The sequence below is a fragment of the Kitasatospora sp. NPDC051164 genome, assembly GCF_044455625.1.
Classification (GTDB): Bacteria; Actinomycetota; Actinomycetes; order Streptomycetales; family Streptomycetaceae; genus Kitasatospora.
The window spans coordinates 373731-428664 of sequence record NZ_JBITFB010000004.1 but is presented as its reverse complement, the minus strand read 5'-3'; the positions used below and the strand labels follow the sequence as shown (position 1 = coordinate 428664).

58 protein-coding genes (2 of these 58 only partly in view) are annotated in these 54934 nt (G+C 72.4%); 36 read left to right on the top strand and 22 right to left on the bottom strand.

Going from position 1 to position 54934, the window contains the following annotated elements:
• From ACIBEC_RS09065 to era, 12 genes are all read left to right on the top strand, one after another.
• Window positions 1-2181 carry the 3' portion of a S41 family peptidase gene (locus ACIBEC_RS09065; protein WP_360504312.1) on the top strand. 1095 nt of this gene lie to the left of the window's left edge, so the window shows 2181 of its 3276 coding nt (coding positions 1096-3276); the start codon falls outside the window, past its left edge; the stop codon is at window positions 2179-2181.
• A 164-nt stretch (window positions 2182-2345) separates the two neighbouring features.
• A complete protein-coding gene (locus ACIBEC_RS09060; RefSeq protein ID WP_360504310.1) occupies window positions 2346-3122 on the top strand; it encodes an RDD family protein in 777 nt (258 codons plus the stop codon).
• 52 nt (window positions 3123-3174) lie between these two features.
• Window positions 3175-3528, top strand: coding sequence for a histidine triad nucleotide-binding protein (locus ACIBEC_RS09055; protein ID WP_360504308.1), 354 nt, complete (start codon window positions 3175-3177; stop codon window positions 3526-3528).
• Between the two features lie 6 nt (window positions 3529-3534).
• Window positions 3535-4458, top strand: a complete 924-nt coding sequence (locus tag ACIBEC_RS09050) for a ribonuclease Z (protein ID WP_360504306.1) — start codon at window positions 3535-3537, stop codon at window positions 4456-4458.
• 269 nt (window positions 4459-4727) lie between these two features.
• Window positions 4728-5861, top strand: coding sequence for a PhoH family protein (locus tag ACIBEC_RS09045; RefSeq protein WP_396287807.1), 1134 nt, complete (start codon window positions 4728-4730; stop codon window positions 5859-5861).
• 14 nt (window positions 5862-5875) lie between these two features.
• Window positions 5876-6370, top strand: a complete 495-nt coding sequence (gene ybeY / locus ACIBEC_RS09040; RefSeq protein WP_030061268.1) for an rRNA maturation RNase YbeY — start codon at window positions 5876-5878, stop codon at window positions 6368-6370.
• An 18-nt stretch (window positions 6371-6388) separates the two neighbouring features.
• Window positions 6389-7714 (top strand): hemolysin family protein, encoded by a 1326-nt coding sequence (locus ACIBEC_RS09035; protein ID WP_360504304.1) that lies wholly within the window; start codon window positions 6389-6391, stop codon window positions 7712-7714.
• 33 nt (window positions 7715-7747) lie between these two features.
• Window positions 7748-7984 (top strand): hypothetical protein, encoded by a 237-nt coding sequence (locus ACIBEC_RS09030; RefSeq protein WP_360504302.1) that lies wholly within the window; start codon window positions 7748-7750, stop codon window positions 7982-7984.
• Between the two features lie 26 nt (window positions 7985-8010).
• On the top strand, window positions 8011-8556 hold the full coding sequence (locus tag ACIBEC_RS09025) for a DUF4383 domain-containing protein (protein WP_360504300.1): 546 nt from the start codon (window positions 8011-8013) through the stop codon (window positions 8554-8556).
• A gap of 76 nt (window positions 8557-8632) precedes the next feature.
• Complete coding sequence (locus ACIBEC_RS09020; RefSeq protein ID WP_360504298.1) at window positions 8633-8986, top strand: cytidine deaminase; 354 nt, start codon at window positions 8633-8635, stop codon at window positions 8984-8986.
• Between the two features lie 169 nt (window positions 8987-9155).
• Window positions 9156-9323, top strand: coding sequence for a hypothetical protein (locus tag ACIBEC_RS09015; RefSeq protein ID WP_360504296.1), 168 nt, complete (start codon window positions 9156-9158; stop codon window positions 9321-9323).
• 58 nt (window positions 9324-9381) lie between these two features.
• On the top strand, window positions 9382-10311 hold the full coding sequence (gene era / locus ACIBEC_RS09010) for a GTPase Era (RefSeq protein WP_360504294.1): 930 nt from the start codon (window positions 9382-9384) through the stop codon (window positions 10309-10311).
• A gap of 117 nt (window positions 10312-10428) precedes the next feature.
• Here era and ACIBEC_RS09005 read toward each other — a convergent pair whose 3' ends face one another.
• Both ACIBEC_RS09005 and ACIBEC_RS09000 read right to left on the bottom strand, forming a co-directional pair.
• Window positions 10429-10695: a protealysin inhibitor emfourin gene (locus ACIBEC_RS09005; protein WP_360504292.1), complete on the bottom strand. Its 267-nt coding sequence runs from the start codon at window positions 10693-10695 to the stop codon at window positions 10429-10431.
• A gap of 130 nt (window positions 10696-10825) precedes the next feature.
• A complete protein-coding gene (locus ACIBEC_RS09000; protein WP_360504290.1) occupies window positions 10826-11848 on the bottom strand; it encodes a M4 family metallopeptidase in 1023 nt (340 codons plus the stop codon).
• Between the two features lie 333 nt (window positions 11849-12181).
• Here ACIBEC_RS09000 and leuA point away from each other — a divergent pair, with 333 nt between their 5' ends.
• From leuA to ACIBEC_RS08980, 4 genes are all read left to right on the top strand, one after another.
• Window positions 12182-13978 (top strand): 2-isopropylmalate synthase, encoded by a 1797-nt coding sequence (leuA, locus tag ACIBEC_RS08995; protein WP_360504288.1) that lies wholly within the window; start codon window positions 12182-12184, stop codon window positions 13976-13978.
• A gap of 250 nt (window positions 13979-14228) precedes the next feature.
• Window positions 14229-14894, top strand: coding sequence for a TerB family tellurite resistance protein (locus tag ACIBEC_RS08990; RefSeq protein ID WP_360504286.1), 666 nt, complete (start codon window positions 14229-14231; stop codon window positions 14892-14894).
• Window positions 14895-15141: 247 nt separating this feature from the next.
• Window positions 15142-15888, top strand: a complete 747-nt coding sequence (gene recO, locus ACIBEC_RS08985) for a DNA repair protein RecO (protein WP_360504284.1) — start codon at window positions 15142-15144, stop codon at window positions 15886-15888.
• Window positions 15889-15892: 4 nt separating this feature from the next.
• Complete coding sequence (locus ACIBEC_RS08980; protein WP_360504282.1) at window positions 15893-16726, top strand: isoprenyl transferase; 834 nt, start codon at window positions 15893-15895, stop codon at window positions 16724-16726.
• A gap of 116 nt (window positions 16727-16842) precedes the next feature.
• Here ACIBEC_RS08980 and ACIBEC_RS08975 read toward each other — a convergent pair whose 3' ends face one another.
• From ACIBEC_RS08975 to ACIBEC_RS08960, 4 genes are read right to left on the bottom strand one after another with little or no spacing between them, the layout of a single operon-like run.
• The gene (locus tag ACIBEC_RS08975) at window positions 16843-17253 is read right to left on the bottom strand and encodes a Fur family transcriptional regulator (RefSeq protein ID WP_360504280.1); all 411 of its coding nucleotides are present in this window, start codon (window positions 17251-17253) and stop codon (window positions 16843-16845) included.
• Window positions 17254-17288: 35 nt separating this feature from the next.
• The gene (locus ACIBEC_RS08970) at window positions 17289-18233 is read right to left on the bottom strand and encodes a metal ABC transporter permease (RefSeq protein WP_360504278.1); all 945 of its coding nucleotides are present in this window, start codon (window positions 18231-18233) and stop codon (window positions 17289-17291) included.
• Complete coding sequence (locus tag ACIBEC_RS08965) at window positions 18230-18997, bottom strand: metal ABC transporter ATP-binding protein (RefSeq protein WP_360504277.1); 768 nt, start codon at window positions 18995-18997, stop codon at window positions 18230-18232. The genes ACIBEC_RS08970 and ACIBEC_RS08965 overlap by 4 nt, the downstream gene beginning before the upstream one ends.
• Before the next feature lie 14 nt (window positions 18998-19011).
• Window positions 19012-20058 carry a metal ABC transporter substrate-binding protein gene (locus tag ACIBEC_RS08960; protein ID WP_396287805.1) on the bottom strand — a complete coding sequence of 349 codons (1047 nt, stop codon included), beginning with the start codon at window positions 20056-20058 and terminating at the stop codon, window positions 19012-19014.
• A 191-nt stretch (window positions 20059-20249) separates the two neighbouring features.
• Here ACIBEC_RS08960 and ACIBEC_RS08955 point away from each other — a divergent pair, with 191 nt between their 5' ends.
• Window positions 20250-21632 (top strand): glycine--tRNA ligase, encoded by a 1383-nt coding sequence (locus tag ACIBEC_RS08955; protein ID WP_360504275.1) that lies wholly within the window; start codon window positions 20250-20252, stop codon window positions 21630-21632.
• Window positions 21633-21726: 94 nt separating this feature from the next.
• On the opposite strand, the gene ACIBEC_RS08950 is transcribed toward ACIBEC_RS08955, so the two are convergent.
• The 6 genes from ACIBEC_RS08950 to ACIBEC_RS08925 form a co-directional block, all read right to left on the bottom strand.
• The gene (locus ACIBEC_RS08950; RefSeq protein WP_360504274.1) at window positions 21727-22878 is read right to left on the bottom strand and encodes a hypothetical protein; all 1152 of its coding nucleotides are present in this window, start codon (window positions 22876-22878) and stop codon (window positions 21727-21729) included.
• Window positions 22879-22946: 68 nt separating this feature from the next.
• Window positions 22947-24146, bottom strand: coding sequence for a hypothetical protein (locus ACIBEC_RS08945; RefSeq protein ID WP_360504272.1), 1200 nt, complete (start codon window positions 24144-24146; stop codon window positions 22947-22949).
• Complete coding sequence (locus tag ACIBEC_RS08940; RefSeq protein ID WP_360504270.1) at window positions 24143-24721, bottom strand: NADAR family protein; 579 nt, start codon at window positions 24719-24721, stop codon at window positions 24143-24145. The genes ACIBEC_RS08945 and ACIBEC_RS08940 overlap by 4 nt, the downstream gene beginning before the upstream one ends.
• Window positions 24722-24965: 244 nt before the next feature.
• The gene (locus tag ACIBEC_RS08935) at window positions 24966-26072 is read right to left on the bottom strand and encodes a beta-eliminating lyase-related protein (RefSeq protein WP_360504268.1); all 1107 of its coding nucleotides are present in this window, start codon (window positions 26070-26072) and stop codon (window positions 24966-24968) included.
• Between the two features lie 307 nt (window positions 26073-26379).
• A complete protein-coding gene (gene dmpI / locus ACIBEC_RS08930; protein ID WP_360504342.1) occupies window positions 26380-26631 on the bottom strand; it encodes a 4-oxalocrotonate tautomerase DmpI in 252 nt (83 codons plus the stop codon).
• 40 nt (window positions 26632-26671) lie between these two features.
• Window positions 26672-27610, bottom strand: coding sequence for a LysR family transcriptional regulator (locus ACIBEC_RS08925; RefSeq protein ID WP_360504266.1), 939 nt, complete (start codon window positions 27608-27610; stop codon window positions 26672-26674).
• A 107-nt stretch (window positions 27611-27717) separates the two neighbouring features.
• Between ACIBEC_RS08925 and ACIBEC_RS08920 the strand changes: the two genes are divergently transcribed.
• The 3 genes from ACIBEC_RS08920 to ACIBEC_RS08910 all read left to right on the top strand — a co-directional run bounded on the left by ACIBEC_RS08920 (window position 27718) and on the right by ACIBEC_RS08910 (window position 28904).
• On the top strand, window positions 27718-28245 hold the full coding sequence (locus ACIBEC_RS08920; protein WP_360504264.1) for an ATP-binding protein: 528 nt from the start codon (window positions 27718-27720) through the stop codon (window positions 28243-28245).
• Window positions 28242-28385 (top strand): hypothetical protein, encoded by a 144-nt coding sequence (locus ACIBEC_RS08915; protein WP_360504262.1) that lies wholly within the window; start codon window positions 28242-28244, stop codon window positions 28383-28385. The genes ACIBEC_RS08920 and ACIBEC_RS08915 overlap by 4 nt, the downstream gene beginning before the upstream one ends.
• Before the next feature lie 90 nt (window positions 28386-28475).
• Window positions 28476-28904, top strand: a complete 429-nt coding sequence (locus ACIBEC_RS08910) for an ML domain-containing protein (RefSeq protein WP_360504261.1) — start codon at window positions 28476-28478, stop codon at window positions 28902-28904.
• 17 nt (window positions 28905-28921) lie between these two features.
• Here ACIBEC_RS08910 and ACIBEC_RS08905 read toward each other — a convergent pair whose 3' ends face one another.
• Both ACIBEC_RS08905 and ACIBEC_RS08900 read right to left on the bottom strand, forming a co-directional pair.
• A complete protein-coding gene (locus tag ACIBEC_RS08905) occupies window positions 28922-29359 on the bottom strand; it encodes a nucleoside deaminase (protein WP_360504259.1) in 438 nt (145 codons plus the stop codon).
• On the bottom strand, window positions 29356-30177 hold the full coding sequence (locus ACIBEC_RS08900; RefSeq protein WP_360504257.1) for an LLM class flavin-dependent oxidoreductase: 822 nt from the start codon (window positions 30175-30177) through the stop codon (window positions 29356-29358). The genes ACIBEC_RS08905 and ACIBEC_RS08900 overlap by 4 nt, the downstream gene beginning before the upstream one ends.
• Before the next feature lie 93 nt (window positions 30178-30270).
• Between ACIBEC_RS08900 and ACIBEC_RS08895 the strand changes: the two genes are divergently transcribed.
• Complete coding sequence (locus ACIBEC_RS08895; protein WP_360504255.1) at window positions 30271-30717, top strand: Lrp/AsnC family transcriptional regulator; 447 nt, start codon at window positions 30271-30273, stop codon at window positions 30715-30717.
• Between the two features lie 140 nt (window positions 30718-30857).
• Entirely contained in the window at window positions 30858-31985 is a 1128-nt protein-coding gene (locus tag ACIBEC_RS08890) for a serine hydrolase domain-containing protein (RefSeq protein ID WP_360504253.1), read from the top strand.
• A gap of 37 nt (window positions 31986-32022) precedes the next feature.
• Here the strand turns inward: ACIBEC_RS08890 and ACIBEC_RS08885 are convergent, their stop codons facing one another.
• The 4 genes from ACIBEC_RS08885 to ACIBEC_RS08870 form a co-directional block, all read right to left on the bottom strand.
• Window positions 32023-32262 carry a hypothetical protein gene (locus tag ACIBEC_RS08885; RefSeq protein WP_360504251.1) on the bottom strand — a complete coding sequence of 80 codons (240 nt, stop codon included), beginning with the start codon at window positions 32260-32262 and terminating at the stop codon, window positions 32023-32025.
• A 71-nt stretch (window positions 32263-32333) separates the two neighbouring features.
• The gene (locus ACIBEC_RS08880; RefSeq protein WP_360504340.1) at window positions 32334-32732 is read right to left on the bottom strand and encodes a type II toxin-antitoxin system VapC family toxin; all 399 of its coding nucleotides are present in this window, start codon (window positions 32730-32732) and stop codon (window positions 32334-32336) included.
• 18 nt (window positions 32733-32750) lie between these two features.
• Window positions 32751-33044 carry a type II toxin-antitoxin system prevent-host-death family antitoxin gene (locus ACIBEC_RS08875; RefSeq protein WP_360504249.1) on the bottom strand — a complete coding sequence of 98 codons (294 nt, stop codon included), beginning with the start codon at window positions 33042-33044 and terminating at the stop codon, window positions 32751-32753.
• A 245-nt stretch (window positions 33045-33289) separates the two neighbouring features.
• Window positions 33290-34780, bottom strand: a complete 1491-nt coding sequence (locus ACIBEC_RS08870) for an MFS transporter (RefSeq protein ID WP_360504247.1) — start codon at window positions 34778-34780, stop codon at window positions 33290-33292.
• 102 nt (window positions 34781-34882) lie between these two features.
• Between ACIBEC_RS08870 and ACIBEC_RS08865 the strand changes: the two genes are divergently transcribed.
• On the top strand, window positions 34883-35812 hold the full coding sequence (locus ACIBEC_RS08865) for a helix-turn-helix transcriptional regulator (protein ID WP_360504245.1): 930 nt from the start codon (window positions 34883-34885) through the stop codon (window positions 35810-35812).
• Here ACIBEC_RS08865 and ACIBEC_RS08860 read toward each other — a convergent pair.
• Window positions 35809-36225 (bottom strand): hypothetical protein, encoded by a 417-nt coding sequence (locus ACIBEC_RS08860; RefSeq protein ID WP_360504243.1) that lies wholly within the window; start codon window positions 36223-36225, stop codon window positions 35809-35811. The genes ACIBEC_RS08865 and ACIBEC_RS08860 overlap by 4 nt on opposite strands.
• Window positions 36222-36782, bottom strand: coding sequence for a hypothetical protein (locus tag ACIBEC_RS08855; RefSeq protein ID WP_360504241.1), 561 nt, complete (start codon window positions 36780-36782; stop codon window positions 36222-36224). The genes ACIBEC_RS08860 and ACIBEC_RS08855 overlap by 4 nt, the downstream gene beginning before the upstream one ends.
• A gap of 135 nt (window positions 36783-36917) precedes the next feature.
• Here ACIBEC_RS08855 and ACIBEC_RS08850 point away from each other — a divergent pair, with 135 nt between their 5' ends.
• The 8 genes from ACIBEC_RS08850 to ACIBEC_RS08815 all read left to right on the top strand — a co-directional run bounded on the left by ACIBEC_RS08850 (window position 36918) and on the right by ACIBEC_RS08815 (window position 45868).
• On the top strand, window positions 36918-38132 hold the full coding sequence (locus ACIBEC_RS08850; RefSeq protein WP_360504239.1) for a histidine kinase: 1215 nt from the start codon (window positions 36918-36920) through the stop codon (window positions 38130-38132).
• Complete coding sequence (locus tag ACIBEC_RS08845; protein ID WP_360504237.1) at window positions 38120-38764, top strand: response regulator transcription factor; 645 nt, start codon at window positions 38120-38122, stop codon at window positions 38762-38764. Before ACIBEC_RS08850 ends, ACIBEC_RS08845 begins: the two co-directional genes overlap by 13 nt.
• An 8-nt stretch (window positions 38765-38772) precedes the next feature.
• Entirely contained in the window at window positions 38773-39540 is a 768-nt protein-coding gene (locus tag ACIBEC_RS08840; RefSeq protein ID WP_360504235.1) for a DUF4097 family beta strand repeat-containing protein, read from the top strand.
• 117 nt (window positions 39541-39657) lie between these two features.
• Complete coding sequence (gene dusB, locus ACIBEC_RS08835; RefSeq protein WP_360504233.1) at window positions 39658-40827, top strand: tRNA dihydrouridine synthase DusB; 1170 nt, start codon at window positions 39658-39660, stop codon at window positions 40825-40827.
• Window positions 40828-41390: 563 nt separating this feature from the next.
• On the top strand, window positions 41391-44099 hold the full coding sequence (gene ppdK / locus ACIBEC_RS08830; RefSeq protein WP_360504231.1) for a pyruvate, phosphate dikinase: 2709 nt from the start codon (window positions 41391-41393) through the stop codon (window positions 44097-44099).
• 288 nt (window positions 44100-44387) lie between these two features.
• Window positions 44388-44918 (top strand): ribonuclease, encoded by a 531-nt coding sequence (locus ACIBEC_RS08825; protein ID WP_360504229.1) that lies wholly within the window; start codon window positions 44388-44390, stop codon window positions 44916-44918.
• A gap of 135 nt (window positions 44919-45053) precedes the next feature.
• The gene (locus ACIBEC_RS08820) at window positions 45054-45527 is read left to right on the top strand and encodes a hypothetical protein (RefSeq protein ID WP_360504227.1); all 474 of its coding nucleotides are present in this window, start codon (window positions 45054-45056) and stop codon (window positions 45525-45527) included.
• Window positions 45527-45868: a transcriptional regulator gene (locus ACIBEC_RS08815; protein WP_360504226.1), complete on the top strand. Its 342-nt coding sequence runs from the start codon at window positions 45527-45529 to the stop codon at window positions 45866-45868. The genes ACIBEC_RS08820 and ACIBEC_RS08815 overlap by 1 nt, the downstream gene beginning before the upstream one ends.
• Here ACIBEC_RS08815 and ACIBEC_RS08810 read toward each other — a convergent pair.
• Complete coding sequence (locus ACIBEC_RS08810; RefSeq protein ID WP_360504224.1) at window positions 45846-46841, bottom strand: hypothetical protein; 996 nt, start codon at window positions 46839-46841, stop codon at window positions 45846-45848. The two genes, ACIBEC_RS08815 and ACIBEC_RS08810, sit on opposite strands and share 23 nt — an antisense overlap.
• 109 nt (window positions 46842-46950) lie before the next feature.
• Here ACIBEC_RS08810 and ACIBEC_RS08805 point away from each other — a divergent pair, with 109 nt between their 5' ends.
• Window positions 46951-48207 (top strand): ADP-ribosylglycohydrolase family protein, encoded by a 1257-nt coding sequence (locus tag ACIBEC_RS08805; RefSeq protein WP_360504222.1) that lies wholly within the window; start codon window positions 46951-46953, stop codon window positions 48205-48207.
• Here ACIBEC_RS08805 and ACIBEC_RS08800 read toward each other — a convergent pair.
• Complete coding sequence (locus tag ACIBEC_RS08800) at window positions 48197-48931, bottom strand: GNAT family protein (protein ID WP_360504220.1); 735 nt, start codon at window positions 48929-48931, stop codon at window positions 48197-48199. The two genes, ACIBEC_RS08805 and ACIBEC_RS08800, sit on opposite strands and share 11 nt — an antisense overlap.
• A 647-nt stretch (window positions 48932-49578) precedes the next feature.
• Between ACIBEC_RS08800 and ACIBEC_RS08795 the strand changes: the two genes are divergently transcribed.
• The 4 genes from ACIBEC_RS08795 to dnaG form a co-directional block, all read left to right on the top strand.
• A complete protein-coding gene (locus ACIBEC_RS08795) occupies window positions 49579-50523 on the top strand; it encodes a PAC2 family protein (RefSeq protein WP_360504218.1) in 945 nt (314 codons plus the stop codon).
• A gap of 192 nt (window positions 50524-50715) precedes the next feature.
• Window positions 50716-51714: an SGNH/GDSL hydrolase family protein gene (locus tag ACIBEC_RS08790; RefSeq protein ID WP_360504216.1), complete on the top strand. Its 999-nt coding sequence runs from the start codon at window positions 50716-50718 to the stop codon at window positions 51712-51714.
• Between the two features lie 127 nt (window positions 51715-51841).
• Entirely contained in the window at window positions 51842-53149 is a 1308-nt protein-coding gene (locus ACIBEC_RS08785; RefSeq protein WP_360504214.1) for a deoxyguanosinetriphosphate triphosphohydrolase, read from the top strand.
• Between the two features lie 90 nt (window positions 53150-53239).
• Window positions 53240-54934 carry the 5' portion of a DNA primase gene (gene dnaG, locus ACIBEC_RS08780; protein WP_360504212.1) on the top strand. It continues 210 nt past the right edge of the window, so the window shows 1695 of its 1905 coding nt (coding positions 1-1695); the start codon lies at window positions 53240-53242; the stop codon falls past the right edge of the window.

Sequence of the window (54934 nt, the reverse complement as noted above, 5' to 3'; positions counted from 1 at the left end):
TCCGACGCCGAGGGCGAGGACGCCCTGGAGTTCGCGCCGGCCGTGCACGGCACCGAGCGCCGCCGGCTGGCCGCCGGGCAGCTCGGCCGGGTCAACGCGCTGGCCGTCTCCCCGGACGGCAAGCAAGCCGCGCTCGGCGTGCACGACGGCCGGGTGCTGCTGGTGACGCTCGCCGACGGCACCGTGCACGAGCTGGACCGCAGCACCGACGGCGAGGTCGGCGGGTTGGTCTTCAGCCCGGACTCGGCCTGGCTGGCCTGGTCGCGGCCGGTGCCGGGGCTGGGCCCGTGGTCGCTGCGCCAGATCGTGCTGGCCAACCTGGCCACCCGCACCGTGAGCGAGGCCACCCAGCAGCGCTTCATCGACACCTCGCCGGCCTTCACCGCGGACGGCCGCTACCTGGCGTTCCTGTCGGTGCGCAACTTCGACCCGGTCTACGACTCGCACGTCTTCGACCTGTCCTTCCCCAACGGCTGCCGCCCGTACCTGATCACGCTGGCCGCCGACACGCCGTCCCCGTTCGGGCCGCAGCGGGCCGGGCGCCCGCTCGGCGGGGAGGAGGACGAGCCGCGGGCCAAGAAGACGGACGGCGAGGACGGCGGCGCCGACACCGCGCCGGTGACCAGGGTGGACCTGGACGGCATCGCCGACCGGATCGTCCCGTTCCCGGTCGAGGGCGGCCTGTTCGGCACCCTGCGGGCCGCCAAGGACGGCGTGCTGTGGACCAGGGCCCCGCTGCTCGGCGAACTCGGCGACGAGGCGGCCTCGTTGGAGGATGACCGGCCCCGGCCGGTGCTGGAGCGCTTCGACCTGAAGAAGCGCCGGGTCGAGCAACTGGTGCACGACGTCGACGGCTTCGCGGTCAGTGGGGACGGCAGCCGGGTCGCCGTGCTGGACGAGGGCGAGCTGCGCATCGTCCCCGCCGACCACAAGGCGGCCGGCGAGGACGACGAGACCGCCGTGGACCTCGCCCGGCTGCGGGTCACCGTCGACCCGGCCGCCGAGTGGCGGCAGATGTTCGCCGAGAACGGCCGGCTGATGCGGGACAACTTCTGGCGCCCCGACCTCGCCGGCGTGGACTGGGCCGGCGTCCTGGAGCGGTACCGGCCGCTGGTGGAGCGGGTCGGCTCGCACGACGACCTGGTCGACCTGCTCTGGGAGGTGCACGGCGAACTCGGCACCTCGCACGCCTACGTCCTCCCCTACGGCGCGCACACCGACGCCGCCCGGCGCCAGGGCCTGCTCGGCGCGGACCTCGTCAAGGAGGGCGGGCAGTGGCGGATCGCCCGGATCCTGCCCGGCGAGTCCTCCGACCCGAGGGCCCGCTCGCCGCTGGCCGCGCCCGGCGCCGCGATCCGCCCGGGCGACGCGATCCTCGCGGTCAACGGCCGCCCGGTGGACCCGGTCACCGGCCCGGCCCCGCTGCTGGCCGGCACCGCCGGGCAGCCGGTCGAGCTGACCGTGGCCGGCAAGGACGGCACCGACCAGCGCCACCCGGTGGTCGTCCCGCTCGCCGACGACGAGGCGCTGCGCTACCACGACTGGGTGGCCGGGCGGCGGGCCGCCGTGCGCGAACTGTCCGGCGGCCGGCTCGGATACCTGCACGTCCCCGACATGCAGACCACCGGCTGGGCCCAGATCCACCGCGACCTGCGCTCGGAGATGGCCAAGGAAGGCGTGATCGTCGACATCCGGGAGAACCGGGGCGGCCACACCTCGCAGCTGGTGATCGAGAAGCTCGCCCGCCGCATCGTCGGCTGGAACGTCAGCCGGGACACCGACAGCCCGGTGCCGTATCCCGGCGACGCCCCGCGCGGACCGATCGTCGCGCTCGCCGACCAGGACTCCGGCTCGGACGGCGACATCGTCAACGCCGCCATCCAGGCGCTGGGGATCGGCCCGGTCGTCGGCACCCGCACCTGGGGCGGGGTGATCGGCATCGACAGCCGCTACCGGCTGGTCGACGGCACCCTGGTCACCCAGCCCAAGTACGCGTTCTGGCTGGAGAACTACGGCTGGGGCGTGGAGAACCACGGCGTCGACCCGGACGTCGAGGTGCCGATCGCCCCGCACCACTGGGCGGCCGGCGAGGACCCGCAGCTCGCCGAGGGCGTCCGGCTCGCCCTGGCCGCACTCGCCGACACCCCGGCCCGCACGGCGCCGCCGATGCCCTGGCAGTAGCGGCGCCGCCTGGGTGCGCCCCCGAAAAAAAGAAGCCGAAGGGGCACGCCGGAGGCAAGCGGGCGGGTCGCCGCGTGGGAAGTCGGGTGGGCCGACTTCCCACGCGGGGGGCGTGGGTAGGATGCGGGGCTGTTTCTTGATCCACAGCTCACGGGGGAATCACCATGGCACAGGGCTACCCGCCGTCGCCGTACGGCCAGAACCCTTACGGACAACAGCAACCGCAGCCGTACCCGCCCTACCAGCAGCAACCGCAGCCGTACCCGCCGCAGGGGTACGCACCGCAGGGCTACGCGCAGCAGCCGCCGCAGCCCCAGCAGCCCCAGTACGGCCAGCCCCAGCAGCCCCAGTACGGCCAGCCGCAGCAGTACGCCCAGCCGCAGCAGTACGGACAGCCCCAGCAGTACGCCCAGCCCGACCCGTACCCCAACCCCTACCCGCAGCAGCCGCAGCAGCCGCAGCGCGCCGCGACGCTGCCGCCCCCCAAGGAGGCGGGCGGCGGCCGGCGCTTCCTGGCGATCGTGCTCGACTTCTTCCTCGCGGTCGGCCTCGGCTTCGCCGCCGCCGACGCCGCGAGCCGGCCGAAGGTCAGGAACGTGGCGGGCCACTCCGTGCAGAGCGGCGGCCCGGCCGTTCCGTACGTCGTGGCGCTGGTCGTCGTCGGCCTCCTCGTGTCCTTCCTGAACCAGGTCGTGCTCGCCCGCCTCGCCGGCTTCAGCGTCGGCAAGGCGATCCTGGCGATGCGGGTTGTGCGCACCAAGCGGGTGATGCGCCCGAACACGTGGCGGCTCACCAGGCGCTGGCTGCTCGGCTTCGTATTCCTCGCGGTGACGATCCTCTCCGAGGACTTCGACCTCGACGACGGCGACATCGTCGGCATGCGCGCGGTGCGTTGGAAGCACCTGCGGGAGTACCAGCAGGCCGCGGCCGGGCTCGGCTAGGCTGCGCCCGTACGGCCCCATCACCCGACGTACCGATCCCGAGGAGTAGCCGATGGCCGGCGAGGCGCAGCCCGACTGCCTGTTCTGCAAGATCGTGGCGGGCGAGATCCCGGCGACGGTGGTGCGCAAGACCGAGCGCGTCCTCGCCTTCCGCGACATCGCCCCCAAGGCCCCCGTGCACGTCCTGGTCATCCCGCACGTCCACTACCCGAACGCGGCCGCGCTGGCCGCCGCCGAGCCGGAGATCGCCGGTGAACTGCTCGCCGAGGCGGGCCGGGTGGCCGAGGACGAGGGCATCGAGGACTACCGGCTGATCTTCAACACCGGTGCGGGCGCCGGGCAGACGGTCTTCCACGCCCACGTCCACGTGCTCGGCGGCAAGCGCATGACCGAGAGCATGGTCTGATCCCAGGTGTCCCAGCGCGAACTCGTCGTCCTCGGCACCGCCAGCCAGGTGCCCACCCGGCACCGCAACCACAACGGCTACCTGCTGCGCTGGGACGGCGAGGGCCTGCTGTTCGACCCCGGCGAGGGCACCCAGCGGCAGATGCTGCACGCCGGGGTCACGGCCACCCAGATCACCCGGATCGCGGTCACCCACTTCCACGGCGACCACTGCCTGGGCCTCGCGGGGGTGATCCAGCGGATCAACCTGGACCGCGTCCCGCATCCGGTGGACGTCTACTTCCCGGCTTCCGGCGAGGTTTACTTCGAGCGGCTGCGGCACGCCACCGCGTACCACGAGACGGCCGTGCTGCGGCCCCGGCCGATCGACGAGCCGGGCCCGCTGCCCGCGCCCGGCGCCCGCTTCGCGCTGGACGCCGTGCGGCTGGACCACCCCGTGGAGTCCTTCGGCTACCGGCTGGCCGAGCCGGACGGCCGCCGGCTGGTGCCCGAACGGCTCGCCGCTCTGGGCGTCTCCGGGCCGGCGGTGGGCCGGCTGCAGCACGAGGGCGCGATCGAGGCGGACGGCCGGCGGGTCACCCTGGACGAGGTCAGTGAGCCGCGGCCGGGCCAGAAGTTCGCCTTCGTGATGGACACCCGGCTCTGCGAGGGCGTGTACGCGCTCGCCGAGGGCACCGACCTGCTGGTGGTCGAGGCCACCTTCACCGACGCCGACGCCCGTCTCGCCGAGGAGCACGGCCACCTCACCGCCGGGCAGGCCGCCAAGGTCGCCGCCGAGGCGGGCGCGCGCACCCTGGTGCTGACCCACTTCTCCCAGCGCTATCCGGACCTCGGCCAGCACCTGGCCGACGCCCGCAAGCACTTCGACGGGGAGCTGGTGCTGGCCGCCGACCTCGCCCGGGTGCCCGTGCCCGTGCGCCGTCAGCCGTGAAGCCGCCTTCGCCGGCCGTGAACCCGCCGTCGTCGGCTGTCAACCCGCCTTCGTCGGCCGTGAACCGGCCCGCGTCGGCCGTGACCCCGCCCGCGCCGGGTACCCGCGGAAAAAAGGGCTCGCGCCGTCCCGCGAACTGCCGCAGCATCGACGGGTGCGGCCCCGCCGCCCGCCGCGGCGATCACGCTCGCGGCGTACCCTGGTGCCCCGGAGACACCGAGCGGCACACGACACCACGGATGGGATGAGGCAGGCCCCAGCGCCGACCTATGAGTGACACATCGCAGACCCGTACCAACGGACAGTCGCGTTCCGAACCGGCCGACGACGGCCGTGTCAGCGCCCGGTTCGTCATCCCCGAGAAGCACCCGATGGTCACCCTGCTCGGCACCGCGGACTCGCTGCTGCGCGTGATCGAACAGGGTTTCCCCGCCGCCGACATCCACGTCCGGGGCAACGAGGTGACCGCCACCGGGGCGCGCGCCGAAGTCGCCCTCGTACAGAAGCTCTTCAACGAGATGATGCTGGTGCTGCGCACCGGCCAGCCCCTGACGGAGGACTCCGTGGAGCGCTCCATCGCCATGCTCCGCAGCCAGGAGCAGGACCCGGACAGCCCGGCGCCGTCCCAGGTGTTCACCGCGAACATCCTGTCCAACCGCGGCCGCACGATCCGCCCCAAGACCCTCAACCAGCAGCGCTACGTCGACGCGATCGACAAGCACACGATCGTCTTCGGCCTCGGCCCGGCCGGCACCGGCAAGACCTACCTGGCGATGGCCAAGGCCGTGCAGGCCCTGCAGGCCAAGGAGGTCAACCGGATCATCCTGACCCGCCCGGCGGTCGAGGCGGGGGAGCGGCTGGGCTTCCTGCCCGGCACCCTCTACGAGAAGATCGACCCGTACCTGCGCCCGCTCTACGACGCGCTGCACGACATGATGGACCCGGACTCCATCCCGCGCCTGATGGCGGCCGGCACCATCGAGGTCGCGCCGCTCGCGTACATGCGCGGCCGCACCCTCAACGACGCCTTCATCATCCTCGACGAGGCTCAGAACACCTCGCCCGAGCAGATGAAGATGTTCCTCACCCGCCTCGGGTTCAACTCCCGGGTGGTCGTCACCGGCGACACCAGCCAGATCGACCTCCCGGGCGGCACCAGGAGCGGCCTCAAGGTCGTCCAGGAGATCCTGGCCGACGTGCCCGACATCCATTTCTCCGTCCTCACCAGCACCGACGTGGTCCGCCACAAGCTGGTCGGCCGGATCGTGGACGCCTACGAGCGCTGGGACGCCCGCCAGGAGGCCGAGGAGGGCACCACCCCTCCCCGCAAGCCCGCCCAGCGGCGCCCGGGCAAGACCACGGCGCCCCGAGCACCCCGCCAGTCCCATCGCACCGAAAGCTGAGCACACAGCCCGTCATGTCGATCGACATCGCCAACGAGTCCGGTTGGGACGCCGATGAGGAAGCCATCCTCGACGTCGCCCGCTTCGCCCTGGACAAGATGCGGATCCACCCGCAGTCCGAACTGTCCGTGATCCTGGTGGACGGAGCGGCGATGGAGGAGCTGCACATCCAGTGGATGGACCTGCCCGGGCCCACCGACGTGATGTCCTTCCCCATGGACGAGCTGCGTCCCGGCAAGGAGGGCGAGGAGCTGCCGCAGGGCCTGCTCGGCGACATCGTGCTCTGCCCCGAGGTTGCCGAGCAGCAGGGCAAGGCCGCCCCTTCGAAGCACTCGATGGACGAGGAGCTGCAACTGCTCACCGTGCACGGCGTGCTGCACGTCCTCGGCTACGACCACGAGGAGCCCGAGGAAGAGGAGGAGATGTTCGCCCTCCAGAAGCGCATCCTGGACGACTGGCGGGCGGGCCGCGGCCTCGGCGGCATCTCCCCGGCCCCCACCACCCACTGAGCGCGGAGCCCGACCCCTGTGAGTGGTGAGAGTACGAGCTTCATCCTCGGTGCCGTGCTGCTCGTCGTCCTCGGCTGGCTGGCCGCGTGCGCCGAGGCGGGCATCTCCCGCGTCTCGCGGTTCCGGGCGGAGGAGGCCGTGCGGGTCGGCCGGCGCGGCTCCGCGCGCCTGCTGACCCTCGCCTCCGACCCGATCCGCTACCTCAACCTGGCGACCCTGATCCGGGTGGCCAGCGAGATGGCGGCGGCCGTCCTGGTCACCGTGGTGTGCGTGCGCAACCTCACCCCGACCTGGCAGGCCGTGCTGCTGGCGTTCGGCGTGATGGTGCTGGTGTCCTTCGTCGCGGTGGGGGTCTCGCCGCGCACGATCGGGCGCCAGCACCCGCTCACCACGGCGACCGCGGCCTCCTTCGTGCTGCTGCCGCTGGCCGCCGTGCTCGGCCCGATCCCGCGGTTGCTGATCCTCCTCGGCAACGCGCTGACCCCGGGCAAGGGCTACCGGGAGGGGCCGTTCGCCTCCGAGGCGGAACTGCGGGCCCTGGTGGACCTCGCCGAGAAGGACGACCTGATCGAGGACGAGGAGCGCCGGATGGTGCACTCCGTCTTCGAACTGGGCGACACCATCGTGCGCGAGGTGATGGTGCCGCGCACCGACCTGGTGATGATCGAGCGGCACAAGACCGTCCGGCAGGCCCTCACCCTGGCGCTGCGCTCCGGCTTCTCGCGGATCCCGGTGGTCGGCGACAACGAGGACGACGTGGTCGGCATCGTCTACCTCAAGGACCTGGTGCGGCGCACCCACATCAACCGGGAGGCGGAGGCCGAGGAGGTCGGCGCGGTGATGCGCCCGGCCGTGTTCGTCCCGGACTCCAAGCCGGCCGGCGACCTGCTGCGCGAGATGCAGCAGCGCCGCTCGCACGTGGCGATCGTGATCGACGAGTACGGCGGCACGGCCGGCCTGGTCACCATCGAGGACGTCCTGGAGGAGATCGTCGGCGAGATCACCGACGAGTACGACCGGGAGATCGCGCCGGTGGAGGACCTCGGCGACGGCTCGTACCGGATCACCGCCCGCCTGCTGGTCGAGGACCTGGGCGAGCTGTTCGGCATCGAGCTGGAGGACGAGGACGTCGAGACCGTCGGCGGCCTGCTGGCCAAGCACCTCGGCCGGGTGCCGATCCCCGGTTCCGCCTGCGAGATCCCGCTGCCGGAGCCGGCCACGGACGGCCTGACCGGCATCCTGCTGACCGCCGAGTCCTCGGCCGGCCGCCGCAACCGGATCGGCTCGATGGTCGCCACCCCGGTCCGCAAGGGCGACGAGGCCGAGGAGTTCGCGGGCGAGTAGCGGGTGGGCGGCCGCCGAGCGACCATGGAGGGCATGACGCACAAACTGCGCGCGGAGTACGGCCCGCAGGGGGCGGCCGGCGGAGTCAGGTCCTGGCACGTGGTGCGGGACCGGGACCTCTCGACGGCGCTCTGCGGCCGGACCATGCCCGACGACGCCGAGACGCGGCCCGAGCAGGAGTGGGGCACCGGGCTGCGCTGCTGCCAGCAGTGCGGCTCGCTCTACATGCACGAGACGCCCCACATGCAGGGGAGCCACCCCTACAGCTAGGCCATGGCTGAGCTCTGGAGGTCGCCATGAAGCTGCAAGACGAACTGCCCGTCGACCACAAGCTCCTCTTGGTCTGGCGGATCGGAGCGGGGTTCGGAGGAGTCTTCCTGATCGTGTTCGGGGCCCTCGGGCTGGCCGACCACCCGGGCTTCCTCGACACCCGGGGCGATCAGGTCGCGGGGCTGTCGACCAACGGCGCGCTGGCCATCCTGTCCATCGTGGCGGGCGCGATCCTGGTGATCGGGGCGGTGGTCGGCGGGAACTTCGCCGCCAACCTGAACATGGCGGTGGGCGTGCTGTTCGTCCTGTCCGGTTTCTACGGCCTGACGGTGCTCGGACGGCCGGAGGCCAACATCCTCAACTTCCGGATGTCGAACGTGCTGTTCGCGTTCGTCTTCGGGGTCGTCCTGACGACATTCGGGATGTACGGCCGGGTGAGCAGCCATCTGCCGCACGACAACCCGTACTGGCGCCACCGCGCCGAGAACGAGGAGCCGATGCCGTCCGGGCCGAAGACCTTCGTCAAGGTCCTCCGCCCGAACCCGGGCCCGACCCACCCGGTCGGCCACTGAGCCGCTGCTACTCGCCCGCTCGCCTCCGGGGCGCTCGCGATCCGGTGGCGACGGGCGGCGGCCTATGCTCGGCGGCATGAGTGACATCGTCGAGCTCGACCCCGAAGACAAGAAGATCATCACCCTGGCCCGCTCGGCCCGCGCCCGCAACGGCGTCCCCGAGGGGGCCGCGGTGCGTGACGAGACCGGCCGGACCTACGTGGCCGGGACGGTCGCCCTGGAGTCGCTGCGGCTGAGCGCGCTGCAGACGGCGGTGGCGATGGCGGTGGCCAGCGGCGCCAAGTCGCTGGAGGCGGCGGCCGTGGTGAGCGAGGCGGAGCAGCCGGCCGAGGCCGACCTGGCGGCGGTGCGGGACCTTGGCGGGGCCGGGACGCCGGTGCTGCTGGCCGGTCCGGACGGGGCGCTGCGGGTGGCGGCCGAGGCGCACTGAGCGGCGCCGGGGGGCTGCCGAGGGGGCACGGAGGGCTCTGGGGGGCTGTTGAGGGGCGGCCAGGGCCCTTGCGGGGCCTTCTCGGCCCGGCATCACCCGGCGTGGTGGCCCCCACGAGTTCTGCAGATAATCTCACCGGGGGAGTGGACTCGGTGAGGGGGGCTGGGACATGGGGGCGGTGGCGTTCTTCGCCGGGCTGCTGCTGTTCGTGATGGGGCTGGGGAAATGGCAGGAGACCGGTTCGCAGGGCTGGCTGTTCGGCTCGCTCGGATTCCTGCTGGTGCTGGTGGTGGTCTCGCTGATTCCCGGGAACGCCAAGGGCGGAAAGCAGGGCTGAACGCGCCCGGGGGCGACCCCGGGCAGCGGGGCTCCGGTGATCAGGGAGAATGGAGCCCATGAATGCCCCTTCCTCCTCGTACCGCTCCGGGTTCGCGTGCTTCGTCGGCCGGCCCAACGCGGGCAAGTCGACCCTGACCAACGCCCTGGTGGGGACGAAGGTCGCGATCACCTCCGACCGCCCTCAGACCACCCGGCACACCGTGCGCGGCATCGTGCACCGCCCCGACGCCCAGCTCGTCCTGGTCGACACCCCCGGTCTGCACAAGCCGCGCACGCTGCTCGGCGAGCGCCTCAACGACCTGGTCCGCAGCACCTGGGCCGAGGTCGACGTGATCGGTTTCTGCCTGCCCGCCGACCAGAAGATCGGCCCCGGCGACAAGTTCATCGCCAAGGAGATCGCCGGGATCAAGAAGACCCCGAAGGTCGCCATCGTCACCAAGACCGACCTGGTCGACTCCAAGCGCCTGGCCGAGCAGCTGATCGCCATCCACCAGCTCGGCATCGAGCTGGGCTTCGAGTGGGCCGAGATCATCCCGGTCTCCGCAGTCGGCGACAAGCAGGTCGAACTGGCCGCCGACCTGCTCACCAAGCTGCTGCCGGAGGGCGACCAGCTCTACCCGGACGGCGACCTCACCGACGAGCCCGAGCAGATCATGGTCGCCGAGCTGATCCGCGAGGCCGCGCTCGAGGGCGTGCGGGACGAGCTGCCGCACTCGCTGGCCGTCGTGGTCGAGGAGATGCTCCCGCGCGAGGGCCGCCCGGCGGACCGCCCGCTGCTGGACATCCACGCCAACGTCTACATCGAGCGGCAGAGCCAGAAGGCGATCGTGATCGGCGCCAAGGGCTCGCGGCTGAAGCACGTCGGCACCACCGCCCGCAAGCACATCGAGGCGCTGCTCGGCACGCCGGTCTACCTCGACCTGCACGTCAAGGTCGCCAAGGACTGGCAGCGCGACCCGAAGCAGCTGCGCAAGCTCGGCTTCTGAACCGGGGCCCCTGAACCGGGGCCCCTGAACCGGGGCCCCTGACCGGGGAGTTCGAGCGCCGGTCGCCGATCGCCGATCGCCGGTCGCCGGTCGCCGCTTCCGCCGCCGTCGCTGGTGCTACGCGCCCTCGCGCAGCACCAGCGACACCAGCTCCCGCTGCGAGTCGGTGAGCTTCGGGTCGGCGCAGTACACCGTCCGGCCGTCGACGGTGATCTCGTAGTGGAAACCGTCCGGCACCCCGTACGAGGGGGCGCGCAGCCCGCCCGCGACGGCCTCGCGGGCGAGGGCGTGGACGTGCGGGGCGTCCGTGCGCTCGGCGCTGTCGAGCTCCGCGTGGCGGACGATTCCGGCGAAGCCGCCGGTCCGGGTCACCTGGATACGCATGGTGTCCATGGTGGTACGCAGGGAAGGCTTTTGCGGCGCTTTTCCCGGACCGTGACCTTAAGCGCACCTCAACCCGGTCTCAGCCGGTCTCGGCTCCTCTGCCCGGCCGTACGGTGATGAGGTCATCCGGTCACCCCGGGCTGATCCCGACCTGCGCCCAGGAAGCCGTGACGGTGTCCGCGACCGAGGACTGGTCGGGGTAGCGGGCCTTGGCGGCGGCCACGGTGGCCCGGGCGAAGGCGGTGAAGTCGGCGTCGGCGGGCAGTGTGCGGCCGGTCAGCGCGTCGTACCAGATCCGCCCGGCGCGCTCCCAGGCCGAGCCGCCGAGGGCGGTGGCCAGCAGGTAGAACGCGTGGTTGGGGATGCCGGAGTTGATGTGCACGCCGCCGTTGTCCTCGGCGGTGTTCACGTAGTCCCGCATGTGCGCGGGCTGCGGGTCCTTGCCGAGCCGGGGGTCGTCGTAGGCGGTGCCGGGCGCCTTCATCGAACGCAGCGCCACGCCCTGGACGCCGGGGGCGAGCAGTCCGGCGCCGATCAGCCAGTCGGCGTCGGCGGCGCTCTGGCGCAGCGCGTACTGCTTGACCAGCGAGCCGAAGACGTCGGAGACCGACTCGTTGAGTGCGCCGGGCTGGTCCTGGTAGTCCAGTCCGGCGGTGAACTGGGTGACGCCGTGGGTGAGTTCGTGGCCGATGACGTCGATGCAGGCGGTGAAGTCGCCGAAGATCTCGCCGTCGCCGTCGCCGAAGACCATCTGGTGGCCGTTCCAGAAAGCGTTGTCGTAGTTGCGGCCGTAGTGGACGCTGGCGTCCAGCCGCAGGTTGTGGTCGTCGATGGAGTGCCGGCCGAAGGCGTCGGCGTAGAGCGCGAAGGTGGCGCCGAGGCCGTCGTAGGCGTGGTTGACGGAGGCGTCGGCGACCGCCGCCTGGCCCTCGGTGCGCGCGGTGCGGCCGGGCAGCCGTTGGCCGTGGGCGGCGTCGGAGATCACCCGGTTGAGGCCCGGGGCGCCGCCGGTGGGCGGGGGCGGGGAGAGGCGGGCCGCGCGGTGCGCGGCGTCGAGTGCGAGGGAGTGGACGGCGGCTTCGTGACCGGCCTCGGCGAGGCGGTCCAGGACGTACGGCGGGACAATCGCGCAGATCGGTACTGCTGCAGTCATGTGGCCCAGGGTGAGGCCTCGATGACCGGATGTCACCACCCTTGACGTGACCGGTCGGCGTCTCAAGGAGTGGAACGGGAGCCCGGATCACTTCGGGGGCGCGCGGCGCTGGGTTACGCTGGGGCATCATGCGCAACGGGCTGCTTCTTCTTAGCTGCCGCGTCGAGGGCCTGTAGTCCACTGGGGCCGGCTCCCTCGCCGCGGGGAACGAGCTGTGCGCGGAATCGGCGATCCAATGGCGGGTCGCGAGCGGCAGCAGAGGCCGGCCAGTCGGTGTTGATCCCTCCCGACCCGCCCGCACCACGCATCCACAGGAAGCCGAGAGTCACCTCCATGACCGAGCAGACCTCCGCCGCGTCCATCCCCGCCGCTCGCGCCTTCGTCGACCGGCCCACCCCGATCACCGCCGCCGCCGTGCGCCAGCAGCCCTCCGGCATGCGGTACGGGCGCTACCTGCCGTTCGGCACCGTGGACCTGCCGGACCGCACCTGGCCGGACTCCGTGATCACCAAGGCGCCGCGCTGGCTCTCGACCGACCTGCGGGACGGCAACCAGGCGCTGATCGACCCGATGTCCCCGGCCCGCAAGCGCAAGATGTTCGACCTGCTGGTCGGCATGGGCTACAAGGAGATCGAGGTCGGCTTCCCCTCCTCCGGTGCCACCGACCACGCCTTCGTACGGTCGCTGATCGAGGAGGGGGCGATCCCCGAGGACGTCACCATCTCGGTGCTGACGCAGGCCCGGGAGGAGCTGATCGAGAAGACCGTCGAGGCGCTGGTCGGCGCCCCGCGCGCGACCGTCCACCTGTACAACGCGACGGCGCCGCTGTTCCGCCGGGTGGTGTTCCGCAACGACAAGGCGGCCACCAAGGCGATCGCCACCGACGGCACCCGGCTGGTGATGGAGTACGCGGAGAAGCTGCTGGGCGAGGACACCGTCTTCGGCTACCAGTACTCGCCGGAGATCTTCGTCGACACCGAGCTGGACTTCGCGCTGGAGGTCTGCGAGGCGGTCATGGACGTCTGGCAGCCGGGCGAGGGCCGCGAGATCATCCTGAACCTGCCGGCCACCATCGAGCGGGCCACCCCGAACGTCCAGGCCGACCAGTTCGAGTGGATGTCGCGCAACCTGTCCCGCCGCGAGTTCGTCTGTCTGTCGGTGCACCCGCACAACGACCGCGGCACCGCCGTCGCCTCCGCCGAGCTGGCCTACATGGCGGGCGCGGACCGCATCGAGGGCTGCCTGTTCGGGCAGGGTGAGCGGACCGGCAACGTCGACCTGGTGACGCTGGGGATGAACCTGTTCTCGCAGGGCATCGACCCGCAGATCGACTTCTCCGACATCGACGAGGTGCGCCGCACCGCCGAGTACTGCAACCAGATGGAGGTGCACCCGCGCCACCCGTACGCCGGCGACCTGGTGTACACCTCCTTCTCCGGCTCGCACCAGGACGCCATCAAGAAGGGCTTCGACACCCTGGAGGCCGACGCCAGGGCGGCGGGCGTGCCGGTGGAGGAGCACACCTGGGGCGTGCCGTACCTGCCGATCGACCCGAAGGACGTCGGCCGCACCTACGAGGCGGTCATCCGGGTCAACAGCCAGTCCGGCAAGGGCGGCGTCGCGTACGTCCTGAAGAACGACCACAAGCTGGACCTGCCGCGCCGGATGCAGATCGAGTTCTCCCGGATCATCCAGGCCAAGACCGACGCCGAGGGCGGCGAGGTCACCCCGGCCGAGATCTGGCGGGTCTTCGAGGACGAGTACCTGCCGACCACCGACAACCCGTGGGGGCGGGTGGCGCTGAGCGGCTCGCGCACCCTGACCACCGAGGACGGGCGGGACGCGCTGACCGCCGAGGCCGTGGTGGACGGCACGCCGGTGGCCCTGAGCGGTGCCGGCAACGGCCCGGTCTCGGCCTTCGCGGACGCGCTGGCCCGGATCGGCTTCGACGTGCGCGTCCTGGACTACGCCGAGCACGCGCTGAGCGAGGGCGGCGACGCCCAGGCCGCCGCGTACGTCGAGTGCGCGGTGGACGGCCAGGTGCTGTGGGGCGTGGGCATCGACGGCAACACCGTGCTGGCCTCGCTGAAGGCGATGATCAGCGCCGTCAACCGGTCGCAGCGCGGGTAGTTCGTACGAGTGGCACACGGCGGGGCCGTCCTGCGGGGCGGCCCTTCGCCGTGCCCAGGCACCTGCGCGGGGGTGCTGTGTCCTGCGCCACATTTTTTGGGATCGGAAGCCGTTCGAGGTACTGACACGTGCCGGTAACCATGGCAACATCGATCCACCGGAAAGCCGGGTCGGTGGGACGGCTCGGTGTCCGGTCGCGTGACCTGCCCATCGTCGAGCAGGCCGCCTGCCATGTCTGGGGAGTGGCGCCGTGACCAGGTTGTGGGGTGTTCGCCCTCGGTGGCGGACTGACGTTCTCGGTGACTTCTTCTGCCCGGGCTGCGGCGGGGACCGCAACTACCGCTGGCAGCACGGCCGGCGGTGGCTGCGGTTGCTCGGGACCCCGGTGCTCCCGCTCGGACCGGTGATCGGCAGCGTGCAGTGCACCAGCTGCCACGGCCGGTACGGCGTCGAGAGCCTCGAACAGCTGACCTGCGTACGCCTCGGCGCGATGCTGCGGGACGCCCAGTACACCATCGCGCTGGCCCTGCTCGCGGCTGGCGGCACCGCCCACCGGGAGGCGCGCGACGCGGCCTGCGCGGCGGTGCGCGAGGCCGGGTTCGAGGACTGCGGCGAGGCCCAGGTGCTGGCTGCGCTCGCCGCGCTCTCCGGACTCGGCGGCGAACTCTACGACGCCCACGGCATGGCCGGTGGCCTGGCCGTCGAACTGCACGCGGTGCTCGAACCGCTCACGCCGCACCTCGCCCACCACGGCCGCGAACGGCTGCTGCTGCAGGGCGCGGCGATCGCCCTGGCCGACGGGCGCTACCTGCCGCAGGAGCGCGAGGCGCTGACCGCGGTCGGGCGCTGCCTGGACCTGCCGCAGGCGCGGGTCGGGGCGCTGCTGGAGGCGGCGACCCGGGCACCGTACAAGTAGCCGGCACGAGCAGCCGGTACACGTAGCCGGTACACGTAGCCCCTCGTCACCGCTTCACCCGTCGACCATCTCCGAAATCCCCCACAAACGGGCCCGAACCCCCTCCGGGCCCGCCGTGACCCGCACCGCAGTGGTCCTCCCCCACGGCCCCGGTGCGGGCAACACGGCTGTCCGGCGCTGTCCGCCCGCTGTGCGTCGCCGCCCGCGGCCGTCCGCCGCTGTCGGCGGCTGGGGGAGAATGGTCGGCATGAGTCTTTTCCGGGACGACGGCGTCGTGTTGCGGGCGCAGAAGCTCGGCGAGGCCGATCGGATCATCACCCTGCTGACCCGCCAGCACGGCAAGGTGCGGGCGGTGGCGCGCGGGGTGCGCAAGACCAAGTCCAAGTTCGGTGCCCGCCTGGAGCCGTTCTCGCACGTGGACGTGCAGTTCTTCAGCCGGGGGAGTGAGCTGATCGGCCGCGGGTTGCCGCTCTGCACCCAGGTCGAGACCATCGCGCCGTACGGCGGTTCGATCGTCACCGACTACGGCCGCTACACCGCGGGCACAGCGATGCTGGAGACGGCCGAGCGCTTCGCCGAGAACGAGGGCGAGCCCGCCGTCCAGCAGTACCTGCTGCTGGTGGGCGGGCTGCGCACGCTGGCGGCGGGGGTGCACGAGTCGCACCTGGTGCTGGACGCCTTCCTGCTGCGCTCGCTCGCGGTGAACGGGTACGGCGCGAGCTTCACGGACTGCGCCAAGTGCGGTCTGGAGGGGCCGAACCGTTTCTTCTCGCTCGCCGCAGGCGGGGTGCTCTGCCCGGACTGCCGAGTGCCGGGATGTGCCGTACCCTCCCCTGAGACACTGGTACTGCTCGGGGCGCTGCTGTCAGGGGACTGGCGGACGGCCGACGCCTGCGAGCCGCGGTACTGGCGGGAGGGCAGCGGCCTGGTCGCGGCCTATCTGCAGTGGCACCTGGAGCGGGGCATCCGCTCGATGAGATACGTGGAGAAGTGAGCACATGGCAGCGCGACGGCTCTTCGGCGGCGGCAAGCAGCGGGCGTACGCGCCCCCGACCCCGCACCCCAGCGGCGCACAGCCCCCGAAGATCCCCGGCGAGCTGGTGCCCGAGCACGTCGCCATCGTGATGGACGGCAACGGCCGCTGGGCCAAGGAGCGCGGGCTGCCCCGCACCGAGGGCCACAAGGTCGGCGAGTCCGTGGTGCTCGACGTCCTCGCGGGCGCCATCGAGCTCGGGGTCAAGAACATCTCGCTGTACGCCTTCTCCACCGAGAACTGGAAGCGCTCGCCCGACGAGGTGAAGTTCCTGATGAACTTCAACCGGGACGTCATCGCCCGCCGCCGCGACGAGATGGACGCGATGGGCGTGCGGATCCGCTGGGCCGGCCGGATGCCCAAGCTGTGGAAGAGCGTCGTCCAGGAGCTGCAGGTCGCCGAGGAGCAGACCAAGGGCAACGACGCCGTCACGCTCTACATGTGCGTCAACTACGGCGGCCGGGCCGAGCTGGCGGACGCGACGCAGGCGATCGCGCGGGAGGTCGCGGCCGGGCGGCTGGACCCGAAGAAGGTCAACGAGAAGACCCTCGCCAAGTACATGTACCACCCGGACATGCCGGACGTGGACCTCTTCCTGCGCCCCAGTGGTGAGCAGCGCACCTCCAATTTCCTGCTCTGGCAGTCGGCTTACGCCGAGTTCGTGTTCCAGGACGTGCTCTGGCCGGACTTCGACCGCCGCGACCTGTGGCGCGCCTGCGAGCAGTACGCGCGGCGCGACCGGCGCTTCGGCGGGGCGATCCCGAACGAGCTCCCCGCGCCGCGGCCGTCCCAGCGCTGACGCGCCCCGTACGCGACGGAAAGGACCCACCGGGCAGATCCCGGTGGGTCCTTTCCGTGCGTACGGCTTCGTACGGCTTCGTACGACCGGTACGGCAGGTGTGCCGGTCGGCCGGCTCAGAGCTTCTTGGCGCACTCCGCGCAGGTGCCGAAGATCTCCAGCGTGTGCGCGATGTCGCTGAAGCCGTGCTCGGCGGCGACCGAGTTGGCCCAGCGCTCCACCGCGGGGCCCTCCACCTCGACGGTCGCGCCGCAGTGCCGGCAGACCAGGTGGTGGTGGTGCCCGCTGCTGCACCGGCGGTAGACGGCCTCGCCGTCGGCGGTGCGCAGCACGTCGACCTCACCGGCGTCCGCCAGCGACTGCAGGGTGCGGTAGACCGTGGTCAGACCGACGGAGTCCCCGCGGTGCTTGAGCAGGTCGTGGAGCTCCTGTGCGCTGCGGAAGTCCGCGATCTCGTCCAGGGCCGCCGAGACGGCGGCACGCTGCCGGGTCGATCGGGCACGCGGCGACGGGCCTGCGGTGGTCACCGGGGGTCCTCCTGGGGTCGTGGTCGGCTCGCACCTCATTGTGCCAGCCCGGCCCGCCCGTCAGGGGTGGTCGTGTCGGAGGAAGTCCGCTCCGGCGACTGGAGCGGCAGTTCGACGTCGCAGACCTTCGGTCCGTGCTCGGTGTCGGCGCGGTGGCGGTGGCGGTGGCGGCGGCGGGCGAGCGGTGCGGCGAGCGCGCTGAACACCGCGAAGACCGCGATGGCGAGCAGCACGATGGCCGGGCCGGAGGGCACGTCGAGCTGGTAGGAGCCGGTGACGCCGGCCAGCGAGACCACCACGCCGAGCGCGATCGAGGCGGCCTGGGTGGCGGCGAAGGATCGGGTGAGCTGCTGGGCGGCGACCACCGGGACCACCATCAGGGCACTGACCAGCAGCAGGCCGACCACCCGCATGGCGACGGTGACGGTGACCGCGGCCATCACGGCGAGCAGCAGGTTGAGGGTACGCACCGGCAGGCCGGTGACCCGGGCGAAGTCCTCGTCCTGGCAGATCGCGAACAGCTGGCGGCGCAGGCCGACAGTGACCGCGATGACCACCGCGCCGAGCACCGCGATCGCGGCCAGGTCGGCGGGGGCGACGGTGAGGATCGAGCCCCACAGGTAGCTCTCCAGCGAGCCGGCGCCGGCCTGGGCGGAGAGCGAGACGAGCAGTTTGCCGCAGGCCATGCCGCCGTAGAAGAGCATCGCGAGGGCAATGTCGCCGCGCTGGTTGCCGCGCGAGCGGACCAGCTCCATGGTGACGGCGCCGAGCACGCAGACCAGCACGGCCATCCAGACCGGGCTGGTCTGGAAGATGAAGCCGAGGCCGACGCCGGTCATCGCGACGTGGCCCATGCCGTCGCCCATCAGGGCCTGGCGGCGCTGCACCAGGTAGATGCCGACAGCGGGGGCGGTGATCCCGACCAGGACGGCGGCGAGCAGGGCGCGCTGCATGAAGTCGTAGGACAGCATCTCGGTCATGCGAGCAGCCTCGGCGGGGTCAGGTCGGCGTGCGGGTGGACGTGGTCGTGGCCGGGCAGCGCGTGCAGGCCGGTGTTGGGCACGGGCGGGCCGTCGTGCGCGACGCAGCCGTCCCGCAGGACGACGGCGCGGTCGATCAGCGGTTCCAGCGGCCCGAGTTCGTGCAGCACGAGGAGGACGGCGGCACCGCGGCCGACCTCGGCGCGCAGCGTGTCGGCGAGCACCTGCTGGCTGGCGGAGTCCACGCCGGCCATCGGCTCGTCCATGATCAGCAGGTCGGGGGAGCCGACCAGGGCGCGGGCGATCAGCACCCGCTGCTGCTGGCCGCCGGACAGGTCGGCCACGCCGTCCCCGGCCCGCTCCAGCATGCCGACGGCGGCCAGCGCGCGGTCCACCGCCTCGCGGTCCTTGCGGCGGAATGGCAGCAGCCGGTGCTGCGGCAGCCGTCCGGTGGAGACCACTTCGCGCACGGTGGCCGGGACGCCGGAGGCGGCGGTGGTGCGCTGCGGGACGTACCCGATCCGGTGCCAGGCGCGGAAGGAGCCGTACGGGGCGCCGAACAGCTCCAGGGTGCCGTGCTCCAGCGGGACGGAGCCGATCACGGCCTTGACCGTGGTCGACTTGCCGGAGCCGTTGGCGCCCAGCAGGGCGACGACCTCGCCGGGCCGGACGGTGAGGTCGACGCCACGCAGCACCGGCCGGCCGCCGCGCGAGGCGACGGCGGCACGGAGGCGGACGGCCGGGGGTATCGGGTGGGTCGTCATGGTGTTCCGTCCCGTCAGCTGGTGGCGGCAGGGGTGGTGGCGTCGGGGGTGGGGGCCTCGGCTCCGGCCGGGGCGGCAGGCGTTTCGCTTCCGGCGGGGGCGCCGAGGGCGGCCTGGAGGTTGGCCAGGTTCTGCTTCATGACGGTGAGGTAGTCGTCCTTGGCCGGGTCCTTGACGCCTTCCAGCGGGTCCAGGACGGCGGTCTTGAGGCCGAGGTCCTTGGCGACGGTGTCGGCGAGCTTGGGGCTGACCAGGGTCTCGAAGAAGATCGTGGTGACGCCGTTGTCCTTGGCGGCCTTCTGTACGGCGGCGAGGCGGGCCGGGGTGGGCTCGGACTCCGGGTCGACGCCGTTGATGGCGACCTGGGTGAGGCCGTAGTGGTCGGCGAGGTAGCCGAAGGCGGCGTGGCTGGTGACGAAGGTCTTGGTCTTGGTGTCCTTCAGTCCGGCCCGGAAGTCCTGGTCGAGCGCGGTGAGCTTGGTGACCAGTTCGTCGGTGTTCTTCCGGTAGTCCTCGGCGTGGGCCGGGTCGGCCTTGGCGAACTCGTCGCCGACGCTCTTGGCGATCGCCGCGTAGCGGGTCGGGTCGAGCCAGATGTGCGGGTCGCCGGCCGGGCCCTCGTGCTTGTGGCCGTCGGCTGCGTTGCCGTCGCCCTCGGAGCCCTCGTCGAGGTGGTGGTCGACCAGCGGGCTGGCGGCGGTGGCGTCGATCCTGTGCTTGCTGGAGGACTGCGCGACGGCCTGGTCGACGGTGGGCTGCAGGCCCTTGAGGTAGAGGATCGCGTCGGCCTTCTGGACGGTGCCGACCTGCTTGGCGGTGAGCTCCAGGTCGTGCGGCTCGACGCCGGCGGCGGTGAGATCGGTGACCGCGACGTGCTCCTTGCCGATCTGCTGGGCGAGGAACTCCATCGGGTAGAAGGAGGCGACGACCTTCAGCTTGCCGTTGCCGCTGTCGGCGCTGCTGCTGCCTCCGCAGGCGGTGAGGACGAGGGGCGCGGCGAGCGCGGTGGCGGCGATGGCTATGGAGCGGCGGGTCCGTCGTCGAGGCAGTCCGATCATCATGACAATCATTCTCATCTAAGATGGAAATGATTGTCAACTCACTCGGACGGGTGAACGGGGGGTGGCGAAGAGTGGGGGCGGCCGGACGATACCGATTTGAATCACGTACCCATATGGCCGGTAACCTGAGGTATTCGGGTACGCGCAACCAGCCGTGCCCTGACCGTGCCGTACGTACTGAAGAGAGCACTGTGGCCGCCGACAAGATCGACACGATCGTCAGCCTGAGCAAGCGCCGTGGCTTCGTCTACCCCTGCAGCGAGATCTACGGCGGCACGCGTGCCGCCTGGGACTACGGACCGCTGGGTGTCGAGCTCAAGGAGAACATCAAGCGCCAGTGGTGGCGCGCGATGGTCCAGGCCCGCGAGGACGTCGTCGGCCTCGACTCGTCGGTGATCCTGGCCCGCGAGGTGTGGGAGGCCTCCGGCCACGTCGCGACCTTCAACGACCCGCTGACCGAGTGCCTCTCCTGCCACAAGCGCCACCGGGCCGACCACCTGGAAGAGAAGTACGAGGCCAAGCACGGCTTCCCGCCGCCGAACGGCCTCAAGGACGTCAACTGCCCCGACTGCGGCACCAAGGGCCAGTTCACGGAGCCCAAGGACTTCTCGGGCATGCTGAAGACCCACCTCGGCGTCACCGAGGAGGCCAGCGGCCTCGCGTTCCTGCGCCCCGAGACGGCGCAGGGCATCTTCACCAACTTCAAGGCCGTCCAGACCACCTCGCGCAAGAAGCCGCCGTTCGGCATCGCCCAGACCGGCAAGAGCTTCCGCAACGAGATCACCCCCGGCAACTTCATCTTCCGCACCCGCGAGTTCGAGCAGATGGAGATGGAGTTCTTCGTCAAGCCGGGCGAGGACGAGCAGTGGCACGAGTACTGGCTCCAGCAGCGCTGGGACTGGTATGTCGACCTCGGCCTGCGCACCGAGAACATGCGCTTCTTCGAGCACCCGAAGGAGAAGCTCTCCCACTACGCCAAGCGCACGGTGGACATCGAGTACCGCTTCAACTTCGGTGGCAGCGAGTTCTCCGAGCTCGAGGGCGTCGCCAACCGCACCGACTACGACCTGCGGGTGCACAGCGAGGCGTCCGGCCAGGACCTGAAGTACTTCGACCAGGAGAGCGGCGAGCGGTACTTCCCGTACGTCATCGAGCCGGCGGCCGGCCTCAACCGCGCCATGCTCGCCTTCCTGATCGACGCCTACTTCGAGGACGAGGCGCCCAACGCCAAGGGCGTCATGGAGAAGCGCGTCGGCATGCGGCTCGACCCGCGCCTGGCCCCGGTCAAGGTCGCCGTCCTGCCGCTGTCGCGCAACGCCGACCTCTCCCCGAAGGCCCGCGGCCTCGCCGCCGACCTGCGCACCGCCTGGAACGTCGAGTTCGACGACGCCGGCGCGATCGGCAAGCGCTACCGCCGCCAGGACGAGATCGGCACGCCGTTCTGCGTCACCGTCGACTTCGACACCCTCGAGGACAATGCGGTGACCATCCGCGACCGCGACACCATGTCGCAGGAGCGCGTCTCGCTGGACCAGGTCAAGGCGTACCTGGGTGCGCGCCTGATCGGCTGCTAGGACGGGTCCGCCTGTTCGGGGAGCCCCCGACCGCCCTGATCTCGGGGCGGTCGGGGGCTCCCCGCTGTGTGCGGCCTCGCTGCGGCGGCAGCCGTTACCTGCGTCCCCAGCGGGAGCGGGGGGCTGTGGGCGGGGTGGTCGGCAGGCCGGCCGCGCGGAGGGCGGCGAGGGTGGTGCGGTGGCGGGGCCCGCCGGCGCGGAGTGCGTCCAGCAGCTCGCCGTACAGGTTCCGGCTGCCGGCGCCGTCAAACGCGGCCGCCAGGCGCACCAGTTCGACGGGCGGGCGGAGCGCCGCCAGTTCCTGCAGTAGGTCCGTGGCGAGCGCCGGCGGCAGCTCGGTGACGAGGTCGGCGAGGTCGGCGGTGGGACGGCCGGCCGCCTGGCGCAGCAGCGTCCGGACGTCGCCGGGGCGGCCGTGCTGCTGGAGGCAGGCGGCGAGGGACGTCAGCTCGGGCGTCGGCGCCGAGCCCCACTCCCACAGGAGCGTCGCGCCGTCCGCGTTCTGCCCCGCCTGCTCCAGCGCCGAGAGGAGCCCCGGGACGGAGGCGGCCGGGTAGGCCCAGAAGGCGTGGAACAGTTCGGCCGCCTCCACGGTCAGGCCCAGCTCGCGCAGCTCCGCCAGGACGGCGACGGCGTGCTCGGGCGCGGCCTGCGCGGTGCTGCGGGCGAGGTGGAGGGAGGCACCGGTCGGGCCGTACTGGGCGAGCATGCCGACCAACAGTGCGGCGTCGGCGGGCTCCAGGCGGGCCGCCGCCTGGTCGAGCAGCTCCTCGGCCTCGGTGAGGGCGCCGGTGCGGTGGAGGGTGGAGATCCGCTCGGTGAGGGCGCCGATGTCGGGGCGGGCGGGGGAGGGCGGGGCCTGCCGGGGCGAGGGTTGCGGCTGCGGCTCCGGCTGATGCGCCGGTTCCGGCTCCGGTCGGTACTGCTGGTGCGGGTACTGCTGGTGTGGGTCCTGCTCTCCGTGTCTGAGTCGTGTCTCCAAGGCCTCCAACTGGTCGCTGAGTTGGAGGCACCGGGCGCCCAACCCCTCGCGGAGGGTGCGGGCCTGGGCGAGTTGCCGCAGCAGGTCACCGTCCGGCCGCTGGCGCCCCGGGCTCGCCCGGATCGCCTCGTTCAGTCGCCGTTCACGCTGACTCGCGTAACGGCTCGCACGGAGTAACTCGTCCAGCTCTGCGCGGAGTTCGGCGGCTTGTCGCTCGCCCCCCAGCTGTTGGCCTGCGGGTTGTGCCGTCGGCCGCATGCGCATGATCGCCCCAACCTGTCCATCCAGACCCTGACTGCAGGACATCCTGGCGTTGGTATGTGGCTGGGGAGTTAAGAGCGCACGACCAGTCGTGTCCGAGTGGTGTCAAGGAGCGCGCAGAGGGCGGTCATTGCAAGAAGTGCGCCGGTCGCGCTCCGTAGGAGGGTCGCCTCGTAGTACGGGCCGGGGGCGAGGGCGGCGACGGCATACCCGACCACGGCACCTGCGGCCGCGGGCAGGAGAAGGCGCAGGGTGTCCCGCCGGGCTGCCGATCCGATCACCAAGAGTCCAGCGAGCGCGGCGAGTTGGGGTGTGCCGAAGGTCTCGGCGTAGCGGATCGCCAGGGCTGGGACGAGGAAGAGCGTGAGCGCCCGGCCGATGGTCTCGGTGAGGGTGGCGGTGCGGGGGGCGGCCGGCGGTGTGACGGAGCGGGCCGCGAGGCGGGCGGCCGTGTGGCGGGTGGCTGCGAGGCGGCTGTCGGCGAGGCGGGTGCCTACGAGAACCGTCAACGCGACTGCGGCGGAGAGGAGATGGCCGCCGATCCGGGCGAGGTTGTAGAGCAGCGCGGTGTCGTACAGCACCAGCATCAACTGCCCGTACGCCCACAGGTCGAGCGCGAAGAGGAACGGGTGGCGGCGGGCGGGGCGGTCGCCGGCCGGTTCGTGCCGGGCCAACCAGACGATCAGCTGCGGTGTGACGGCGGCGGAGAGCACGCGCAGGGCGAGGTCGTCCATGGTGTACGGATTCCGCAGGTCCCACTCGACCGCGCAGAACGCCACGGTGTACGAGACGGCGGCGAGCGGGACCAGCGGCGAACGGGCCAGCCGGACGTACAGCTCGCGGTCCAGCCGCCGGACGACCGACACGAACGCCAGGAGGACGAGCGGCAGTTCGAGGAACGCCTGCACCCGCAGGACGGACGGCGCCAACAGTTCCGGCGCCGGGAAGCGGGCGGCGAGGGAGTCGAGGGCGCTGAGGCGGGGGACATCGAACCAGCCGGGCGGCAGGTAGCGGGCGATGAAGGACGGGTCCCCGCCGTGGACCCGGTTCACGTAGACGGCGACCAGGAGCTGGTTGAGGTAGATGAGCGCGACGATGGCGGCCAGTACCGCCTCCGGCCCGATCGCGCCCCGGCGGCTGGGCCGGGCCCCGGCCCGCAGCACCGGCACCTCTGGCGTCTTCGACGCCTTCGGCACCCCCGGAGCCAGGAGCAGGGCGGCGGCGGCCGAAGCCGCCACCGTCCCGTCCAGCAGCGGAGCGACCGTGCTCATGCGGCCAGCCGCGCCCGCGCCTCCATCAACGCGAAGCCGAGCAGGTTCAGCCCGCGCCACTCGCTGGGCTGCTGCGCCCGGATGTCGTCGGCCGCGAGCCCGATCCCCCAGATCCGGTCCACCGGACTGGCCTCGACCAGCACCCGGCTGCCGGTGCCCAGCAGGTACGCGCGCAGCGACTCGTCCTGCCCGAACTTCGCGACGTTGCCCGCCACCACCAGCTCGAACCGCCCGGCCACCCAGACCTCGTCGTCGAAGTCCTTGACCAGCCGCCCCAGCTTCTTCGCCTCGGCGGGCGTCCGGGCCTTCAGCACCTGCTGCGCGATGTCCTCGTCCCCGAACATCCGGGCCTTGCCGGCCATTATCCAGTGCTCGGCGGAGGCGTACGTCACCCCGTCGACGGTGAACTCGCCGGGCCACCACTGGCTCATGCACTCCTGTCGGGTGCCGCCGTCCTTGCGTGCGGTGTGCCCCCAGAACATCACCCACTTCGGGTGCACCCCGTCGGCCATCAGCGCAGCCAGCTCCTCACGGCTGCGGACGGCGGCAGGGTTCCCCACGTGCATCTCGCTCATATCGTCATAGTGACACAAAGGGTCTGGTGCTCGCGAACCGTTTGATTGCGGCGTATCACCTTGAGCAGAACTGACCAGCGGGGTGGGTCGGCCCCGTTCGCTCTCCTGCCTCGTGACGACGGCCCGCCGGGCCCGCCTGTCCATCGCCGAGACTGTTCATTGGCTACGCGAACTCGGAGTCGAAATCCCCGAAGCCGCCGACAGCATCCGCGCAGCCCTGGCCCGGGTGCCTCGGGAGATCCCGTCAGCCGGCCGCGGCCAGCTCCAGGAACCGTAGTCCGACCGCCGTCACCTCGTCCGCCGTCCACCCCTGGGCCGGTCCGCCGAGGCTGACCTCGGCCATGGCGAGGCCGGGGGCGGCGTCCTGCCAGTAGCCGATGAACCAGGTGTCCTCCTGCTCGGCGAGGGTCAGGTGGGCGGCGTTCAGTGCCTCGGCCGGGTGCGGCAGCCAGAGCTGGAATTCGTGGGTCGGCGGGACCTCCGGGTAGAGGCGGGCGCCCGGGAGTGCGGCGAGGGCCTGGGTGAGCGTCGCAGCATGGCGGGTGTAGTCGGCGAGGTGGGGGAGGACGGTGTCCATGCCGTGGAGCGCGGCGAGGGCGGCCGGCCACTGCTGGAAGAGCTGGCCGCCGTAGCGGTGGCGCCAGGTGCGGGCGTAGGCGGTGAGGGCGGCGTCTCCGGCGAGAGCGGCCCCGCTCATGCTGCCGAGGTCCTTGTAGTAGGAGACGTAGACGCTGTCGGCGAGGGCGGCGATCTCGTCGAGCTGCCTGTCGAAGTGGACTGTGGTGTTCCAGAGGCGCGCGCCGTCGAAGTGCACCCGGGCGCCGGTTTCGCGGGCGGCGGCGACGAGTTCGGTCAGCTCGTCCCAGGTGGGGAGGAGGTAGCCGGGGTCGCGCAGCGGGAGTTCGACCGTGAGGGTGCCGAAGGGCTCGCCGAGCGCGCGGAGTTCCTCGGCGGTCGGCTGGCGCTGCTCGGTGGTGGGCCAGAGGCCGCGTAGGCCGGTGAGCTGGGTGTAGGCGTGGCGCTCGTGGCGTTCGATGTGGCTGAGCGGGTGGAGGACGACGGCGGGGTTGCCGGTGCGTTCGGCGTGGTAGCGCAGGGCGACCTGCTGCGCCATGGTGCCGGTGGGGAAGAAGACCGCGTCTTCCTTGCCGAGCAGAGCGGCGGTCCGTTCCTCCAGTTGTCGCACCGGGCCGTCGCTGCCGTAGAAGTCGGGGAAGACGTCCAGGCCGTCCAGGGCGGTGAGTTGGGCGAGGCGCTCGCGGATGCTCATGATGCGGTCGCCGGAGAGGAACCGCTTGCAGGACATGCGGGCCGCGCGTCGCCGGTGGATCTTGCTCTGGTCATCGGTCATCCGGGGATTGTCAGGCCGATGGCGGGGTCGGACCAACTGGTTTTCGGGCCAACCGGTTTTCCCGGCACCGGGCCCGGCCGGGGTCGTGGCGGCGCAGCGGACGGGAGTCGACGGCCCCCGCGCCCGCCCCGGTCGCGACCGAGGATGCTGCTGCGGCGAGCAGGGAGGTGCGGGGGCGGGTCGGTAACGTCATGAGGTGCGAGCAGGGGAGGGTCGACGTCGTCGGGGCGGGCCGTCCACTCGATGCCGCCGGGCGGCGGCGGGCGGAGTGGGAGCGGCCGCATCCCCGTCGTCCGTTGGCCGGTGGCTACCGGTCCGCGGTGAGCTTGCCGGCCGCAGCCCAGTTCTCGGCCGGGTATTCCTGGATCCACACGAACACGCTCTCGGCGGGGACCTCCAGGGCCTCCACGAAGGCCTCGGTGACCTTCTTGACCAGCTCGCGCTTCTGCTCGACCTCGCGCGGGCCCTGCTGAATGGTGACGATCGGCATCTTCGGCTCCTGACCGGTTCCTGTGGGGTGTTCCTGCCGGGTTTTCCGGCTGAGAACAGTCCACCCGATCGGGCCGCCCGCACCCAGACCCGAATCGCTCTGGCAGCGATCACGAATCCTGATCGTCCCTGGTCGGGCTGGTCGGGCTGGTCGGGCTGGTCACGGCCGTCTGGCGGCAGGCTTGCAGGAGCAGCCGAGGGAGCGGGGCGGAGCGTCGTACGGCGATCGAGGTCGGGAGGGTCAGCGGGGTTCGGCAGGGGCGGAAAGCGATCCGGTGGGTGTTCGTCATCCGGGCGTTGGCGGCGTACACCACCGTCCACATCGGGGTTCCGGTGCCGATCGCGGCGAGGGTGTCCTGGAGGGTGCCGCCGTGGGCCGGTCCGAGGACCGGCTGGAAGCCCGCCTGCACGCAGGCGTCCGTCACCAGGTCCACCAGCGCCGGGTGGTTGCGGCGTTCGGTCAGCCGCAGTGGCAGGGCGGCGAGGTCCGCGAGGTCGATGTCGGGCTGCTCGGCGAGGGCATGCCGGGCGGGGAGGGCGAGCACCAGCTCGTCCTGCCAGACGGGCAGGAAGCGGAGTTCGGTGTTGCTCTCGGGGATGGCGCCGCGCACGAAGGCGGCGTCGAGGCGGCCGTCCGCCAGTCGGGCGAGCCGTTCCCGTACCGGGGCGGAGTGGAGTTCGACGCGCACGCCGGGGGCCCGCCGCTGGTAGGTGTCCAGGATCAGGTCGAGCCGCTCGCCGAGTCCGGTGATGGTGCCGAGCCGGAGCACGGCGGGTGTGGCGGCCTCGGCGGCGAGGTCGGCGGCGAGGGCGCGGGCGGCGTCCTCGGCGGCCAGGACGTCCCGGGCGGCGGGCAGGAAGCGGTCGCCGGCCGGGGTCAGTCGGACGTACCGGGGCGAGCGGTCGAACAACTCGACCTTCAACTCCCGCTCCAGGCGCCGGACCTGTTGGCTCACGGCGGGCTGGCCGAGCAGCAGCTTCTCGGCGGCCCGGCCGAAGTGCAGTTCCTCGGCGACGGCGACGAAGCAGCGCAGCTGCCGTAGCTCCATGCGGTCCGGTCCCCCTGCTCGATGTGCCGACGGGCCCATGGTCGCAGGTCGGGGCCGCGCGGAAAATGCGGTGGCCGTCCGCTCGGCTTCCCTGTCACGATCCCGCGGTGACTACGTTGTTCCTGATGGTCGGCCTGCCAGGGGCCGGAAAGACCACGATGGCCCGGCAGCTCGCCGAGGAGCAGGGCGCGCTGCGGCTGACGCCCGACGACTGGATGATTCCGCTGTTCGGCGCTTCGGAGGCGGACGGGAAGCGAGACGTGCTGGAGGGGCGCATGCTCTGGCTCGCCTTGGAGGCGGTCAGGCTGGGCACCAACGTCGTGGTGGACTACGGCTGTTGGTCGCGGGAGGAGCGGTCTGCGATCCGCTGGCTGGTGGAGTCCCAGGGGGCGTGCTTCCGGATGCTCTACCTGCCGGTGGACGACGGGACCCAGCGTGCCCGGATCGCCCATCGCTGGGCGACCACTCCCGAGGAGACGTTCCCGATGACAGAGGCGGACATCCTGGCCGGGCGGGCGCACTTCGAGGAGCCGGACGCGGCGGAGCTGGAAGGCCTCGGGGTCGCTGCCGGCCCGCCGTCCGGCTGGGCGGACTGGCGGGAGTGGGCCGCGAACCGGTGGCCGTCGTTCGCGTGACCGTTCCATGGCGCTTCGGGCTCTTCTGGTACCGCCTCCTGGTCGAGCACCAGCCCCTCGAACTCGCCCTGGCCGCCGCCCACGTCGACCAGCTCCTGAACGGCCTCCTCGCGGGCGGATCAGCCGTTCGAGTGGTTTGAATAGCGCGTCGCGTTGGTGCGGGCCGTCGGCGCACCAGACTGGGCAGCCGTTGCCGTGCTCAACTCCCCTTGTCACCCATGGAGGTTCCGATGTCCGGTTGGGACTACACGAACGCCGGTTCGCCGACGGACCCGTTGCAGATCAACGGCATCACGGTCACCCCGGACCCTCCCGCCCCGGGGCAGACCAGTGTCTTCACCGTCAACGCGACGGTGCAGGAGCCGATCGCGGACGGCGCCTACGTCGACGTCACCGTCAAGCTGGGTCTGATCAAGGTGCTGACCAAGCAGTTCGACCTCCTCGCCGAACTGCGCGGTGAGGGCAGCCTCAAGCTGGCCTGCGACACCAGCGACGGCAAGAGCCCGATCCCGAAGGGCGACACGAGGCTGACCCTCACCCTGGACCTGCCGCGGGAGACCCCGCAGGCGAAGTTCAACGTCGCCGTTCGCGGCTTCACGGTGGATGACGACGATCTGCTGGCGCTCGACGTCAAGATCGACTTCCTCAAGAGCCGTTGAGATCTCGTTCCGAACGATCAACGGGGCCGGTAGTAGGCCTCGATGGGGGCCCGGGCTTCCCCGTGCAGCGCCGGGCCCTCCTCCGCCACCACCGGCCACGCCCCCGACTCCGGGTTGAGCTCCACGAGTTGCTCCGTCGACAGCGCGTACACCACCCGGCCGATGCCCGAGCGGACGAGGCCGCCGCCGCACATCCCGCACGGCTGGCAGCTGGTGTACATCGTGGTGCGGGCGGTCGTCTCCGGGTCGAGTTCGCGGGCCGCCCAGCGGGCCAGCTTCAGCTCCGGGTGGGCCGTGATGTCGTTGTCGCGCCGCACGGTGTTGTGGGCCTCGGCGAGGATCTCGCCGTCCGGACCGGCCAGCAGGGAGCCGTACGGGGCGTCGCCCAGGGTGATGGCGCGGGCCGCGATGGCGATGGCCCGGCGCAGGAGGGTCTCGTCGGCTTCGGTGATCACGAGGTTGCTGCCTTCCAGTGGGTGGCCACGGTGGTGATGGCCTGCCAGGCCGTCTGCGGCCGGAGGGTCTCCTCCGGGTCCCCGTGGTAGGGGTCGAACACGACGGTCTCGGCGCCGAGATCACGCAACTGCCGCAGATCGTCGAGGATCTGCTCGATGCTGCCGACACCGGCCGGCCGCTCGAGGCCCTCGACCGGGGCGGTCGTCAGCCGCAGGGCGATGCGGGGCGCGAAGCCCGGCATCGGGTGCCCGGCCAGCACCTCCTGCATCCGGGCCAGCGGCAGCCGCAGCGGGTGCCAGGCGTCGCCGAACCGGGCCGCCCGTCGGAGCGCCGCCTCGCTGTGGCCGCCGACCCAGACCGGTACGGACCCGTTCCGCCCGCCGTCCTGCCCGCCCCAGGCGTCCCGCAGCGTGCCCAGGTACTCGTCGGTCAGCCGGCCGCGCGCGGTGAACGGCACCCCGAGCGCGTCGAACTCCTGCCGCGCCCAGCCGACCCCCACGCCGAGGACGAACCGGCCGACGCTGAGCCGGTCGAGAGTACCGGCCATGCGCGCCACCAGCAGCGGGTTCCGGTAGGGCAGGATGAGCACGGTCGTGCCGAGCCGTAGGCCGGTGGTGATCCCGGCCAGCCAGGACAGCGTGGTGAACGGCTCGTAGAACGGCTCCGGGTACCGCTCGGCCACGTCCGGGGTCACCGCCACGTGGTCCGACACCATCAGGAGGTCGAAGCCGAGCCCCTCCACGGTCCTGGCCCACTCGCGCAGCACGCCGGGATCGGTCCCGGGCCCGAAATTGGGTACGTTGACGCCAAGTTGCATGCTTCGAGGCTATCCCCGTGATCATGGCGACCGGAACGGAGTCTTCCCGGTCCTGGGCGGCGGCCGCCGCGATTCTCCCGGTAGATTCGCCCCATGGCCGTGAATCTTGACGACACCGACTGGGCGATCATCGAGCAGCTGCAAGGGGAGGCCCGCATCTCCCTCAGCGAGCTGGGGCGGCGGGTGAGCCTCAGCGCGTCCGCCACCACCGAACGCGTCCGGAACCTGGAGTCGCTGGGCGTCCTCACCGGCTACCACGCGTCGGTGGACCTCGCGGCGGTCGGCTACCCCGTACTCGCCGTCGTCCGGCTGAAGTACCCGGGCAACCGCCACGAGCCGCTGCGCCGGCTGCTCGCCGAGCGGCGGGAGATCCTCGAGTGCCTGCGCACCACCGGTGACGACTGCTACACCCTGAAGGTCGCGGCGACCTCCATGGAACACCTGGAGACCCTCGTCGACGAACTGGCCGGCTTCGGCAGTACGACCACGAGTGTCGTCTACAGCCGGACCCTGCCGCTGCGCGGGCCCGCCCGGCCCTGAAGGCGAGGGCGAGGGGGAATGCGAGAGGCGAGGGCGAAGATGCTCCCTCGATCGGGGGAGGTCGTCCGCGAACCGTGCGACCAGACTGGCGATCGTGAGCAGGGAGGCCCTACTCCCCACGACCCCAGAGGAGTTCACTCATGCGTCAGCGCTTCCGCCACATGGCCCTCTCGCTCTCGGCCGTGGTCGCGGCGACGGTCGCGGCCGGCGTCCTGGCGGCACCCGGCGCCTCCGCCGGCGCCCGGCCGGACCCCGTACAGCGGGGACTGAACGCGCTGGTGCAGGCGGACGGTGTGCCCGCCGCGCTCGCGACCGTACGGGACCGCGACGGCCGGATCCGCCACTACACGGCGGGAGTGGGGGACCTGGCCGGCGGGGCGAAGGTGCCGGTCGACGGGCAGGTGCGGATCGGCAGCAACACCAAGACCTTCACCGCCGTTGTCGTGCTGCAGCTGGTGGCGGAGGGGAAGATCGACCTCGACGCCCCGGTCGACACCTACCTCCCCGGCGTGGTCCGCGGCGATGGCATCGACGGACGGCACCTCACCGTCCGCCAACTCCTGCAGCACACCAGCGGGTTGGCCGACTACGAGGGTCTCCTTGACGAAGCCTCCTTCCGGGACCGGTACTTCGAGCCCCGCGAACTCCTGGACCTCGCCCTCCGGCAGAAGCCCGACTTCGCGCCCGGGGAGAAGTTCGGCTACAGCAGCACCAATTACGTGCTCGCCGGCCTGATCGTCCAGAAGACCACCGGACGGCCGCTCGCCGAGGAGATCGACCGGCGCATCATCCGGCGCGTCGGACTGCGCCACACCTACTTCCCCGCCGTGGGCGACCGGACCATCCGGGAGGCCCACCCCAAGGGCTACCGGAAGGACACCGCCGACGGTCCGCTGCGCGACTTCACGGAGATGGACCCTTCGGCGGGCTGGGCCGCCGGGCAGATGATCTCCACCGACTCCGACCTCAACCGGTTCTTCTCCGCGCTGCTCGCCGGACGCCTCCTCCCGCCGGCCGAGCTCGCCCAGATGCGCACCACCGTCCCGGTCGGAGACACCGGCGTGGGCGCCGGGCTGGGGATCTTCAGTCGGCCGCTCTCCTGCGGCGGGGTCTACTGGGGTCACGGCGGCGACATCCCCGGGTACGAGACCCGGGGCGGTGCCACCGACGACGGCCGCGCCGTCAACATCGCGGTGACCACCGTCCCGACCGACTACGGCGTGACCCGGCACCTGGAGAGCGTCGTGGACACGGCGCTGTGCCGCTGAGCCGGGCCGGGGGCTTCATGCCGCCCCTGGTCGGGTGTCAGGAGTGGTACCGGTGCACCTCGTCGGTCACCAGGGCGGTGCCGTTGTGGAGGGACACACTCGAATAGGTCGCCCGCATGCGCGTGGCCCGGACGGTCAGCTGCTGTTCGATCAGCATCCCCGCCACGTCATCCGAGTGGAGCCGCCGCGCCCGCTCCCCCCCCCGGCGCACCAGGAACAGCGTGACGCCGGCGATGGCGGCGACGAGCGCGAGCAGGAACAGCAGGACGAAGCTCATGGCGTCAGTCTTCTCTGATCGCGAACGGACCACCGGCCCGGGTCCGCAGAAGCCGGCGCCCTGGCGAAGGATCATGCCGGGCCGGTGCCCGGCACCGCCCCCGGCGAGGCCACCGGAAGGTCCCGTTCGTCGGCTGCCTCGGCCAGGCGCTTGTCGTACGTGACGAACGCCGTGAGCGCGTGTTCCAGGTGCTCGGCACTGGCCAGGTGGGCGGCATCGAGTGCACGCAGGTGCCGGGTGGGGGACTGTCGTGCGGCTCGGAGGATCGGGTCGGAGAGCCGGACCCGGAGCAGCCGGTCGAGCAGTTCCTCCGAAGCATCGAGCAGCTCCCGGGTCGCGCCGACTCGGATGAGCGCCCGCGGGACCTCCACCTGGGCCAGCGCACTGGTCGCATGGCCCTCGGAGCCGTGTGAGGAGAGGTAGGTGCGCAGCGCGTCCGACTCCTCCTCCGGGACCAGGAGTTTGAGGATGGCAGGAGTCGAGGTAGATCACCGGTCCTGCTCCTCGCGCATGGCGTGGAGGGCGTCGGCGGCCGAGCCGAGGCGGACGTCGAGCACCGGTGGGGACCAGTCGGCCAGGCCACGGGCGGTGGCGGCGTTCTCCGGGTCGATGGTGCCGTCACGAACGAGGTCCTCCAGCACCCGCTGCTCGGGGTCCGGTGGCGCGAGTACGGCGATCAGCCGTCCGTTGCGGGTGATCTCGATGCGCTCGCCGGCCGCGACCCGGTCGACCAACTCGCTGGCGTGCTGCTGGAGCTGTCGGATGGGGACTCTGGCTGTCATGCGACTCACGGCAGGGCGGAACGTGCGGCGATTGCGAGGAACGTGCGTCGACTTCACGCGAACGGGTGGCACGCCCCGCCCGGGCGGACCGGCGGTCGGCTCGACGGGCCGCACCGCCGGAAACCGGCAGCGCAACGCCGAGGGTCGCATGGCCAGAAACCCGGCGGCGCAACGCCGACGGCCCCGCGATCGGTGTGCGATCGCGGGGCCGTCCGCCGCCGCCCGGGGCCCGGAGGCCCTGGGGGTCAGCCGATGGAGCGCGGGAGCCGGGTGGTCAGGTAGAGGATGGTGAACGAGCCGAGGAGCTGGATGCCCAGGCAGAGGGCGAGCGTGCGGCCCATGCCGAGGCTGGGGGAGAGCGACAGGTACAGGGTGCCGAGGGTGGCGACGCCGAGGGCGAGGCTGGACTGCTGGCCGGTGGCCAGGACGCCGCTGCCGACGCCGGCGCGGGTGGCGGGCACCTTGGAGAGGACGACCCGGAACAGCGGGGTGCCGATCAGGCCCTGCCCGATGCCCGCGAGGGCGACGCCCGGGGCCATCCGCAGCGGGGAGAAGTGCGCCCAGTCGGCGAGGACGGTCAGGGCGAGGGTGGCGAGGCCGGCGGCCTGGATGACGGCGCCGGCGCTGAGCACCCGGCTGCCCCAGCGGCCGATCAGGCGCGGGCCGGCGAGCGAGGCGCTGAAGTAGCCGACGGCCATCGGGACGAGCGCCCAGCCGGCCGCGATCGGGCCGAGCTTCAGGCCCTGCTGGAGGGCGACCGCGATGACGAACATGAAGCCGCCGAAGCCCGCGAAGTAGGGGAGTGCGATGCCGAGGCCGCGCCGCATCTCCGGGATGCGCAGCAGGGTCGGCGGCACCAGCGGGGTGTCCCCGCGCTGCTCGGCGCGGCGCTCGACCAGGGCGAAGGAGACGGCGAGGACGGGGAACAGCGCGAGCAGCACCCAGGACCACAGCGGCCAGCCGGCGGCCCGGCCCTCCATCAGCGGGATGAGCAGGGAGAGCAGCGTGCCGGTGAGCAGGACGGTGCCGGGCACGTCGACCCGGGCGGCCTGGGGGGCCTTGCTCTCCGGGACGTAGCGGACCGCGAGCACCACGGCGAGCAGCGCGAACGGCACGTTGAGCAGGAACACCGAGCGCCAGCCGGTGCCGAACAGGTCGGCGGCGACGAGCATTCCGCCGAGCACCTGCCCGATCACCACCGAGATCCCGCCGACCGCGCCGTACACGCTGAGCGCGCGGCCGCGCCGGGCGCCGTCGGTGGCGGCGGTGATGGTGCCGAGGACCTGGGGGATCAGCAGCGCGGCCGAGGCGCCCTGGGCGGCCCGGGCGGCGACCAGCGACCAGGCGTCGGGGGCGAGGCCGCAGGCCAGTGAGGTGAGGGCGAAGGTGGCGGCGCCGACGACGAAGAGCCGGCGGCGGCCGAAGATGTCGCCGAGGCGTCCGCCGAGGACGAGCAGCACGGCGAAGGCGATGCCGTAGCCGGCGGCGACCAGCTCCAGGACGGCGGGCCCGGCGGCCAGGTCCTTGTCGATGGTGGGCAGGGCGACGTTGACGATGAAGAAGTCGAGCATCGGCAGGAAGGCCCCGAGCAGGACGGTGACCAGCCCGGCGGTGCCGAGGGTGGGCGCGGCAAGGGTGGGAGTGCCGGTTCCGGGTGCGGAGGTGCGGGGGGCCGCGGTGCCGGGGGTGGTGGCGATGCGGTGCGGGGTTGGGGCGACGGCGAGTTGTTGGGTCACGGGTCATACGATGCGCCGCTCCGTACCCTGGTACCAGAGTGTGGTTATCCAGGTATAAGAAGTACCTGGCAACAGGCTGACGGTTGCCGCATGCTGGGGAGCATGAGCCTGATGACCCCCGCCGCGCAAGCCCGTCCGACCCAGGCCCGCACCGGCTCTGCCGGGCCGCACCCGGCCGCGCCGGGAACCCCGGGCACCCCGGTCAATCCCGGCGACGCCCGCCGGCACGAGTTGGCCGCGTTCCTGCGCAGCCGCCGTGAGCGGATCGCGCCCGAGCAGGTGGGCCTGCCGATGACCGGGCGCCGCCGTACGCCGGGGCTGCGGCGGGAGGAGGTCGCGCAGCTCGCCGCGGTCGGGGTGACCTGGTACACGTGGCTGGAGCAGGGGAGGGACATCCAGGTGTCCACCCAGGTGCTGGACGCGGTGGCCCGGGCACTGCTGCTGGACCCGAGCGAGCGCGCGCACCTGTTCACCCTGGCCGCCGCGGACGACCCGGCACCGGTCAAGGAGTGCCCCTCGGTGACCCCGAGCGTGCGGCTGGTGCTGGATCAGCTGGCGCCGTACCCGGCTCTGGTGGTCAACTCCCGGTACGACGTGCTGGCGTACAACGCGCAGTACACCGGGATCGTCGGCGACCTCGCCGCACTGCCGCCCGAGGACCGGAACCTGATGTGGATGGCGTTCACGCCCTCGCGGTTCCGCGACGTGCTGGTCGACTACCGGACCGAACGGCTCGGCATGGTGGCCCGGTTCCGCTCGGCGATGGCCGACCACAGCGCGGAGCCGGCCTGGAAGGTGCTGCTGGCCCGCGTGCTCAAGGCCTCGCCGGACTTCGCGGAGCTCTGGCAGCGGCACGACGTGATGCGGCCGGGCAACGGCATCAAGCGCTTCCAGGTGCCGGGTGTCGGCCTGCTGAGCTGCGAGTACACCAACTTCTGGCTCAGCCCCGCGCTCGGCACCCGGATCATCACCTACACCCCGCTGGACGACGGGACCCGCGCCCTGATGGACCGGCTGCCCACCGGGGTCTAGGTGCGGACGGCCGCGTCCCGCCCGAGCAGCAGGCACACCACGGCGAGCGGCAGCTCGACGCAGCCCGCCATGGCCAGCGCCGCGAGCACCGCGTGCCCCGGTCCGGCGCAGGCGATGTCGGCCAGCGCGTCCGAGGTGAGCAGCAGGGCCACCGCCGCGCCCGCCCACAGCGCGGCGGGGCTGCGCCGGCGCAGCAGCGCGTCCAGCGAGAGCAGGGCGGAGAACTCCACCAGGTCGAGCACGACCCACGGGGTCTCGTGGCAGAGGGCGAGGATCGTCAGCCAGGGCAGCAGGGCGACCGCCGCCATGACGGGCACCCGGGCGAAGCGCACGGGCAGGACGAACGAGGAGGCCGAACCGGCGAACGGGGCGCAGAGGCCGACGGGCCGGGCCGAGAGGACGGCGGTGCTCACGCCGCGCCCCCGACCCGACGGGCCGGAACCCGCTCCAGCGGCAGCCGCTCGGCCGGCCCGCCTGCCGGGTGTTCGACCAGCACCGTGTCGAACGGCCCCTCGGCCCAGGCGAGCCAGAACCGCCCGGCCACCGTGACCACCTCGGCCGCGACGGCGGACCGGACGGACCGGACCGACCCGGCGGACCGGACCGACCGGAACGCCCGCCGCCCGGCGAACACCACCGAGGGCGCCGTACCGTCGGCCGCCAGCCGGCCCCAGGCGAGCACGTGCCAGGCCCGCCCGCCGGACGGGCTGCGCCGCGCCCCGCGCAGGAGCTGCGGGGTGAGCCGGGCGGCGACCAGGACGTCGGCCAACTCGCCGTGCTGGTACAGCTCCAGCGCGGCCCGGCCGCGGCCGGACCCGACGCTGCGGACCGACCAGGGCCCGGCTCCGGCGGACAGCGTCCCCTCCGGCTCCGACGCCGGGAGGAGCGCGCCCCCGGGAGCACCCCCGTGGTTCCCGGGGACGGGCCGCCCGTGCGGCGGAGTGGCGGAGTGCGATGCGGTGCTCGTCATGGGCTCAAGCTTTCCGTCGGGCACCCCCTCCTGTCGGTGGTGTCCCGCCCCGGATTGGGGGTGTATCCAGGTACACCCCTACCGGGTACCCCCCTTCATGGCGGCTGATGATCACCGGGCCCTACGCTGTCGGCCATGCCCTCCACCACGTTGCGCCGAGCACTCGTCAGGAGCCTGCGGCGCCGCTCGTGGTTGCCCGGGGCCTGGCGGGACACCCGTTTCATAGCCGCCGGAATACCGTCGGCCCTGCCGGTCTGGCTGGCCGTCACCGAGTCCAAGCTGGTCTTCCCGGTGCTCGCCGCCGTCCTGGTGTGCACCCGCCCGTTGACCGCTCTCCAGCGCGGGCGGCTGCGTGCCCTGCGCGGGGTGGAGGTGCCGCCGCCGCGCCCGCTCGCCGGGCGCCGGATCTGGCTGCTGGGCGTGACGTGGCGCCAGACCCTGCACCACCTGGTGGTCGGCCCGCTGCTGGCGGCGGCCGCGCTGGTGGTGGTGTGGGTGTGGGGCGCCGCCCTGGTGCTGGCCACCGTGTACGGCTGGATCTGGCTGATGCCCGCCGGTACCACGCTGCGTTCGGACCTGGCCGGGCTGGACGTCCTGCTGACGATCGGCGGGGTGCTGCTGCTGGTGGCGATGGCCTGGCCGGCGACTCTGATGGCCCGCCTGGAGGTGTGGGCGGCGCTGCTGCTGCTCGGTCCCGGCCGGGCGGAGGCGTTGGAGCGGCGGGTCGAGGAGATCGCCGAGAGCCGGGCGGGGCTGGTCGACGCGGTGGACGCCGAGCGCCGCCGGATCGAGCGCGACCTGCACGACGGCGCCCAGCAGCGCCTCACCTCGCTGGCGATGAACCTGGGCCTGGCCCGGCGCACCCTCAAGGACGTCCCGCCCGAGGTGATGCAGGTGATCGTCGACGCGCACGAGGAGGCCCAGGCGGCCATCGACGAGCTGCGCGACCTGGTCCGCGGCCTGCACCCGGCGGTCCTGGAGGACCGCGGCCTGGACGCGGCGCTGTCCGGCATCGCCGCGCGCGCCCCGCTGCCGGTGCGGCTGGACGTCGACCTCTCCGAGCCGATCGCCCCGACCGTCGAGGCGGTCGCCTACTTCACCGTCTCCGAGGCGCTCACCAACGTGGCCAAGCACGCCCGGGCCAACCGGGTCGACCTCGCGGTGCGGACGGCCCGCGGCCGGCTGCGCCTGGTCATCAGCGACGACGGCGTGGGCGGCGCGGACCCCTCGCGCGGCACCGGGCTGACCGGTCTGCGCAAGCGCGCCGCCTCGGTCGACGGCACGCTGTCCGTTCTCAGCCCCCTCGGGGGCCCCACCACCATCACTGTGGAGTTGCCGTGCGCGCTGTGATCGCCGAGGACTCGGTCCTGCTGAGGGTCGGCCTGGTCAAGGTCCTGGAGGCGGTGGGCTTCGAGGTCGTGGCAGCCGTCGGGGACGCCACCGAACTGCTGGCCGCGGTCGAGGAGCACCGCCCCAAGGTGGTGGTCGCGGACGTCCGGATGCCTCCGGGCTTCCACGACGAGGGCGTGAAGGCCGCGATGGTGATCCGTCGCCAGTGGCCGGACACCGCCGTCCTGCTGCTCTCCCAGTTCGTGGAGGAGCGCTACGCCGCCGACCTGCTGTCGACCAACACCAGCGGGGTCGGCTACCTGCTCAAGCAGCGGGTGGCCAATGTGGACGACTTCGTGGACGCGCTGCAGCGGGTCGCCGAGGGCGGGACCGCCCTGGACCCGGAGGTGGTCGCCCAGCTGCTGGTGCGCCGCCACCGGGACCCGCTGGAGAAGCTGACCCCGCGCGAGCGGGACGTGCTCTCGCTCATGGCGGAGGGCCGTTCCAACGCCGCGATCGCCGGCTCGCTGGTGGTCAGCGAGAGCGCGGTGGCCAAGCACATCAACTCGATCTTCACCAAGCTCGACCTGCCGCCGGCCGAGGACAGTCACCGCCGGGTGATGGCGGTGCTGCGGTTCCTGGAGGTCGGGTAACGGTGGGCGTGGCGAAGGCTTGGCGCGTCACCGGGACGCTCGCGGCCGTCCTGGTCATGGCCGTCGGTGGACTGCAGACCTGGGCGACGGCGGCGCAGCAGCAGTCGAACTCGACCCGGTCGTACGACGACGTCACGATCCACCGGTTGACGCTGGAGACCGGCAGCGCCTCCGTCAAGGTGCGGGTGGGCCGGGAGAGCCGGGTGGTGGTCCACCAGCGGCTGGACTGGATGGTGCGCAAGCCGGTGGTGTCGACCGTCCTCGCCGACGGCGTCGTCACCGTCGGCGTGCACTGCCGGCAGATCCTGCCGGTCGCGGACGTCGGCTGCGGCGCCGACCTCGAGCTGGAGGTGCCGGCCGCCACCGAGGTGACGGGGTCGGTGGACTCCGGCTCGGTCCAGGTGGAGGGCCTGAGCGGAAACGTGGACCTGAGGCTCACCTCCGGCGAACTGCTGCTGGTCGACACCTCCGGGGACGTGAAGGCGCACGCCACCTCCGGGCTGATCCAGAGCGCCGACCTGAGCGCACGGCGGGTGGAGGCCCAGACCACCTCGGGCTCGATGGAGCTGCACTTCGCCAAGGCGCCGCAGCAGGTGGACACCAGGTCCACCTCCGGCTCGCTGACGATGACCCTGCCGAAGGGCAGCCGCTACGCCTTCTCCAGCGACATCGGCTCCGGCAGCGGCCGGATCGATCCGCAGCTGGCGGACTCCGGCAGCCCCAACCGCATCCACGCCACGGTCACCTCGGGGTCGATCACCATCAATCCGTCGTAGCGCTCGCCTCTCGCGCGGACCGGCCCGGCGGCGTCCCGGTCCAGCCGCCGGGCCGGCCGCTCACCCGGGTGGGGGACAATGGAGAGTCCCGTCCCCTCGACCCGAGGTCAGCCGCGCATGACAGCCACGCCCGCACCCACCGCGCCCGACACCGAGTTCGCGCCGCTCGACATCGGCCCGATCCAGGTGTGGCCGCCCGTCGTGCTGGCACCGATGGCCGGCATCACCAACGCGCCCTTTCGCACCCTGTGCCGCGAGCAGAGCGGCGGCAAGGGGCTGTTCGTCTCGGAGATGATCACCACCCGGGCGCTGGTCGAGCGCAACGCCAAGACCATGCAGCTGATCACGTTCGACCCGAGCGAGAAGCCGCGCTCGATCCAGCTGTACGGCGTGGACCCGGTGACCGTCGGCAAGGCCGCCCGGATGATCGCGGACGAGGGCCTGGCCGACCACATCGACCTCAACTTCGGCTGCCCCGTGCCCAAGGTGACCCGCAAGGGCGGCGGCTCGGCGCTGCCGTACAAGCGCAACCTGCTGCGGGAGATCCTGCGCGAGGCCGTCGCCAACGCGGGCGACCTGCCGGTGACCATGAAGATGCGCAAGGGCATCGACGACGACCACCTCACCTATCTGGACGCCGGCCGGATCGGCGCCGAGGAGGGCGTGGCCGCGATCGCCCTGCACGGGCGCACCGCCGCCCAGCACTACGGCGGAACGGCCGACTGGTCGGCGATCGCCCGGCTGCGCGAGTCCGTCCCGGCGCACGTCCCGGTGCTGGGCAACGGCGACATCTGGTCGGCCGACGACGCGCTGCGGATGATGCGCGGGACCGGCTGCGACGGCGTCGTGGTGGGCCGCGGCTGCCTGGGCCGGCCGTGGCTGTTCAAGGACCTGGTCGCGATCTTCGAGGGCGACGTCGACTACGCCCGCCCCGACTTCGGCTACGTGGCGCGGGCGATGGTGCGCCACGCGCAGCTGCTCGGCGAGTGGATCGGGGACGAGGCGCGCGGCGTGATCGACTTCCGCAAGCACGTCGCCTGGTACACCAAGGGCTTCTCGGTCGGCTCCGAGCTGCGGGTGCGGCTCGCCAATTCGTCCTCGTTGGCCGAACTGGCCGAAACCCTGTCCGAGGTGGAGCAGTCGCAGGGCTGGCCGGCCGGCGCGGACGGCCCGCGCGGGCGGACCAGCGGCAACGGCCGGGTGGTCCTGCCGGAGAACTGGTTGGACGATCCGTACGACTGCGCCCGCCCGGGTGAGGACGCCGAATCGGACACCTCCGGCGGATGATCTGTACGGAACGGCAAAATGGGCCCTCGCGGTCCGATTGCCACTAGGTCCCAGCCCTCTTGTCCATTCTGGACAGGAGGGCTCCTTTTCGGCGTCCGGTTGTCACGGAACGGGCACGTTTCTGGACACTGTGCGACGATCGGCGGAGGCCATCTACGCTCGAGCGGTGAGACACGCTGGTGACGCTTGCCACACGCCGCGGGGGCTGATGCCGGATCAGTGGACGAAATGGACAGGTCGGCCGTGAATCGCTTCCCGAAGCCGCCATCCGGGGATCGGCCGATCCGGGTGCAGGAAATCAAGCCGGGGCAACGCGACGGACCCGCGGTCGCTACACAGCGTCCGAATCGTGCGATCTTCGGGTTTCGTTGTCTTCAAGAGTTGAACGCTGGCTAGCGTCAGGCGGACGATTTCACCAACAGAGGTGAACGCCTTTATGTGCATTCGATCTAGCGGGTTACCTCTCGGTACCGGCCTCGGGTGGCCTATTCAGGGCAGAGAAGTGCCTTCGAAATGGGTATGTTCTCCGGCGTCAGGGCAACCGCGTACGAGGAGACCGACCCGTGCCGTCCCAGCAGAAGTTTGTTTACTCCTTCACCGAAGGAAACAAGGACCTCAAGGATCTTCTTGGCGGCAAGGGCGCGAACCTGGCCGAGATGACCAACCTGGGACTCCCCGTCCCCCCGGGATTCACCATCACCACCGAGGCCTGCAAGGTCTTCCTGGAGACCGGTAGCGAGCCCTCCTCCCTCCACGAGGAGATCAGCGCCCACCTGGAGGCCCTCGAGCAGCAGATGGGCAAGAAGCTCGGCCAGGCCGACAACCCCCTCCTGGTCTCGGTGCGCTCCGGCGCGAAGTTCTCCATGCCCGGCATGATGGACACCGTCCTGAACATCGGCCTCTCCGACGCCTCGGTGGTCGGCCTCGTCGCCCAGTCCGGCAACGAGCGCTTCGCCTGGGACTCCTACCGCCGCCTGGTCCAGATGTTCGGCAAGACCGTCCTGGGCGTCGACGGCGAGCTGTTCGAGGAGGCCCTGGAGGAGGCCAAGCACGCCAAGGGCACCGTCAACGACCTGGACCTGGACGCTTCCGACCTCCGGGATCTGGTCGAGGTGTTCAAGGGCATCGTCGAGCGCGAGACCGGCCGGGCCTTCCCGCAGGACCCGCGCGAGCAGATGGACCTCGCCGTCCACGCGGTCTTCCACTCCTGGAACGGCGACCGCGCCCGGCTGTACCGCCGCCAGGAGCGCATCCCGAACGACCTCGGCACCGCGGTCAACATCTGCTCCATGGTCTTCGGCAACCTCGGCGAGGACTCCGGCACCGGCGTCGCCTTCACCCGCGACCCCTCCACCGGTGCCCAGGGCGTCTACGGCGACTACCTGTCCAACGCCCAGGGCGAGGACGTCGTCGCCGGCATCCGCAACACGCTGCAGCTGTCCGAGCTGGAGAAGCTCGACAAGAAGTCGTACGACGAGCTGATGGCGATCATGCAGAAGCTCGAGAACCACTACCGCGACCTCTGCGACATCGAGTTCACCATCGAGCGCGGCAAGCTCTGGATGCTGCAGACCCGGGTCGGCAAGCGCACCGCCGCCGCCGCCTTCCGGATCGCCGTCCAGCTGGTCGACCAGGGCCTGATCGACCTGGACGAGGCCCTGATGCGCGTCACCGGCGGCCAGCTGGCCCAGCTGATGTTCCCGCGCTTCGCCCCGACCCCCGAGTCCAAGCAGATCGGCTGGGGCCTCGCCGCATCGCCGGGCGCCGCGATCGGCAAGGTCGTCTTCGACTCGTACACCGCCGTCAAGTGGTCCCGCTCCGGCGAGAAGGTCATCCTGGTCCGCCGTGAGACCAACCCGGACGACCTGGACGGCATGATCGCCGCCGAGGGCATCCTCACCTCGCGCGGCGGCAAGACCTCGCACGCCGCCGTCGTCGCCCGCGGCATGGGCAAGACCTGTGTCTGCGGCGCCGAGGAGCTGGAGGTCGACACCAAGGCCCGCAAGTTCACCACCGCCGACGGCCTGGTGGTCCACGAGGGCGACATCGTCTCCATCGACGGCGCCAGCGGCAAGGTCTACCTCGGCGAGGTACCGGTCCTGCCGTCCCCCGTGGTCGAGTACTTCGAGGGCACCCTGCACGCCGGCGCCGACGTCCAGGGCGGGCTGGTCCAGGCCGTCCACCGGCTGATGTCGCACGCCGACGGCCGCCGCCGCCTGGCCGTGCGCGCCAACGCCGACAACGCCGAGGACGGCGGGCGCGCCCGCCGCTACGGCGCCCAGGGCATCGGCCTGTGCCGCACCGAGCACATGTTCCTCGGTGAGGAGCGCCGCAAGGAGGTCGAGCACCTGATCCTCGCGGACAACGACAAGGACCGCGAGCAGGCCCTCTCCACCCTGCTGCCGCTGCAGAAGAGCGACTTCCTGGAGCTGTTCCAGGCGATGGACGGGCTGCCGGTCACCGTCCGCCTGCTCGACCCGCCGCTGCACGAGTTCCTGCCGGACATCACCGAGCTGTCGGTGCGCGTCGCCCTCGCCGAGGCCCGCAAGGACCCGAACGAGAACGACCTGCGGCTGCTCCAGGCGGTGCACAAGCTGCACGAGCAGAACCCGATGCTGGGCCTGCGCGGCGTCCGCCTCGGCCTGGTCATCCCCGGCCTGTTCGGCATGCAGGTCCGGGCCATCGCCGAGGCCGCCGCCGAGCGCAAGCTGGCCGGCGGGGACCCGCGCCCCGAGGTGATGATCCCGCTGGTCGGCACCGTCCAGGAGCTGGAGCTGGTCCGCGACGAGTGCGAGCGCGTGCTCGCCGAGGTCGCCCAGTCCACCGGCGTCCAGCTGGACATCAAGCTCGGCACCATGATCGAGCTGCCGCGCGCCGCGGTCACCGCCGGGCAGATCGCCGAGGCCGCCGAGTTCTTCTCCTTCGGCACCAACGACCTGACCCAGACGGTCTGGGGCTTCTCCCGGGACGACGTGGAGGCCTCGTTCTTCACCGCCTACCTGGAGAAGGGCATCTTCGGGGTCTCCCCGTTCGAGACCATCGACCGCGACGGCGTCGGCTCGCTCGTCAAGCACGCCGTCGAGGCCGGCCGGGCCACCCGCCCCGACCTCAAGCTCGGCGTCTGCGGCGAGCACGGCGGCGACCCGGAGTCGGTCCACTTCTTCCACGAGGTGGGGCTGGACTACGTCTCCTGCTCCCCCTTCCGGATCCCGGTGGCGCGCCTGGAGGCCGGCCGCGCCGCCATCGAGACGGCGGGCAGCGACTCGCGCTGAGGGAGGGAAGGCATCCCCTCCTCACGCGCGGGCACGACTGACCGCTCTTCCTCCCACCGGGAGGGCGTACACCGGAGCTCGGCGCAGGAGAACCGGCGTACGTAACACGGCCGAGCGGGAACGGACAACGGCGTCCGTTCCCGCTCGGCCGTACGTCTGCGCCCGGCCGCGTGCCTGTACCCGGCCCTACGTCCGCGCCCGGCCGTACGTCCGCGCACCGGCGGGTGTGGCGGCGACCACGTGTGCAGCTCGCCGGGCGGGGCCCGGCCGCCTGCCAAGCTGGGGCGCATGACCAGTCGCAAAAACCCGCTCGTCGTCGTGGCCGTGCTGATCCTGGCCCTCCTGGCCGGGGCCGGGTACCTCCTCGCCGACAGGGGGAGCAGCCGCCCCAAGGCCGCCGCGAGCCCCACGGCGGCCGCCGCCGCGGGTTCTTCGACGTCCACGTCCTCGGCTCCCAAGCCCTCGGCCCCCAAGCCGTCCCCACCGGCCGGCGGCGCCCCCTCCGCGGCCGGCACCTGGGTCCCCGCCGACCCCGCGCTGGCCGACGTCTGCCGCACCAAGCTCCCCAGTCAGGCCCAGGACACCCTCGGCCTGATCGCCAAGGGCGGGCCCTACCCGTACAGCCGCGACGGCATCGTCTTCGAGAACCGCGAGAGCCGCCTCCCCAAGAAGGCCGGCGGCTATTACCACGAGTACACCGTGGTCACCCCGGGCTCCGACGACCGCGGCACCCGCCGCGTGGTCACCGGCACCGCCGGCGAGCAGTACTGGTCCGGGGACCACTACGCGACGTTCCAGGAGATCGACCCCCGCTGCTGAACCGGCTCCCGGCCCCGTCCCTTCCGGCCCGGCCCGGGCCGACTCGACCCGACCTGCTCGGCTGATGGAAAGTACTTTCCATCCTGGAAATATGGTGCCACAGTGGAACCCGTCATCGTTTCCGAGGGGGATTCCATGAGCGACTCCGTTTCCGCCGACCTGCCCGCCGCCGAGGCGCTCCGCCTGGCCGACCGTGCCAGGGCGGCCGCGCAGCGCCCGGGCCGGTTGCCCGGCTGGTACGGCCCGGTCTTCGCGGTCGCCTTCGCCGCCTACGGGGCGGGCATCGGCCAGGCGATCGGGGCCGGGCAGGGCTGGCTGATCGGGGCGCTCGGAGGTGCCTTCGGCGCGATGTCCGGTGGTGTCGCCCGGGTCGCGATGCGCAGCGGCGGCATCGTCCAGCGCGGCGTGCCGTCCGGCATCGGCGGGCCCGTCGTGCTGGCGGTTCTCGGCGTGTGCAGCGCGGGACTGGCGGCCATGGTGCTTGCCTGGCTGGCCGGTGGCGGCCCGCGCTGGATCGGAGCGGCCGCCGGGGTCGCGGCGGGGCTCGCGTTCTGGGCGGCCACCGGCCGGCTGAACCGCCGGATCCGGCGCGGCGGGGCGGCCCACTGATGCCGCCCACCCTCGACCCGCTGCTCCAGCACCCCACCCGCCTCACCGTGCTGGCCTTCCTCGGCGCCTGCCAGGAAGCCGAGTTCGGTGCCGTGCGGGACCACTGCGAGGTATCCGACTCCGTCCTGAGCAAGGCCGCGACCGCTCTCGAAGAGGCCGGGTACGTCGCCGTGAAGAAGGGCTACGTCGGCAAGCGCCCCCGCACCTGGCTCGCCGCCACCAGGGCGGGCCGCAAGGCCCTGGCCGCCCACCTCGCCGAACTCCAGCGCCTGGTGACCGCCGCCGAGGCGGCCGGCGCCGGGCATGCCGGGCGGACCGTCAGTGGGCCCGGCGCCACGTGATCCGGCCGTGCGGGCCGTGCGGGCCGGTGGTGACCAGGGCGGTCAGTTCGTGCAGCACCGGTGCCGGGTCGCGGCGGAGCTGGACCGGCGTGGTGCGGACCACCGGGAGGCCGGTGGCGGTGAGCCGGTTGGCGCGGGCCAGGCCGCACTCGTGATCGGCCGGGCGCAGGTGCCAGGCGCGGGAGTCGATCTCCAGGGCCACGCAGGCGTGCGGCCAGTAGGCGTCCGGGACGGCGAGGAAGCGTCCGTCCAGGAAGAGCACCGGATTCCACAGCGGTTCGGGCAGGCCCGCGTGTGACAGCAGCTCGCGGGCCTCGCCCTCGACCACCGAGCGCACCCCCGCGGTGAGGTCCTCCACCACCCGGGCCACGTGCGGCAGTCCGAGCACGCCCGGCCGGGTCAGCAACTGGTCCAGCAGTTCGCCGAGTTCGCAGTGCCGCCGCTGGACGGCCTCCGCGCACAGCGCCCGGAACCGACGCTGCCCGGTCTCCCTCGGGGCGAGGTCCGCCAGCGCCCGCGCGACCGTGGTGCTCCACAGCCCGTCGTCCCGCTCGAAGCCGCCCGGCATCGCCCCGCCGGCCCGGTGGATCCGGACGAACTCCCGTTCCCCGATGCGGCGTTGGCGTGGAATCAGGACGTCGACCGCGTCGAGGTCGGCCGGGTGCCCGGCGCTCGGCAGCCCGGCGTCGGCCAGTACCGCGAAGCCGGTCAGCAGCACCTCCCCCGGCTGCGGCTCGTGCCCCTTCGGCGTCGCATAGGCCAGGGCGGCCCGCAGCTTCTGATGGACCGTCAACCTCCCGCTCTGCAGGCAGATCACCCGGGGCAGCACCTGCTGCCAGGGTCCACCCGCCCGCAGCCGGTGGGCGATGGTGCCGGAGGGCACCCCGAGCCGGCGCAGCTGCGCCCGGGTGGCGATGTGCTGCTGGTCGGCGCCGAGCAGGGCGACCGGGTCGAGCGGGTTCGCGCGGGTCATGTCAGGGTGCTGCCCGCCCCGATCGGAGGTATGCGAAACATCCCTCGTCGGGGGCGTTCCGGCAAACGTGTTGACGAAACGGCGGCCGACCGGCTGAGCTGGCGCCCATATGACAACTCCACACGCCGGCCCGGCGCTCGACGCGCTCCGGGGCCTCTCCGTCGGCGACGCCCTCGGCGCCCAGTTCTTCGTCCCCGAAACCGCCCGCGCCCACCTCGCCGACCGCACCGACCCGCCCGGCCCCTGGCCGTGGACCGACGACACCGAGATGGCCTGCTCGGTGCACGCCGCCCACACCGAACGCGGCACGATCGACACCTTCGACCTCACCCACGCCTTCGCCCGCCGCCACGACTTCGACCGCGGCTACGGCCCGGCCGCCAACCGGATGCTGCGGCTGATCCGCGAGGGCGGCGACGCGAAGCGGCTCGCCGCCGAACTCTTCGACGGCCAGGGTTCGTACGGCAACGGCGCCGCGATGCGGGTCGCCCCGCTCGGCGCCGCGTACGCCGAGGACCTGGACGAGGCGGTCCGGCAGGCGGCCCGGACGGCGGTGGTCACCCACACCCACCCGCAGGCGGTGGACGGCGCGGTCGCGGTCGCGGTGGCGGCGGCTCTCGCGGCCCGGGCGCGGACCGAGACCATGACGCCGAAGACCTTCCTGGGCAGGGTCGCCCATCACACTCCGCTGGGCGCCGTCCACGACGGCCTGACCGAGGCGATCGGGCTGCTCGCCGAACCGGACCTCCGGGTCGCCGCCCACGTACTCGGCAACGGCAGCCGGACGTCGGCTGCCGACACCGTCCCCTACGCCCTGTGGTGCGCCGCCCGCCGGCTGACCGACTACCGGGCCGCGGTGTGGGAGGCGATCGCAGCGGGCGGGGACATGGACACCGTCGCGGCGATCACCGGGGGAGTGGTCGCCGCCCGCACCGGCACGCGCGGCATCCCGGCCGCGTGGATGGCCGCGCGCGAGCCGCTGCCCGCTTGGGCGTTCCCGGCGCCGGACAGCATCCCCGACGGCCGGGGCCGTGAGGAGATGCTGGTGCCGCGTCCCTTCCCGGTCCCGAACGTGGTGTGGACCGACGAGCAGTGGCAGCGCATCCGGACCGGGTCCGATCCGGCCGCGATGGACCACCGCCGGCAGGTCCTCACCCATGAGGGCACCCTGCGGCTGTGCCACCCGGGCGGCCCGGCCCGCTGGGAGGTGACCGTCGCCCGCGTCCGGAACGGCTGGCGCCCGGTCTCGGCCGTCGCCGAGACGGCCCACCACCGGTTCCCGACGGACGCGGACCGGAGCCCCCTGCTCCTCGCTCGGCTCCTGAGGAACGCCGCCGACGGTGAGTGGTCCCCGGTCAGGCCGTGATCATCAGCTGCCCGGCGCCGCTGCCGCCCTGTCTAAGGCACTCCTGGTTGATCGCCGGATCCGGGGCGCTCGGCGAGGTGGCGGCGGCGATCCGCATCTCGATGATGTCCCGGACGGCCGGCCACTCGGCGTCGAGGATCGAGTAGAACGCGGTGGACCGGACCACCCCGTCCAGCCCGCGCGAGTGGGCCCGGCGTACGCCCTCGCCCGTCGCGCCGAGCCGCTCGATCGCGGCGCGCGAGCGCAGGTTGCGGGCGTCCGCGCGCAGGGAGATCCGCTGCACGCCCCAGGTCTCGAAGGCGTGGCGCAGCATCAGCAGCTTGGCCTCGGTGTTGATGCCGGTGCCCTGGGCGCGCGGCGAGAGCCAGGTGTTGCCGATCTCGGCGGCGTCCGGGACGGCCGTGGCGGGATCGCCGAACGGCACACCGGGCACCGGCGGCCACACCATCGGGCCCTGCCAGTAGTCCAGTTCCAGGAACCGGGTGGAGCCGACCACCCGGCCGTCGGCGACGTTCACCGTCGCGAACGGCAGCGACCGTCCCGAGGCCTGGTCGGCGAGGGCCCGCGCGATGTAGTCGCGGGCCGCTTCCAGGCCGTGCGGAACGGGGGTGAAGGCGTAGGTCGTACGGTCCTCGGCGCCGGCCTTGGCGATGGCCTCGGCGTGGTGCGCGGCGAGGGGCTCCAGCCGCACGGTGCGGCCGGTGAGGATGACAGGTACGGGCACGGAACCTTCGGTCCTTCATCGGTCGGAGGGCGCCTCCCGGGCCGGGGTGCGGCTCGGGGTGCGGTTTCGGGGTTCGCCCCGGCCCGGGTCCGTCCGCCCGGGTAGCCGTGCGCGCCGGAGGATCCGGTCGGGCGGGGCGGGGGCGGCGGCCCGGAACGGGCGGCGCGGGGTGCCGGAACGGACACGGGTCCTCGGACCGGTCCGGCGGGAAGTGCGAGGGGACAGTGTGCGTCCGCGAAATGGCCGAGAAGGAAACGAGAGCGCGAAGGGAAGCAGGCGGCCAGGTGAAGGCAAGATGCGTCGTGGGTGGCTGGCCGAGCACCGGACCGGGACGTGGCCGACGGCGTTACGGACGACGTGACGACGACGCGACGATGCGAGGCAGCGAGAGGACGATACCCGCCAGAAGGCGGTGCGTCACTTCGCGGCGCGCGAATGGCGGCGCGGCCTGTTGCGGCGCACCTCGGAACGGGCCCTCGCAGGCCTGTGACCAGGGGATCTTCCGTCGGGTGCGATCATGGTCCGGAGGGGTCGGCCGAGGCTCCGGACGAGTCGTCCGGCGTGGCGGGAATTCCGGCGGTGCCCGGCACGCTGGACAGGACGAGAAGCCGGTCGGACGACGAGCAGAGAACGGGGTTGGGTGCGCGGTGCGTGACTTCCAGGCGCTGTACGAGCTGGATCAGCAGGGCGTGGCCGCGGTGGCCACCGCCACCGCGCAGTTGCGCGACACCGGCGCCGGCTTGGTGCTGCTCCAGCACTTCGAGGGCTTCATGGACGCCGGAGAGGCCGGCGGCCAGGTGGTGGCCCACCTGCTGGAGACGGGATCGCCGCAGGTGGTGGCCCGTTTCGACCACGACCGGCTGGTCGACTACCGGGCCCGCCGTCCGGCGATGGTGTTCGACCACGACCACTGGACGTCCTACGACCCGCCGGAGATCCTGCTCCAGCTCGTCCACGATGCCGCCGGCGCGCCGTTCCTGCTGCTCACCGGCCCCGAGCCGGACGTGGAGTGGGAGCGCTTCGCGCGCGCCGTCCGCGAGCTGGTGGAGCGCTTCGAGGTCCGCCTGTCGATCGACTTCCACGGCATCCCGATGGGCGTGCCGCACACCCGCCCGGTCGGCCTGACGCCGCACGGCAACCGGCTCGACCTCGCGCCCGGGTACCCGCAGTGGTTCGAGCAGGCCCAGGTCCCGGGCAGCGCGCAGGCGCTGCTGGAGTACCGCCTGGCCGAGGCCGGGCACGACGTCCTGGGCTTCGCCGTGCACGTCCCGCACTACGTGGCCCGCTCGGCCTACCCGGCGGCGGCCGTGCTCGTCCTGGAGGCGGTGCAGTCCGCCACCGGGCTGGTGCTGCCCGGCACCCGGCTGCGCGAGCGGGTCGGCGAGGTCTACGCCGACATCGAGGAGCAGCTGACCCACGGGGACGGCGAGTTGCGTTCGGCGATCCGCGGCATGGAGGGCCAGTACGACGCGGTGGCGGGCTCCGAGGACCGGGAGAGCCTGCTGGCCGAGCCGGTGGACCTGCCGTCGGCGGACGAACTGGGTCGGCGCTTCGAGCAGTTCCTGGCCGAGCACGAGCGCGGCGCGGAGTAGTCGGGGAGCGGGCGCGGAGCCGGCTCCTCCGGCGCGGCCCCGGGGGCCCTGACGGGAACGCGGATTCCCCTTGGGAGGATTTCGCGGAGGCGGGAGTCATCGTCGACGGCCGCTCGTTGGAGCCCGAGGTGCCCGGGGGACGGGCTGCCGTGAGGAGCCGACCGTGACTCGTCGTACCCCCGGGGGGATGCCATGCCCAGGACCACACGCCCGACCGTCGCCCTGACGGCCGGACTGGCCGCGCTGCTGCTGGCCGGATGCACCGGCGGAGGCGGTTCGGACAGCCAGGGGAAGGACCTCGCAGGCGCGGTGCCCGGCCGTGCGAAGGCAGGCGCCACCCCGTCGCCGACACCCACCCCGCCACCCACCGGCCCGTACGTCGCGCTCGGCGACTCGTACACGGCCGGCATGCAGATCCCCCCGCACACCGGCGAGCCGCGTGGCTGCTCCCGCTCGGCGGTCAACTACCCGTCCCTGGTGGCCAAGGGCCTCGGGGTGACGTCCGGGCAGTTCCGGGACGTCAGCTGCACCGGCGCCACCACCGTGGACCTGACCGCGGCGCAGGACACCGGCAACGGCAGCAACCCGGCCCAGCTGGACGCGCTGAGCGCGGACACCCGGCTGGTCACACTCGGGATCGGCGGCAACGACGCCGGTTTCATGGAGGTCGTGACCGAGTGCGCCAAGGACAACCTGATGGACGTGGTGAAGGGCGTGATCAAGCAGACCCGCGCCGCCTCGCCCTGCCGTGACCACTACTCCTCCGCCGACGGCGCCGACGAGGTCCAACACAAGGTGGACGCGGCCGGCGACCGGCTCGGCGGGATCCTCCAGGACATCAAACGGCGCTCCCCGCAGGCCCGGGTGTACGTGATCGGGTACCCGACGCTGCTGCCGGTCGAGCCGTCGGGCTGCCTGCCGGTGCTCGGCAAGACCGTGGCCGTCTCCGACCTGGGCTTCCTCTCGGAGAAGGAGCAGCAGCTCAACGGCATGCTCAAGAAGCACGCGGAGGCCGCCGGAGCGGTGTTCGTGGACACGGCCGGACCCTCGGCCGGGCACGACATGTGCGCGGGGGAGGACCAGCGCTGGGTCGAGCCCCCGTTCCCGGCCCGCGGAATGGCGCCGATCCACCCGAACGCCAAGGGGCAGGAGGCGGTGGCCGGCGTCGTCCTCAAGGCGCTCCGGGGCTGAGCCGTCCGGGTGAGGAGGATTCACCGGGACGGGCACCCGCGCGCCGCGCGGCGTTCACGCCCGGCCCGCGCTCCTTCGCGCGCGGCAGACCCCGCGTGTCAGGGGCGCGGCGTACCGTGAGTGCCATATGGATGACACCACGCACCGCCTCGCCGCCCCGATCCCGTACGACCACGCCGCCGAGGCCCGCTGGGTCCCCGAACCCGACAAGCGCCCGGGTCGTACGGCGTTCCAGCGCGACCGCGCCCGGGTGCTGCACTCGGCGGCGCTGCGCCGGCTGGCCGGCACCACCCAGGTGGTCGCCCCGATGCGCAGTGACTTCCCGCGCACCCGGCTCACCCACTCCCTCGAATGCGCCCAGGTCGGGCGGGAGTTGGGCGCGGCCCTGGGCTGCGACCCGGATCTGGTGGAGACGGCTTGCCTGGCCCACGACATCGGCCACCCGCCCTTCGGCCATACCGGCGAGGAGGCCCTCGACCAGGCCGCCGAGGAGTGCGGCGGCTTCGAGGGCAACGCCCAGTCGCTGCGCATCCTGACCAGGCTCGAACCCAAGCGCTTCGCCCCCACGGAGGAGCCGTCGACCCGGCTCGCCCCCTGGCCCGGCCGCAGCGTCGGCCTCAACCTGAGCCGCGCCGCGCTCGACGCCGCCACCAAGTACCCGTGGACCAAGGGCACCCACCCGAGCGACCCGGCCTCGCCCAAGTACGGCGTCTACGCCGACGACCTGCCGGTCTTCCGCTGGCTGCGGGCCGGATCCCCGGCCGGGCGCAAGTGCTTCGAGGCCACCGTGATGGACTGGTCCGACGACGTGGCCTACTCCACCCACGACGTCGAGGACGGCCTCCAGGCCGGCCACATCGACCCGGCCGTGCTGCGCGCCCCGAGCGAGCGCGCCGAGCTCTTCAAGGTCGCCGAGCGCTACGCCCCCGACGCCGAGCCGGAGGAGCTGGCCGCCGCCCTGGACCGACTGCTCGCCCAGGAGTGGTGGCCCCGCTCGTACGACGGCACCGCGCGCGACCGGGCCGGGCTCAAGGACCTCACCAGCCAGCTGATCGGCCGCTTCTGCCTGGCCGCCGAGCAGGCCACCCGCGCCCGCTACGGCCCGGGCCGGCTCACCCGCTACGCCGCCGAGCTGGTGGTGCCGCGGGACGTCCGGCTGGAGTGCGCGGTGCTCAAGGCGGTCGCGGTCCGCTTCGTCATGCAGCGCGACGAGCAGGCCCAGCTGCGGGCCCGCCAGCGGATCGTGATCGCCGAGCTGGCGTACGTCCTCACCCAGCGCGCCCCCGAGGGCCTGGACCCGGTGTTCGCCGCGATGTACCGCGAGGCCGAGGACGACCGCGCCGCCCTGCGCACGGTCATCGACCAGATCGCCACCCTGACCGACGCCTCGGCCCTGGCCCTGCACGCCAAGCTCGTCGGCGCGGCCTGGGCGTAGCCGGTCCGCCGTTCGACCCGACCCCTCGACCCCTCGACCCGGCCGGGTTAACCCGGCCGGTTAACCCGGCCGCCCCAGTAGACTTCCGGGGTGGCCGGGCGGATCAGGGACGAAGACGTACAGGCGGTGCGCAGCGCACTGCCGATCGACGCGGTGGTCGGCGACTACGTACAGCTGACCAATGGTGGCGGTGGCGAGTACAAGGGCGTCTGCCCCTTCCACGACGAGAAGTCCGCCTCGTTCTACGTGAACCCCGCCAAGGGCGTGTTCCACTGCTTCGGTTGCCAGGAGAACGGCGACACCATCGCCTTCCTGATGAAGATCGAGCACTTCACCTTCGCCGAGGCCGTCGAGCGGATGGCCGCCCAGGCCGGCATCACACTGCGCTACGAGGAGGGCGGCTACAGCCCCCGCCACCAGCAGGGCGAGCGCACCCGCCTGGTCGAGGCGCACAAGGTGGCCGCCGCCTACTACCGGGAGCAGCTGACCTCGCCGGAGGCGGAGATCGGTCGCCGCTTCCTGGCCGAGCGCGGCTTCGACGAGGAGGCGGCCGCGGCCTTCGGCGTCGGCTACGCCCCGGTCGGCTGGGAGCACCTGGTCCGCTACCTGCGCGGCAAGGGCTTCACCGACAAGGAGATCCTGCTCGGCGGCCTGGCCTCGCAGGGCCAGCGCGGCGGCCTGATCGACCGTTTCCGGGGCCGGCTGGTCTGGCCGATCCGGGACATCGCCGGCGAGGTGGTCGGCTTCGGCGCCCGCCGCCTGCGCGAGGACGACAACGGCCCGAAGTACCTGAACACCCCCGAGACGCCGATCTACAAGAAGTCCCACGTGCTGTACGGCATCGACCTGGCGAAGAAGGAGATCGCGAAGTCGGGCCGCGCGGTGGTGGTCGAGGGCTACACCGACGTGATGGCCTGCCACCTCGCCGGGGTCACCTCGGCGGTGGCCACCTGCGGCACCGCCTTCGCCGAGGACCACATCAAGATCATCCGTCGGCTGCTGATGGACACCTCGCAGTACCGGGGCGAGACGGTCTTCACCTTCGACGGCGACGCGGCCGGCCAGAAGGCCGCCCTGCGGGCCTTCGAGGACGACCAGAAGTTCGCCGCCAAGACCTCCATCGCGGTCAGCCCGGGCGGCATGGACCCGTGCGAGCTGCGCCTGGCCCAGGGCGACGAGGCGGTCAAGCAGCTGATCGACAATCCGGTCCCGCTGTTCGAGTTCGCACTGACCTCGGCGGTGGCCCGGCACCGGGTGGACACCCCGGAGGGGCGCTCGGCGGCACTGGAGGAAGCGGCCCCGATCGTCGCCAAGATCAAGGACCGCTCGATCCAGCACGAGTACGCCGTCCGGCTGGCCGGCATGCTCGGCATCCTGGACGAGCCCTTCGTCGTCCGCCGGGTCTCCCAGCTGGCCCGCTGGGACCGCGAGCGCCAGCAGAACCCGCGCGGTGCCGCCCAGCGCCGCCCCGAACCGGTACAGCCGCCGCGCCCCGCGCAGCAGGCCTTCCGGCTCAACCCGCGCGACCCGGCCCAGTTCGTCGAGCGCGAGCTGCTCAAGCTGGCCCTGCAGCACCCGGACCTGGTCAGCCCGGCCTTCGACCACTACGGCGACGACGAGTTCCCGACCCCGCCGTACACCGCCGTCCGGCAGGCCGTTGCCAAGGCCGGCGGCGCCGCGTACGGGGCGACCCTGCCGGACTTCACCAGCGCGGTGCGCGAGGCGTCCCCGGACGACCGGGTGCGCTCGCTGGTCACCGAGCTGACCGTCGAGCCGGTGCGCTCG

What these genes read in the sequence shown, in the direction of transcription:
- ACIBEC_RS09060 (WP_360504310.1), top strand. Translation starts at nt 2,346, where the DNA reads ATGGCACAGGGCTACCCGCCGTCGCCGTACGGCCAGAACCCTTACGGA.
- ACIBEC_RS09055 (WP_360504308.1), top strand. Translation starts at nt 3,175, where the DNA reads ATGGCCGGCGAGGCGCAGCCCGACTGCCTGTTCTGCAAGATCGTGGCG.
- ACIBEC_RS09045 (WP_396287807.1), top strand. Translation starts at nt 4,728, where the DNA reads ATGAGTGACACATCGCAGACCCGTACCAACGGACAGTCGCGTTCCGAA.
- ybeY (WP_030061268.1), top strand. Translation starts at nt 5,876, where the DNA reads ATGTCGATCGACATCGCCAACGAGTCCGGTTGGGACGCCGATGAGGAA.
- ACIBEC_RS09030 (WP_360504302.1), top strand. Translation starts at nt 7,748, where the DNA reads ATGACGCACAAACTGCGCGCGGAGTACGGCCCGCAGGGGGCGGCCGGC.
- ACIBEC_RS09025 (WP_360504300.1), top strand. Translation starts at nt 8,011, where the DNA reads ATGAAGCTGCAAGACGAACTGCCCGTCGACCACAAGCTCCTCTTGGTC.
- ACIBEC_RS09020 (WP_360504298.1), top strand. Translation starts at nt 8,633, where the DNA reads ATGAGTGACATCGTCGAGCTCGACCCCGAAGACAAGAAGATCATCACC.
- ACIBEC_RS09015 (WP_360504296.1), top strand. Translation starts at nt 9,156, where the DNA reads ATGGGGGCGGTGGCGTTCTTCGCCGGGCTGCTGCTGTTCGTGATGGGG.
- era (WP_360504294.1), top strand. Translation starts at nt 9,382, where the DNA reads ATGAATGCCCCTTCCTCCTCGTACCGCTCCGGGTTCGCGTGCTTCGTC.
- ACIBEC_RS09005 (WP_360504292.1), bottom strand. Translation starts at nt 10,695, where the DNA reads ATGCGTATCCAGGTGACCCGGACCGGCGGCTTCGCCGGAATCGTCCGC.
- ACIBEC_RS09000 (WP_360504290.1), bottom strand. Translation starts at nt 11,848, where the DNA reads ATGACTGCAGCAGTACCGATCTGCGCGATTGTCCCGCCGTACGTCCTG.
- leuA (WP_360504288.1), top strand. Translation starts at nt 12,182, where the DNA reads ATGACCGAGCAGACCTCCGCCGCGTCCATCCCCGCCGCTCGCGCCTTC.
- recO (WP_360504284.1), top strand. Translation starts at nt 15,142, where the DNA reads ATGAGTCTTTTCCGGGACGACGGCGTCGTGTTGCGGGCGCAGAAGCTC.
- ACIBEC_RS08980 (WP_360504282.1), top strand. Translation starts at nt 15,893, where the DNA reads ATGGCAGCGCGACGGCTCTTCGGCGGCGGCAAGCAGCGGGCGTACGCG.
- ACIBEC_RS08970 (WP_360504278.1), bottom strand. Translation starts at nt 18,233, where the DNA reads ATGACCGAGATGCTGTCCTACGACTTCATGCAGCGCGCCCTGCTCGCC.
- ACIBEC_RS08965 (WP_360504277.1), bottom strand. Translation starts at nt 18,997, where the DNA reads ATGACGACCCACCCGATACCCCCGGCCGTCCGCCTCCGTGCCGCCGTC.
- ACIBEC_RS08960 (WP_396287805.1), bottom strand. Translation starts at nt 20,058, where the DNA reads ATGATGATCGGACTGCCTCGACGACGGACCCGCCGCTCCATAGCCATC.
- ACIBEC_RS08950 (WP_360504274.1), bottom strand. Translation starts at nt 22,878, where the DNA reads ATGCGCATGCGGCCGACGGCACAACCCGCAGGCCAACAGCTGGGGGGC.
- ACIBEC_RS08945 (WP_360504272.1), bottom strand. Translation starts at nt 24,146, where the DNA reads ATGAGCACGGTCGCTCCGCTGCTGGACGGGACGGTGGCGGCTTCGGCC.
- ACIBEC_RS08940 (WP_360504270.1), bottom strand. Translation starts at nt 24,721, where the DNA reads ATGAGCGAGATGCACGTGGGGAACCCTGCCGCCGTCCGCAGCCGTGAG.
- ACIBEC_RS08935 (WP_360504268.1), bottom strand. Translation starts at nt 26,072, where the DNA reads ATGACCGATGACCAGAGCAAGATCCACCGGCGACGCGCGGCCCGCATG.
- ACIBEC_RS08925 (WP_360504266.1), bottom strand. Translation starts at nt 27,610, where the DNA reads ATGGAGCTACGGCAGCTGCGCTGCTTCGTCGCCGTCGCCGAGGAACTG.
- ACIBEC_RS08910 (WP_360504261.1), top strand. Translation starts at nt 28,476, where the DNA reads ATGTCCGGTTGGGACTACACGAACGCCGGTTCGCCGACGGACCCGTTG.
- ACIBEC_RS08900 (WP_360504257.1), bottom strand. Translation starts at nt 30,177, where the DNA reads ATGCAACTTGGCGTCAACGTACCCAATTTCGGGCCCGGGACCGATCCC.
- ACIBEC_RS08895 (WP_360504255.1), top strand. Translation starts at nt 30,271, where the DNA reads ATGGCCGTGAATCTTGACGACACCGACTGGGCGATCATCGAGCAGCTG.
- ACIBEC_RS08890 (WP_360504253.1), top strand. Translation starts at nt 30,858, where the DNA reads ATGCGTCAGCGCTTCCGCCACATGGCCCTCTCGCTCTCGGCCGTGGTC.
- ACIBEC_RS08885 (WP_360504251.1), bottom strand. Translation starts at nt 32,262, where the DNA reads ATGAGCTTCGTCCTGCTGTTCCTGCTCGCGCTCGTCGCCGCCATCGCC.
- ACIBEC_RS08875 (WP_360504249.1), bottom strand. Translation starts at nt 33,044, where the DNA reads ATGACAGCCAGAGTCCCCATCCGACAGCTCCAGCAGCACGCCAGCGAG.
- ACIBEC_RS08865 (WP_360504245.1), top strand. Translation starts at nt 34,883, where the DNA reads ATGAGCCTGATGACCCCCGCCGCGCAAGCCCGTCCGACCCAGGCCCGC.
- ACIBEC_RS08855 (WP_360504241.1), bottom strand. Translation starts at nt 36,782, where the DNA reads ATGACGAGCACCGCATCGCACTCCGCCACTCCGCCGCACGGGCGGCCC.
- ACIBEC_RS08850 (WP_360504239.1), top strand. Translation starts at nt 36,918, where the DNA reads ATGCCCTCCACCACGTTGCGCCGAGCACTCGTCAGGAGCCTGCGGCGC.
- dusB (WP_360504233.1), top strand. Translation starts at nt 39,658, where the DNA reads ATGACAGCCACGCCCGCACCCACCGCGCCCGACACCGAGTTCGCGCCG.
- ACIBEC_RS08825 (WP_360504229.1), top strand. Translation starts at nt 44,388, where the DNA reads ATGACCAGTCGCAAAAACCCGCTCGTCGTCGTGGCCGTGCTGATCCTG.
- ACIBEC_RS08820 (WP_360504227.1), top strand. Translation starts at nt 45,054, where the DNA reads ATGAGCGACTCCGTTTCCGCCGACCTGCCCGCCGCCGAGGCGCTCCGC.
- ACIBEC_RS08815 (WP_360504226.1), top strand. Translation starts at nt 45,527, where the DNA reads ATGCCGCCCACCCTCGACCCGCTGCTCCAGCACCCCACCCGCCTCACC.
- ACIBEC_RS08810 (WP_360504224.1), bottom strand. Translation starts at nt 46,841, where the DNA reads ATGACCCGCGCGAACCCGCTCGACCCGGTCGCCCTGCTCGGCGCCGAC.
- ACIBEC_RS08805 (WP_360504222.1), top strand. Translation starts at nt 46,951, where the DNA reads ATGACAACTCCACACGCCGGCCCGGCGCTCGACGCGCTCCGGGGCCTC.
- ACIBEC_RS08790 (WP_360504216.1), top strand. Translation starts at nt 50,716, where the DNA reads ATGCCCAGGACCACACGCCCGACCGTCGCCCTGACGGCCGGACTGGCC.
- ACIBEC_RS08785 (WP_360504214.1), top strand. Translation starts at nt 51,842, where the DNA reads ATGGATGACACCACGCACCGCCTCGCCGCCCCGATCCCGTACGACCAC.